At 58.5% G+C, this 56,390-nt stretch carries 57 protein-coding genes and 4 pseudogenes (1 of these 61 running past the window's edge); 17 read left to right on the forward strand and 44 right to left on the reverse strand.

Annotation, left to right across the window (positions count from 1 at the left end; all coding sequences use genetic code 11):
• Window positions 1-217, forward strand: a pseudogene (locus VJ651_RS03400) (PQQ-dependent sugar dehydrogenase); the annotation flags it as partial.
• Window positions 218-244: 27 nt separating this feature from the next.
• Window positions 245-610: a hypothetical protein gene (locus VJ651_RS03405; RefSeq protein WP_324106079.1), complete on the forward strand. Its 366-nt coding sequence runs from the start codon at window positions 245-247 to the stop codon at window positions 608-610.
• Between the two features lie 44 nt (window positions 611-654).
• Here the strand turns inward: VJ651_RS03405 and VJ651_RS03410 are convergent, their stop codons facing one another.
• The 6 genes from VJ651_RS03410 to wrbA form a co-directional block, all read right to left on the reverse strand.
• A complete protein-coding gene (locus VJ651_RS03410; RefSeq protein WP_324106080.1) occupies window positions 655-1,056 on the reverse strand; it encodes a hypothetical protein in 402 nt (133 codons plus the stop codon).
• Between the two features lie 32 nt (window positions 1,057-1,088).
• Entirely contained in the window at window positions 1,089-2,012 is a 924-nt protein-coding gene (locus VJ651_RS03415) for a pirin family protein (protein WP_414691302.1), read from the reverse strand.
• A gap of 2 nt (window positions 2,013-2,014) precedes the next feature.
• Entirely contained in the window at window positions 2,015-2,464 is a 450-nt protein-coding gene (locus tag VJ651_RS03420; protein WP_324106082.1) for an OsmC family protein, read from the reverse strand.
• Window positions 2,461-3,021 carry an NADPH-dependent FMN reductase gene (locus VJ651_RS03425; protein WP_324106083.1) on the reverse strand — a complete coding sequence of 187 codons (561 nt, stop codon included), beginning with the start codon at window positions 3,019-3,021 and terminating at the stop codon, window positions 2,461-2,463. The genes VJ651_RS03420 and VJ651_RS03425 overlap by 4 nt, the downstream gene beginning before the upstream one ends.
• A gap of 278 nt (window positions 3,022-3,299) precedes the next feature.
• Entirely contained in the window at window positions 3,300-3,617 is a 318-nt protein-coding gene (locus VJ651_RS03430) for a DoxX family protein (protein WP_324106084.1), read from the reverse strand.
• Between the two features lie 63 nt (window positions 3,618-3,680).
• Window positions 3,681-4,280, reverse strand: coding sequence for an NAD(P)H:quinone oxidoreductase (gene wrbA / locus VJ651_RS03435; protein WP_324106085.1), 600 nt, complete (start codon window positions 4,278-4,280; stop codon window positions 3,681-3,683).
• A 307-nt stretch (window positions 4,281-4,587) separates the two neighbouring features.
• On the opposite strand from wrbA, the gene VJ651_RS03440 reads away from it, so the two are divergent.
• Window positions 4,588-4,857 carry a LysR substrate-binding domain-containing protein gene (locus tag VJ651_RS03440; protein WP_414691303.1) on the forward strand — a complete coding sequence of 90 codons (270 nt, stop codon included), beginning with the start codon at window positions 4,588-4,590 and terminating at the stop codon, window positions 4,855-4,857.
• Window positions 4,858-4,908: 51 nt separating this feature from the next.
• Here VJ651_RS03440 and VJ651_RS03445 read toward each other — a convergent pair whose 3' ends face one another.
• From VJ651_RS03445 to VJ651_RS03455, 3 genes are all read right to left on the reverse strand, one after another.
• Entirely contained in the window at window positions 4,909-5,703 is a 795-nt protein-coding gene (locus VJ651_RS03445) for an alpha/beta hydrolase family protein (RefSeq protein ID WP_324106087.1), read from the reverse strand.
• Window positions 5,700-6,074 carry a rhodanese-like domain-containing protein gene (locus tag VJ651_RS03450; RefSeq protein ID WP_324106088.1) on the reverse strand — a complete coding sequence of 125 codons (375 nt, stop codon included), beginning with the start codon at window positions 6,072-6,074 and terminating at the stop codon, window positions 5,700-5,702. The genes VJ651_RS03445 and VJ651_RS03450 overlap by 4 nt, the downstream gene beginning before the upstream one ends.
• A 158-nt stretch (window positions 6,075-6,232) precedes the next feature.
• The gene (locus tag VJ651_RS03455; protein WP_324106139.1) at window positions 6,233-6,934 is read right to left on the reverse strand and encodes a pirin family protein; all 702 of its coding nucleotides are present in this window, start codon (window positions 6,932-6,934) and stop codon (window positions 6,233-6,235) included.
• Between the two features lie 378 nt (window positions 6,935-7,312).
• Here VJ651_RS03455 and VJ651_RS03460 point away from each other — a divergent pair.
• Both VJ651_RS03460 and VJ651_RS03465 read left to right on the forward strand, forming a co-directional pair.
• Window positions 7,313-7,473: pseudogene (locus tag VJ651_RS03460) on the forward strand (LysR family transcriptional regulator); the annotation flags it as partial.
• A gap of 20 nt (window positions 7,474-7,493) precedes the next feature.
• Complete coding sequence (locus VJ651_RS03465) at window positions 7,494-8,354, forward strand: SDR family NAD(P)-dependent oxidoreductase (protein ID WP_324106089.1); 861 nt, start codon at window positions 7,494-7,496, stop codon at window positions 8,352-8,354.
• Window positions 8,355-8,532: 178 nt separating this feature from the next.
• On the opposite strand, the pseudogene VJ651_RS23570 reads toward VJ651_RS03465, so the two are convergent.
• A pseudogene (locus tag VJ651_RS23570) lies at window positions 8,533-8,844 on the reverse strand (DUF1275 family protein); the annotation flags it as partial.
• Between the two features lie 164 nt (window positions 8,845-9,008).
• Here VJ651_RS23570 and VJ651_RS03475 point away from each other — a divergent pair.
• Window positions 9,009-9,506, forward strand: coding sequence for a CDP-archaeol synthase (locus VJ651_RS03475; RefSeq protein ID WP_324106091.1), 498 nt, complete (start codon window positions 9,009-9,011; stop codon window positions 9,504-9,506).
• Window positions 9,507-9,655: 149 nt separating this feature from the next.
• On the opposite strand, the gene VJ651_RS03480 is transcribed toward VJ651_RS03475, so the two are convergent.
• From VJ651_RS03480 to mgtA, 3 genes are all read right to left on the reverse strand, one after another.
• Entirely contained in the window at window positions 9,656-10,204 is a 549-nt protein-coding gene (locus VJ651_RS03480; protein WP_324106092.1) for a cytochrome b, read from the reverse strand.
• Between the two features lie 27 nt (window positions 10,205-10,231).
• On the reverse strand, window positions 10,232-12,514 hold the full coding sequence (locus VJ651_RS03485; protein ID WP_324106093.1) for a heavy metal translocating P-type ATPase: 2,283 nt from the start codon (window positions 12,512-12,514) through the stop codon (window positions 10,232-10,234).
• Between the two features lie 370 nt (window positions 12,515-12,884).
• The gene (mgtA, locus tag VJ651_RS03490; RefSeq protein ID WP_324106094.1) at window positions 12,885-15,452 is read right to left on the reverse strand and encodes a magnesium-translocating P-type ATPase; all 2,568 of its coding nucleotides are present in this window, start codon (window positions 15,450-15,452) and stop codon (window positions 12,885-12,887) included.
• 239 nt (window positions 15,453-15,691) lie between these two features.
• Between mgtA and VJ651_RS03495 the strand changes: the two genes are divergently transcribed.
• On the forward strand, window positions 15,692-17,095 hold the full coding sequence (locus VJ651_RS03495; protein ID WP_324106095.1) for a phospholipase D-like domain-containing protein: 1,404 nt from the start codon (window positions 15,692-15,694) through the stop codon (window positions 17,093-17,095).
• On the opposite strand, the gene VJ651_RS03500 is transcribed toward VJ651_RS03495, so the two are convergent.
• The 6 genes from VJ651_RS03500 to VJ651_RS03520 all read right to left on the reverse strand — a co-directional run bounded on the left by VJ651_RS03500 (window position 17,086) and on the right by VJ651_RS03520 (window position 23,489).
• Window positions 17,086-17,424: a hypothetical protein gene (locus VJ651_RS03500; protein ID WP_324106142.1), complete on the reverse strand. Its 339-nt coding sequence runs from the start codon at window positions 17,422-17,424 to the stop codon at window positions 17,086-17,088. The two genes, VJ651_RS03495 and VJ651_RS03500, sit on opposite strands and share 10 nt — an antisense overlap.
• Window positions 17,375-18,523, reverse strand: a complete 1,149-nt coding sequence (locus VJ651_RS03505; RefSeq protein WP_324106096.1) for a TIGR03118 family protein — start codon at window positions 18,521-18,523, stop codon at window positions 17,375-17,377. The genes VJ651_RS03500 and VJ651_RS03505 overlap by 50 nt, the downstream gene beginning before the upstream one ends.
• Before the next feature lie 718 nt (window positions 18,524-19,241).
• Window positions 19,242-22,169, reverse strand: a complete 2,928-nt coding sequence (acnA, locus tag VJ651_RS03510; protein WP_324106097.1) for an aconitate hydratase AcnA — start codon at window positions 22,167-22,169, stop codon at window positions 19,242-19,244.
• A 165-nt stretch (window positions 22,170-22,334) separates the two neighbouring features.
• On the reverse strand, window positions 22,335-22,511 hold the full coding sequence (locus VJ651_RS23575; RefSeq protein WP_414691300.1) for a phospholipase A: 177 nt from the start codon (window positions 22,509-22,511) through the stop codon (window positions 22,335-22,337).
• A gap of 60 nt (window positions 22,512-22,571) precedes the next feature.
• Window positions 22,572-22,895: a hypothetical protein gene (locus tag VJ651_RS03515; protein ID WP_324106098.1), complete on the reverse strand. Its 324-nt coding sequence runs from the start codon at window positions 22,893-22,895 to the stop codon at window positions 22,572-22,574.
• Window positions 22,896-22,928: 33 nt separating this feature from the next.
• Window positions 22,929-23,489: a DUF1269 domain-containing protein gene (locus VJ651_RS03520; protein ID WP_324106099.1), complete on the reverse strand. Its 561-nt coding sequence runs from the start codon at window positions 23,487-23,489 to the stop codon at window positions 22,929-22,931.
• Between the two features lie 331 nt (window positions 23,490-23,820).
• On the opposite strand from VJ651_RS03520, the gene VJ651_RS03525 reads away from it, so the two are divergent.
• Both VJ651_RS03525 and VJ651_RS23580 read left to right on the forward strand, forming a co-directional pair.
• Complete coding sequence (locus VJ651_RS03525) at window positions 23,821-24,000, forward strand: hypothetical protein (RefSeq protein WP_324106100.1); 180 nt, start codon at window positions 23,821-23,823, stop codon at window positions 23,998-24,000.
• Between the two features lie 49 nt (window positions 24,001-24,049).
• Window positions 24,050-24,157, forward strand: a complete 108-nt coding sequence (locus VJ651_RS23580; protein WP_414691304.1) for a hypothetical protein — start codon at window positions 24,050-24,052, stop codon at window positions 24,155-24,157.
• A gap of 22 nt (window positions 24,158-24,179) precedes the next feature.
• Here the strand turns inward: VJ651_RS23580 and VJ651_RS03530 are convergent, their stop codons facing one another.
• The 3 genes from VJ651_RS03530 to VJ651_RS23585 form a co-directional block, all read right to left on the reverse strand.
• Complete coding sequence (locus tag VJ651_RS03530; protein ID WP_324106101.1) at window positions 24,180-25,154, reverse strand: cation diffusion facilitator family transporter; 975 nt, start codon at window positions 25,152-25,154, stop codon at window positions 24,180-24,182.
• A 76-nt stretch (window positions 25,155-25,230) separates the two neighbouring features.
• Window positions 25,231-26,325, reverse strand: a complete 1,095-nt coding sequence (locus VJ651_RS03535) for a phospholipase A (protein WP_324106102.1) — start codon at window positions 26,323-26,325, stop codon at window positions 25,231-25,233.
• Window positions 26,295-26,657, reverse strand: a complete 363-nt coding sequence (locus tag VJ651_RS23585; protein ID WP_414691301.1) for a hypothetical protein — start codon at window positions 26,655-26,657, stop codon at window positions 26,295-26,297. The genes VJ651_RS03535 and VJ651_RS23585 overlap by 31 nt, the downstream gene beginning before the upstream one ends.
• Before the next feature lie 582 nt (window positions 26,658-27,239).
• Here VJ651_RS23585 and VJ651_RS03545 point away from each other — a divergent pair.
• Window positions 27,240-27,380: a hypothetical protein gene (locus VJ651_RS03545; protein ID WP_324106103.1), complete on the forward strand. Its 141-nt coding sequence runs from the start codon at window positions 27,240-27,242 to the stop codon at window positions 27,378-27,380.
• 107 nt (window positions 27,381-27,487) lie between these two features.
• Window positions 27,488-27,679: a hypothetical protein gene (locus tag VJ651_RS03550; RefSeq protein WP_324106104.1), complete on the forward strand. Its 192-nt coding sequence runs from the start codon at window positions 27,488-27,490 to the stop codon at window positions 27,677-27,679.
• Window positions 27,680-27,718: 39 nt separating this feature from the next.
• Here the strand turns inward: VJ651_RS03550 and ygiD are convergent, their stop codons facing one another.
• The 18 genes and pseudogenes from ygiD to VJ651_RS03635 all read right to left on the reverse strand — a co-directional run bounded on the left by ygiD (window position 27,719) and on the right by VJ651_RS03635 (window position 43,401).
• Window positions 27,719-28,591, reverse strand: coding sequence for a 4,5-DOPA dioxygenase extradiol (gene ygiD, locus VJ651_RS03555; RefSeq protein ID WP_324106105.1), 873 nt, complete (start codon window positions 28,589-28,591; stop codon window positions 27,719-27,721).
• A gap of 441 nt (window positions 28,592-29,032) precedes the next feature.
• A pseudogene (locus VJ651_RS23590) lies at window positions 29,033-29,113 on the reverse strand (IS5/IS1182 family transposase); the annotation flags it as partial.
• Between the two features lie 88 nt (window positions 29,114-29,201).
• On the reverse strand, window positions 29,202-29,558 hold the full coding sequence (locus tag VJ651_RS03560) for a TraR/DksA family transcriptional regulator (protein WP_324106106.1): 357 nt from the start codon (window positions 29,556-29,558) through the stop codon (window positions 29,202-29,204).
• Window positions 29,559-29,699: 141 nt separating this feature from the next.
• Window positions 29,700-31,334 (reverse strand): hypothetical protein, encoded by a 1,635-nt coding sequence (locus VJ651_RS03565; RefSeq protein ID WP_324106107.1) that lies wholly within the window; start codon window positions 31,332-31,334, stop codon window positions 29,700-29,702.
• Between the two features lie 47 nt (window positions 31,335-31,381).
• Window positions 31,382-31,927, reverse strand: coding sequence for a DsbA family protein (locus VJ651_RS03570; RefSeq protein WP_324106108.1), 546 nt, complete (start codon window positions 31,925-31,927; stop codon window positions 31,382-31,384).
• A complete protein-coding gene (locus tag VJ651_RS03575; RefSeq protein WP_324106109.1) occupies window positions 31,924-32,415 on the reverse strand; it encodes a redoxin domain-containing protein in 492 nt (163 codons plus the stop codon). Before VJ651_RS03575 ends, VJ651_RS03570 begins: the two co-directional genes overlap by 4 nt.
• A 129-nt stretch (window positions 32,416-32,544) precedes the next feature.
• The gene (locus VJ651_RS03580) at window positions 32,545-33,117 is read right to left on the reverse strand and encodes an NADPH-dependent FMN reductase (protein WP_324106110.1); all 573 of its coding nucleotides are present in this window, start codon (window positions 33,115-33,117) and stop codon (window positions 32,545-32,547) included.
• A 236-nt stretch (window positions 33,118-33,353) separates the two neighbouring features.
• Window positions 33,354-34,115, reverse strand: coding sequence for an SDR family oxidoreductase (locus VJ651_RS03585; protein ID WP_324106111.1), 762 nt, complete (start codon window positions 34,113-34,115; stop codon window positions 33,354-33,356).
• 24 nt (window positions 34,116-34,139) lie between these two features.
• Window positions 34,140-34,904: an SDR family oxidoreductase gene (locus VJ651_RS03590; protein ID WP_324106112.1), complete on the reverse strand. Its 765-nt coding sequence runs from the start codon at window positions 34,902-34,904 to the stop codon at window positions 34,140-34,142.
• Window positions 34,905-34,926: 22 nt separating this feature from the next.
• Complete coding sequence (locus tag VJ651_RS03595; protein ID WP_324106113.1) at window positions 34,927-36,156, reverse strand: amidohydrolase family protein; 1,230 nt, start codon at window positions 36,154-36,156, stop codon at window positions 34,927-34,929.
• 53 nt (window positions 36,157-36,209) lie between these two features.
• On the reverse strand, window positions 36,210-37,616 hold the full coding sequence (locus VJ651_RS03600) for a mercuric reductase (protein WP_324106114.1): 1,407 nt from the start codon (window positions 37,614-37,616) through the stop codon (window positions 36,210-36,212).
• 131 nt (window positions 37,617-37,747) lie between these two features.
• On the reverse strand, window positions 37,748-39,358 hold the full coding sequence (locus VJ651_RS03605) for a pyrroloquinoline quinone-dependent dehydrogenase (RefSeq protein ID WP_324106115.1): 1,611 nt from the start codon (window positions 39,356-39,358) through the stop codon (window positions 37,748-37,750).
• Between the two features lie 268 nt (window positions 39,359-39,626).
• The gene (locus tag VJ651_RS03610; protein WP_324106116.1) at window positions 39,627-39,911 is read right to left on the reverse strand and encodes a DUF1488 family protein; all 285 of its coding nucleotides are present in this window, start codon (window positions 39,909-39,911) and stop codon (window positions 39,627-39,629) included.
• A 96-nt stretch (window positions 39,912-40,007) separates the two neighbouring features.
• A complete protein-coding gene (locus tag VJ651_RS03615; protein ID WP_324106117.1) occupies window positions 40,008-40,280 on the reverse strand; it encodes a UBP-type zinc finger domain-containing protein in 273 nt (90 codons plus the stop codon).
• 300 nt (window positions 40,281-40,580) lie between these two features.
• Window positions 40,581-40,739 (reverse strand): hypothetical protein, encoded by a 159-nt coding sequence (locus tag VJ651_RS03620; RefSeq protein WP_324106118.1) that lies wholly within the window; start codon window positions 40,737-40,739, stop codon window positions 40,581-40,583.
• Window positions 40,740-40,900: 161 nt separating this feature from the next.
• Window positions 40,901-41,443 carry a DNA starvation/stationary phase protection protein gene (locus VJ651_RS03625; protein WP_324106119.1) on the reverse strand — a complete coding sequence of 181 codons (543 nt, stop codon included), beginning with the start codon at window positions 41,441-41,443 and terminating at the stop codon, window positions 40,901-40,903.
• An 81-nt stretch (window positions 41,444-41,524) separates the two neighbouring features.
• Window positions 41,525-41,680, reverse strand: a complete 156-nt coding sequence (locus tag VJ651_RS03630; RefSeq protein WP_324106120.1) for a hypothetical protein — start codon at window positions 41,678-41,680, stop codon at window positions 41,525-41,527.
• 116 nt (window positions 41,681-41,796) lie between these two features.
• Complete coding sequence (locus VJ651_RS03635; protein WP_324106121.1) at window positions 41,797-43,401, reverse strand: MFS transporter; 1,605 nt, start codon at window positions 43,399-43,401, stop codon at window positions 41,797-41,799.
• Window positions 43,402-43,852: 451 nt separating this feature from the next.
• On the opposite strand from VJ651_RS03635, the gene VJ651_RS03640 reads away from it, so the two are divergent.
• Together VJ651_RS03640 and VJ651_RS03645 are read left to right on the forward strand one after the other, a co-directional pair.
• Window positions 43,853-45,139, forward strand: a complete 1,287-nt coding sequence (locus VJ651_RS03640; protein WP_324106122.1) for a M20 family metallopeptidase — start codon at window positions 43,853-43,855, stop codon at window positions 45,137-45,139.
• Window positions 45,140-45,835: a trimeric intracellular cation channel family protein gene (locus tag VJ651_RS03645; RefSeq protein WP_324106123.1), complete on the forward strand. Its 696-nt coding sequence runs from the start codon at window positions 45,140-45,142 to the stop codon at window positions 45,833-45,835.
• 113 nt (window positions 45,836-45,948) lie between these two features.
• Here the strand turns inward: VJ651_RS03645 and VJ651_RS03650 are convergent, their stop codons facing one another.
• Window positions 45,949-47,712 carry a putative bifunctional diguanylate cyclase/phosphodiesterase gene (locus VJ651_RS03650; RefSeq protein ID WP_324106124.1) on the reverse strand — a complete coding sequence of 588 codons (1,764 nt, stop codon included), beginning with the start codon at window positions 47,710-47,712 and terminating at the stop codon, window positions 45,949-45,951.
• Window positions 47,713-48,071: 359 nt separating this feature from the next.
• Here VJ651_RS03650 and VJ651_RS03655 point away from each other — a divergent pair, with 359 nt between their 5' ends.
• The gene (locus tag VJ651_RS03655; RefSeq protein ID WP_324106125.1) at window positions 48,072-49,538 is read left to right on the forward strand and encodes an MFS transporter; all 1,467 of its coding nucleotides are present in this window, start codon (window positions 48,072-48,074) and stop codon (window positions 49,536-49,538) included.
• 90 nt (window positions 49,539-49,628) lie between these two features.
• Here the strand turns inward: VJ651_RS03655 and VJ651_RS03660 are convergent, their stop codons facing one another.
• Both VJ651_RS03660 and VJ651_RS03665 read right to left on the reverse strand, forming a co-directional pair.
• The gene (locus VJ651_RS03660; protein WP_324106140.1) at window positions 49,629-51,137 is read right to left on the reverse strand and encodes a sensor domain-containing diguanylate cyclase; all 1,509 of its coding nucleotides are present in this window, start codon (window positions 51,135-51,137) and stop codon (window positions 49,629-49,631) included.
• Window positions 51,138-51,304: 167 nt separating this feature from the next.
• A complete protein-coding gene (locus VJ651_RS03665; protein ID WP_324106126.1) occupies window positions 51,305-52,792 on the reverse strand; it encodes a phospholipase D family protein in 1,488 nt (495 codons plus the stop codon).
• Between the two features lie 358 nt (window positions 52,793-53,150).
• Here VJ651_RS03665 and VJ651_RS03670 point away from each other — a divergent pair, with 358 nt between their 5' ends.
• The 3 genes from VJ651_RS03670 to VJ651_RS03680 are packed head-to-tail and all read left to right on the forward strand — an operon-like array spanning window position 53,151 to window position 56,242.
• Complete coding sequence (locus VJ651_RS03670) at window positions 53,151-53,609, forward strand: MarR family winged helix-turn-helix transcriptional regulator (protein ID WP_324106127.1); 459 nt, start codon at window positions 53,151-53,153, stop codon at window positions 53,607-53,609.
• Between the two features lie 59 nt (window positions 53,610-53,668).
• A complete protein-coding gene (locus tag VJ651_RS03675; RefSeq protein ID WP_324106128.1) occupies window positions 53,669-54,682 on the forward strand; it encodes an HlyD family secretion protein in 1,014 nt (337 codons plus the stop codon).
• Window positions 54,683-54,691: 9 nt separating this feature from the next.
• Window positions 54,692-56,242 carry a DHA2 family efflux MFS transporter permease subunit gene (locus tag VJ651_RS03680; RefSeq protein ID WP_324106129.1) on the forward strand — a complete coding sequence of 517 codons (1,551 nt, stop codon included), beginning with the start codon at window positions 54,692-54,694 and terminating at the stop codon, window positions 56,240-56,242.
• Window positions 56,243-56,258: 16 nt separating this feature from the next.
• On the opposite strand, the gene pbpG is transcribed toward VJ651_RS03680, so the two are convergent.
• Window positions 56,259-56,390, reverse strand: the end of a protein-coding gene (pbpG, locus tag VJ651_RS03685; RefSeq protein WP_414691305.1) for a D-alanyl-D-alanine endopeptidase. 942 nt of this gene lie beyond the right edge of the window; the window shows 132 of its 1,074 coding nt (coding positions 943-1,074); its start codon lies beyond the right edge, outside the window — the gene reads right to left on this strand; the stop codon is at window positions 56,259-56,261.

The raw sequence follows: 56,390 nt of genomic DNA on the forward strand, positions 1-56,390 counted from the left end.
AGAAGAGAATCGCGCCGTGGTGCGGATTTTCGATCCGGAGGGAAACGGCATTCGCAACTACGCCACCGGGCTGCGCAATTGCTCGGGCCTGGCAATGCAACCCGGCACGGATAACCTGTGGTGCGTGGTCAATGAGCGCGACCACCTCGGCCCCAACCTGGTGCCCGACTACATGGCACGCGTGCAGGATGGCGCGTTCTACGGCTGGCCGTGGTAATACATCGGCGACCATGAAGATCCCGCCTTGAAGGGAAAGCGTCCCGACCTCAAGGGGCACGTGCGGGTGCCCGAGGTGTTGATCCAGCCGCACTCCGCGGCGCTAAGTGTGGCATTTTATGATCGCGATGCCTTCCCGGCCGACTACCGCGGTGATGCTTTTGTGGCGCTGCACGGCTCCCACAGCCGGCCCGAGAGGACCGGCTACAAAGTGATCCGCGTGCGCATGAAGAATGGCACGCCGACGGGCGAGTACGAGGACTTCATGACCGGCTTCATGGTGGACAACGACAGCGTCTGGGGGCGGCCGGCGGGAGTGGCCGTCACCCGGGACGGCGCGTTGCTGGTGAGCGACGACGCCAACGGCACGATTTTCCGGGTGACCCGCAAGTAGTACACATATTGAGGAGTAACTGCTGAGAAAGAAGAACAGCGTCATTAGGCTCCTGACAGCACCCTGCGTACGTTGGCATGGGCCATCACCAGAGCCGGGTCCTGCTGAAGCAGGTCGACGTAACGCTGTGAGAATTCCGTGATGTCCGATACTGATGGGGTTATCAGAGCTTTTGCTTGCGTGAAGATCATGCGCATTTCCGGTTCCAACACCGTTTCCTGGTCGAGCAATTCATCGACATCAACAATGAATTCGCTGAGCTGATGCAGCCAGCAAAACTTCGGATGCCTGGTCAAAAGCTGCAGCAATTGACCCGCATCGTTGACCGGGCCCCATTCTTTTTCGTATTCACGTCGAGTGGCTTCGACCAGGCTGCGATGTAGATCCCGCAGCGCTTGCGCCAATTCCTTTAACGCCGCTTTCGCGTCTCCTGACATGGTGGGCATTTTGCATCCCTCATACTGAAATCTCGATTCTGCTAGGGATAAAAAACTGGCTTACCCGGAATATCGGGAAGCGGAATGAATTCCACCTCTCCCGGAACCTTGGGAAACCGCTGCTGCTTCCAGTCTTCCTTCGCCTGCTGAAGCCGCTCGGCCGAGCTGGACACGAAATTCCACACGATCCCGCGCGGCCCATCCATCGGTTCGCCGCCGAGCAGCATGACCCTTGCCCGCGCACCGCGACAGGCAAGCGTGACGCTCTTCCCCGGCTTGAGCACCAGCAGGCGGCCTGCTTCGAAGCTGCCATCGCTGCCCAGATCAAGCGTGCCGTCTACGACATAGATCGCCTGTTCCGCGTACTCCGCCGGCAGCGATAGCCTGGCGCCGGCCTGCAGTTGCACATCCGCATAGAACATCTCGGAAAGAGTCGGCACCGGTGACGCTTTCCCGAAAAACCGGCCCGCAATAATCCTCGCGGAGATTCCCTCGCCCTCCTCCACCGGCAGCTTGTGCATTTCCTCGTGCGCGAACGATGGTTCCGTTTCCTCATGGGTTTGGGGCAACGCCACCCAGCACTGAATGCCGAACAGCGACGATGCCTGCTGCCGCACTTCCGGCGCGGTTCGCTCGGAATGGACAATGCCGCGTCCGGCCGTCATCCAGTTCACTTCTCCCGGCCGGATCGGCTGAACGGTGCCGAGGCTGTCGCGATGGAGCAGTTCGCCGTCGAACAGATATGTCACTGTCGCCAGTCCGATGTGCGGATGCGGCCGCACGTCCAAGCCGTCTCCCGACGAAAAGACATGGGGCCCCATCTGGTCCAGAAAAACGAAGGGGCCGACCATGCGGCGCTGCTTGCTCGGCAATGCCCGGCGCACTTCGAAGTTGTCCCCCAGGTCGCTGGTGCGTGGGATGATGACCAGGTCCAATGCCTTGTTGGCGTCGCTGTGACTTGCCATTGTCATTCAGTGTCCGTGATGATTTGGATCGGCCCCGACAGGGTCTTGTGGACGGGGCACTTGTTGGCGATCTCCGTCAGGCGATCCTGTTCCTCGGCACTGAGGTTGCCGACGTAGTGGATATGCCGCTTCAACACATAGGCATCGTCCTGTTGACCGTGTTCGAGGCGCACATGGATATCCTTCAGATCCATGCCTTTGCGGCGGGCGTACATGGTGACCGTCAGCGCGGTGCACGCTCCAAGGGCCGCCGCGAGCAAATCGTGGGGTTCCGGGCCGGTCTCTTCCCCGCCGTACATGCGCGGCGCGTCGGTCAGGACGGTATGCGGCCCGATCTCGATGACATGCTGAAGCTTGCCTTCACCGCGATGCACTCTGATTTCCATCGGGTTCTCCTGTGAAGCATGGGGCGTCCGTACGTTGCTTGATGCCTTGCCCGCCATCTCGATCATCGTGCCTGCGACGTGACGAACTCGCTGAATCCATGAAGGAATTGTTGCAACTGCGCCTTCATCTTTTCATCCGTGAGATCGCCTGCAGCATTGAACACGCTGCCCGCGCGCGATACCAGCAAGCGGCCACCGTACCACGGCCGGGTTCCCAGTGTCCGCAACACCGGCAGCCACGCGTTCTGCGCCAAGATTGTGCCGAAGCCACCCGGCGATGCACCGACGACAGCAATCGGGCGATTGCCAAAGACCTGCGGAATATCCGCCGGCGGCCGCGACAGCCAATCGATCACATTCTTGAATACACCCGGAATGCCATTGTTGTACTCCGGGGTGACGAGCAGCAAGCCATCGGCTGCGGCAATGCGCTCCTTCAATGCCACGACTGGCGGGGGAATACCCTCGCGTGCTTCAAGGTCCCCGTCATACAGCGGAATACCATGAATAGTGGCTATTTCCAGGCTCACTCCGGCAGGCATGAGCAGGGTCGCGGCGCGCAATAGCGCTGTATTGTACGAACCGGCGCGCAGGCTGCCTGAAATGCCAATGATTGTCGTCATGGGATTCTCCGTTTTCATACATTGCACGATGAACGCCTGGGCCACAGGCGAGTCGATGTTCCATCCATTCGTCCTTCAATCCTGCAACATCCATTTCTCCATGTCTTCAGCCCTTGGAAAGCCGTCGCCATGCGAGCCGTGCCATCCTGTTCCAACTCATGAGAAAACGCCATGCTCGAATAGTTCGGGATGCCTTGCCGGGTCTTTCCAGGCAATCATTTATGAAAACCACCCATTTATGCCTTGTTCAAGCGTGCCGCTGGAGCAACCGCCCCTCATCAATGCTCGGCTGTCCGGCACAATGCCGCACGAATAGGAGCAAGCCGCCAGCCATCGCGAGGTTCTTCATGAAATTGATAAGCTGCATCTGGTCGGCGAAGCTGGCATGGAAGAGCAGCGCCGATCTTGAAACCAAACAGCAATGCCAGGCCACCACCGAGTTCGGTCAGGATTACCAGTGGCAGCAGGATGCCCGGCACGCCCATTTGTTCCATATAACCTTGAGTACCGCTGTAGCCGGATATCTTGCTAAAGCCGGAGATGATGAAGATCTGCGCCATGAGCAGTCGCGCAGCAATGTTAATGAGTTTATCCATGATAGATTCCAGACGAGAAATGGTCAGGATCGAGCGCCAAAATCAGCGCCCGAACAGCAAAAATTATGCAAATAGCTTGCTGGCGGTCGTGGCAATCAGCGTGCCTTGATGACGCGCCCCCTCCAGTTCGAGTTCGGAAGGCTGGCGCTGTCCCTGTCCGCCGGCGATGGTAGTCGCGCCATACGGAGCGCCACCAACGATTTCATCGAGGGTCATTTGGCCTTGGTGACTGTAGGGAAGACCAACGATGGTCATGCCGAGGTGCAGCAGGTTGGTAATGATGGAGAACAGGGTCGTTTCCTGGCCGCCATGCTGGGTCGCCGTGGAGGTGAATGCGCCGCCGACCTTGCCGTGGAGCGCGCCCCGTGCCCATAGTCCGCCCGTCTGGTCCAGGAAGCTTGCCATTTGCCCTGCCATGCGCCCGTAACGGGTCGGGCAGCCAACGATGATCGCGTCGTAGTTGGGCAATTCATCGACTGTGGCGACCGGAGCGGTTTGATCGAGCTTGAAATGCGCATTGCGCGCCACGGCTTCCGGCACGGTTTCGGGAACGCGCTTGACATCGACGGTGGCGCCGGCGGAGCGAGCACCTTCGGCAATGGCGTTGGCCAGTGTTTCCACATGACCGTAGGTGGAGTAATACAGGACGAGGACTTTAGCCATTTGGGTCTCCTTAAGTGAAAAAGGGTGAGTTGAATTCGCTGCCAAGCAAGATGCTTTCCAATTGGAGCAGGCGCAAGCCTTACCTGAAGTTAACCTGAAGCATTCGAATTTTTGATCAGGTTATTTTTTTTCTCCGCCTGGCGATAAAACCTTGCTCGGCATTGAAATCAGGGAAGTTCAGATAGTATGCTGGGAGACCCGTTTTTCAAAAAACGGAAAATTTGCCACCCTACTATCGATATTTTCGAATGCTGAAATTAAGCCTTGATGCACTCCAGATCGTGGATGCCAGTTTGGCCAGGAGACACTGACCGTGCCGGATATCCGGATCAAATATCAATTCCAGGTGGCGGGCCTCGTGTGCGGCTTCCTGCCGGAGTTTTACGCTCGGCCGGCAATCGATGCAGGCCTCCTTATCGAAAAGCAGGTGGAAGAGCCCAAACCCGACGAGACGTTTTATTTGGCATGGCGTACAGGCGAAGAAGGTGCTGCCCTCAAGTGGTGGATTAAGCGAGTGACAAGGACGAAATGCTTGGAACAATTCGTTATCAAGCACCGGAGCTTGGACCTTGCTTGAGCAACCAGCCGCCACGTTTGCCGCTGACTGGCTACCGGCGGCCACATCCCGTCATGTGGTTCGCGGGGAGTCCGACGCCGGGGTATCCGACGCGATGTACCGCTCGCTCCAAGCCGCGATGATGTTCGCGGCATAAATCGCATCGCGCCGCCGACTCAGCAAGTGGTCGGCGTCGTCGAGCGAGACAAAGCTTTTCGGATGCCTGGCTGCCGTAAAAATGTGCTCGGCATTAACGATGTCAACGGTCCGGTCCAATGGGGCATGCAATACCAGCAGCGCTCTGCGCAATTGGCGGATGCGTTCGGTCAGCTTGTGCTCGGCCGCATCTTCCAGGAATTGCCGCTTGATTCGAAACGGCCGCCCAGCCAATTGCACTGCGGCTTCGCCTTCCGCGTTTATCTGGTCCAGGTGTTCCCGAAACAAGCCAGTGACATGGCCAGGATCGCTTGGCGCGCCGATAGTGGCCACGGCGCGAGACTCAGGGATATCTGACGTCGCAGCCAGAATCGCTGCGCCGCCCAGGCTATGGCCGATCAGCAAAGATGGCGCGATATGCATAGTGCGGAGGTGGTTCGCAGCGGCAATCAGATCGCTCAGGTTGGAAGAGAAATTGGTGTTTGCAAACTCCCCTTCGCTCGCCCCCAGTCCGGTAAAGTCAAAGCGCAGGACCGCGATCCCATGCTCGGTCAACGCTTGGGAAATCCGGCTGGTAGCAAAAATATCCTTGCCGCATGTAAAGCAATGTGCGAACAACGCGAAGGCACGCGGCTCATGGTCGGGTGAGTCCAGGCGCGCGGCCAAACGTTGTCCGCTGGTCCCGGGAAAATCAGTGCGTTCAACCTTCATCCGGTCAGTCCTGTCGGAAGATGTCTTTCGATGTCGTATCCCGCCTTGACCCAAGCATCCAAGCCTCCGCTTAACGGACGTACGCGGGTGACGCCGCGCATCATCAGTCGCTTGGCGACAATGACTGCAGATGCCTCATTCGGACAGGCACAATAAACCACAACCTCGCCCGAGACTCTTAGATCATTGGTCGGGTCGCTCAGTTCGGCCATCGTCAGGGTTACAGCGCCGGGAATGCGGCCCGCCGCTTGCAGTTCCACGGGCCGGACGTCGACGATGGTCAGCGGCCTACCTGCCCTCTGCAGCTCACGCAATTCTTTGGCGCTCACCCGCGCTATGTGAGAAGGTGTGACATGGATCAGTGCCGACAATGGGATGTGGGGAAATTTTTGTTCATTGGAATGACAGGACCGCATCGACAGGTATGGTATGTCGATGCGGCCCCGCCTAGCTTTTCCCCTTAAACGTTTGGGGGAAGTGCCTTACCGTTCTCGATCCTGGCAAGACATTGTCGACTGCGGACAGCGGGTCAGCTCGGCAGATCGAACAGGAGCACTTCCGCTGCTTCTGCATCGACCAGCGTGACTGCATCTTCCCGGGATACTTTGAGTGCGTCACCGCCAGTCAATTCGACACCATTGACTTTCACCCTGCCTCGAATGACATGTACATAAGCGATCCGCTCCGGCGCCAACTCATACTTGACATGGTCGCCGCCGTTGAGAATCGAAGCGTAGAGCATCGCGTCCTGATGGATCAGGACCGAGCCGTCCCGGCCATCCGGAGAAGCGATCAGGCGAAGCCGTCCTTGCTTTGATACGGCATCGAAATGCTTTTCCTCGTAGCTGGGTTCGATCCCCTTCACGTTGGGCTCGATCCAGATCTGCAGGAAATGCACCGGCGCGCTGGCCGAAGGGTTGAACTCGCTGTGCAGCACGCCGGTACCGGCGCTCATGCGCTGCACATCGCCATAGCGCAGCGCCGAGCCGTTGCCCATGCTGTCCTTGTGCGCGAGCGAACCGTCCAGTACGTACGAGATAATTTCCATGTCCCGGTGGCCGTGGGTGCCAAAACCCTGGCCGGGATCGACCCGGTCTTCATTGATCACTCGCAGGGGACCAAAACCCATATGGTTCGGGTCGTAGTAATTTGCAAACGAAAAAGTATGGTACGACTTCAGCCACCCGTGATCAGCCAATCCACGGTCATTGCTCTTGCGAATTTCCAACATGCCTATTCCTTTCCTGCTTACAAAGTTGTCGATGGTTACGAAGCGTTCGATCAGTTCGAACGAAGAGCTCGCCGACGTTTTCGATGCTTCTAGCCTCATAGTAGAAATATAGGGGCTCAACACGAGAATTAAAAACGGAAAACTTTGCTTGCTACAGTCGAACTTTTCGAACACTGCGCAAGCTGGAAGGGAGTTGAGTAGCTCGGAAATGTATGGCAAGAAAGAAGCGGCTTCCAACTGCGGCTAATGTCGCTTCTTGGCCAGGCCAGAACCGGACGTAACCCAGTTCCTGAGTTGAAGCGGCAATTGATGCGCTTTGGTAGTGGTTATGTTCGCAGCCAGGAACTCTGCCACGATACGATATTTTTTTGCGTAGCAATCGCCGTTTCTACGCTCGAACCCTATGATGTAAGGACGACTCCGTTTCGGTTCGCTCGTGCCGCCGAGCGATTGCACATTGCACAGCCGCCGCTTTCGAGCGTAATCAAGGAACTGGAAGAAGGGGTGTAGTGCTTTTCGCCCGCATTACACGAAGGACATGATTGAAAGGAGCACACCAATGTCATCGAAGCGCCTTGAGGGCAAAGTCGCCATCGTCACGGGAGCTGCACGCGGTATCGGACGAGCCACTGCCGTCGCGTTCGCACACGAAGGTGCAACCGTCGTGGGGATCGATATCGCCGGTCCCGTCAGCAAGACCTTGGAGGTGGTGCCGGCCACCGTCGAGGATCTGGATGAGACCGGAAGGCTTGTCGTGGCGGCAGGAGGAAAATGGGGCGCGCGCCAGCTTGACCAACGCAACATCAGCGCCTTGCGCGAGGCTGCCGCATGGGCGGCCGAGACCTTTGGCAAGATCGACATTCTCTTTGCGAATGCCGGTATCCAGGCTTTCAAGCCGCTGCTGGACATGGAAGATGAGGATTGGCACGATCAGATCGACGTCAATCTCAACGGCGCCTGCAACGCCATTCGTGCCGTGGCGCCTTACCTCGTCAAGAACGGTGGCGGCCGCATCATCGTCACCTCATCGACGCAAGGGCAGCACGGCACCAAGTACGGGGCTGCGTATTCGGCCTCCAAATGGGGCCTCATTGGCTTGATGAAATCGGCCGCCCTGGAGCTGGGGCAATACGGCATCACGGTCAACGCGGTCATCCCGGGACTGATCGACACGCCGCTGACGCGCCACCGGCAGCGCTACGCGCAGGCAATTGACGACCTGACCAACGCCGAGCCGCTCGACAAGCTCGAAGCCGCTGCGAAGAAAAAGCTCGCCGCCAAATCCCCGCTCGGCCTGCCCTGGCTTCCGCCCGAATCCATTGCCCCGGCGGTCGTCTTCCTTGCCAGCGACGATGCCTATCTCGTCTCCGGCGCCACGTATGACGTGACGGGGGGCGACAGCGCGAACAACACTGCCTGAACCAATCGGCGACCTGCGGGCGTAGCGCACCGCATGCAATCTTGGTGCTCAGGACGGATGGCGATCCAAGCGGACCAGACGCAGGTGCAGTCCCAGAAGCAGCGCCAGAACGGCGGCCACCCAGCACCCGTGCGACGAAGTCGCCGACGATCACCGTGTAGGTGCTCGTGAAGATCACGGTCATGACGCCCCGAACGCCGAGCGAGCGGCCGATGGCCCCTTGCAGTCCCATGGCGACGGCGGAGAGTACGATGAGGCCGTCCATGACGTAGGATTCGGTGGAAGCGCCAGTGGCGAGCCAGATCGTGGCAAAGGCGGCCAGGAAAAGCGTTTCAAGTCCAAGCGTCCATTCGTGCCCGCGCTTCGCGAGCGATACGGAGGCGGTCGAGACGCCTGCCACGTACCCCAGCAGGGCCGCAAGGGAGTGCAGTACCGCTCCGAAATGGCCTTGGCCAATAGCGAGGCCAAGAAGGATGGTGTTGCCGCTCATCGCCGAAGTGAAGACCCCGCTCAGCGCGAGGACATTCTATTTTTGAGTGAGAAGCTGACATCGCCTGTTGCACTGGGCGGCGCACTGATTGTCGCCGGATCGATCGTCATCATCGTTTTTTAACCGACAGTGTTTTACATTGGTGCTGGGCAACGTGATACGAAATGCGGCATTTTACTGAATTAATTTATTTGATGCTCCCAGTGTATTTCGCCAATATGGCTCCGCCGTTCGTGAAATATTGGCATGGCTGGAATCCACCCATCAGTCGCCGGTATCTGGGAGATCACAAGACCACCCTGGGATTCATTTTGGGAATCGCGACTGCATTAGCTGTAGCGCTTTTGCAGTCTCGAATTCAATGGGTTGGCAGTTTAGTGTCTTATGACCGGTGGATTTCGATCGGTGTAGCGACTGGGCTTGGAGCTATGCTCGGTGACAGCATAAAAAGCTTCTTCAAGCGCCGGCTCAAGATTTCACCTGGGGAGTCCTGGATCCCTTTTGATCAATTGGACTTTGTATGCGGCGGAATACTGGCATTGGAATTCTGGTATTCGTTCGCCTGGCTCGACGTTATTGAGATCGTCGTCTTTAGCTTTGCGGCCGATATCATCGTCAACCATGTATCCTTTTTCCTGGGAATCCGCTCGACAAAATGGTAAGTCTCTAAAGAAGTGAAGTTGATTATTTGGTCGACCGCTGTAACTCAAATGATGGGCTATGAGATAAGGTGTTATGGACGCTTTTACCTTTTTGTCGGCACGCCCCCATGGCAGGCCGTACAGCTAGTCCGAACGCAAGAGATGACAGGTCAGCGGCGCCAACGCGGTAGCATCGAGACCAATATCCCATCTTTGAGTATATAGTGATGAAAAAGCGCGGCCAGCGCATGGAATCCCGCCAGCCATAAAATGGCATCGCCGAGCCAGGTATGAATTTCGGCAATGGTTTTGCCGACAGAACGCGATGTCGCGATCGCCGGCATAATTTTTATGCTGGCAAGCAGCGTGAGAGGATGCCCCTCGAACCATGCTCCCGCTATTGCAGACAAAGGAACGGCGAAAAGCAATATGTAAAGCAAACCTTGCACGACTTTTGATGCGATACCCATCCAGCGCTCGACTTCGACTGGCTCCGGCTGTGAATCGATTACGCGCCATAATACGCGAACGACGGTAAGGCCAAGCACGGCTAGTCCGAGCGTCTCGTGTAGCTGGAGGCCGAAATCGTGGCTCGTGTCGTATATCTGCTGTTCGGAACCTTCAGGACCGACTATAAACGCGATCAACACAAGCATCGCGGTTACCCAATGGAGGATCCGCGCCGAGGGGCTATAGCGTGCTTTGAGTCGGTCGGACATGATTTCTCCATTCAAGAACAGGCATATTCACGAAGAGAGGCCATGATAAATCTCTTCTTCCTGAGCAAAATGCAAGCGCAGGATGGCATCGAGCGCATACAGGGTTCGGCGCACTTCCTGCGTAGATGCGTTGTCCTGCTCATCGACTGGCATGTGAGTGGCGAGCCGATCGACGGTACGGCTCAAGCGATAAATTTCCCGATGCGTGCTACTCATGGATGCCATCGGATCCTCGCCGCCGATCAAACGCGCTACGCGTGGATATAACCTGGCATCGTCCTGGGATTCATGCGGCAAGATTCTGTCTTGAAGCAACGCGCTGAGAGAAACGAGTTCTTCCCGGATCGTCGCGGCAGGCAAGTCGTCTGCACGATCCGCGAGCCACACCAGGCGGTCGATAATCGGTAGCAGCCGGCCATGCTCATCCTGGAGGTTCTTGACGTCTTCCGCCGACAGGTGTTCACTGGCCTTCGCTTTTTCCAGGCGAAGCACCCGCAGGGCATTCAGGATGACCGCAACGTCGATCACTTCCTGCAGAATGGCCCCAGCCACCGGGGGCAAATAACCGAAAGCAGCGACGAACATGGCGGCAATCGAAAGTCCCATTCCCGCCATGACGCTTTGCAGGGCAATGGTCCGGGTTCGCTGTGCAACGCGAACTGCAAATGCCAGCCGGTCCAGCCGATCGACCAACAGCACCACTTGCGCAGACTCGGCTGCCGCAGCTGCACCGCGCGCGCCCATCGCCACGCCGATATCGGCGGCGGCCAATGCGGGCGCATCATTGATGCCGTCGCCGATCATCATCGTTACGCCGCCCAGGCGCGCATCCGCGATTGCGGCGAGTTTCGAAGCGGGACTCTGCTCTGACATGACGGCATCCACACCCAGGGAGTTGCCGATGGTCGTGGCCACGTCATGGCGATCCCCGGTCAGCATGATAATGCGTTCCGCGCCGGACACTCGTAACAGTCGTATGGCGCGCGGCGTTTCCAATCGAATTTCATCGGCCATGTGAAGCACACCGCAGAACTGGCCGTCAACAGCGATATAGACGCCTGCGGCGCCCTCATATCCCACGCGCTCCCCCACGCTCGTCGACCACGATGGCAAAGCTGTCTGACCCAGAACGTATTCCATTCCACCAACACGGACTTCTTTTCCGTCCACGCTGCCGGATAATCCAGCTCCGGGCTGCTCGGAAACATTTTCAGGGATGGATAACGCCAGCCCGCGCTCGACTGCGGCGCGGACCACCGCCTGTGCGATGGCATGGTTGGACATCTGCTCCAGCGATGCCGCCAACCTGAGTACCTCGTCTTGCTGTACTGACGGAGCCATCGTCATGGCAATCAGCCGCGCCTTGCCGCCGGTGAGTGTGCCTGTCTTATCGAAGAACAAGGTTTTGACTTGCGCCAATTTTTCGAGGGCACCACCATGCTTGATCAATACGCCGCGTTGCGCGCAGCGCGACATGGCACAAACGATGGCAACAGGCACTGCCAAGATCAAGGGGCAAGGCGTCGCAACCACGGCGACGGCCAAGGCACGATTCGGATCGCCGGTCAGCAGCCAGGACAAGCCGGCGATCACTAAGGCCAGCGGGACAAATAGCAACGCATAGCGGTCGGCCAGTCGCGTCGCTGGTGATCGCGAATTTTGTGCGGCCCGGACCAGACGAATGATGTTCGCAAAGGTGCTTTCTTGAGCAGAGCTGGTCGCTAGCAGATCGAACGCGTCGCCGGCATTGATGCTGCCGCTGGCGAGTGCGGTGCCCAGAGAATAGGACGCCGGCAAGGATTCGCCGGTCAGAGTCGATTCATCCACGACGGCAGAGGAAAGAAGCGAGCCATCGACAGGTACTGTTTCACCCGGCCGCACAAGAATACGATCACCGGGGCGAATCGCGTCCAGCGGCACTTGGGAAATGCCCTCCCCGTCATATCGATTGGCGAAGCGAGGCGCTTTGCTCAGTAACGCGGACATTTCCTCTTGCGCACGTCTTTCCGCAAAACCTTCCAATGCCCGGCCGCCGGCAAACATCAGGGCGATCACGGAGGCAGTTAGGTTTTCATGCAGCGCGATGGCGCCGGCGATCGACACCAAGGCGATGAGATCGAGCCCCAATTCTCTGCGCCACACCGCGATCACGGTATCTATCAGCACGGGTAGAAGGACGAGAAAAGCGCCGCTCAGCCAGATCCATTCGGCAATTTCTCTCATTCCCATTAGATGCAGTATGCCGCCACCTCCCAAGGTAACGGCGCAGACGGCTACTAGTAGCAGATGAAGTCGATTACTGGAGTTCATGGAGGCATTATGCCAGTGACACTTGCGAAATCGGAGTTGGAAAAAGCACAACAATAGTCGTGACATCCTTCCGTTATGCTAGGAAAGGCATGTCCGACATTCCTGATGTAAGTCAAACAGGTTCAGATGCGTTTAGTTTTTGATGTCGCAATATTTCGAGAATTCCCCCTACTCTGCCATCCCCACTACGATCGCTCGCATCCAGGATCGTGGTTTGGCAGCGCATGCCGGGCGGCGGCAAATCCTTCAACAGGACTTCCGGATTCAGGAAGGAAAATTCGATAGCGCGAAGGTGCCGAGCAATTGACGCCCAATGAATGTCACTGTCGCTTCATCGTGCTTGGAGACGCCCCGGATAGCGGTTGTGGCGTTATCCCGCCATTGTTGCTGCAGCCTTTGCCGTCGAAGACCAGCGATAGAAGCCCTGTTTGGCCACTTCAACGACAAAGAGATAGAGCAGCACCATGGCCCCGAGGAGGAAATAGAACCGGGCGGGCGGAGGTACCAATCCGAAATACGTTCCCATCGGTGTGAACGGCAACACCACCGCAATGCCTACGACCGCAAGCGAGGTTGCCGTCAGCCACGGATGGGCACGGCTTTTCAGCGGATTGCCGCGGGTACGGATGATGAAGATCACCAGCACCTGGGTGCACAACGATTCGACGAACCAGCCGGTCTGAAACAATTTCTCGTCGGCCTGAAGCACCGCCAGCAGGATGTAGAAAGTCAGGAAATCGAACAGCGAACTGATCGGCCCGATCACGAGCATGAAGTTGCGGATGAAGTGCAAGTCGAGCACGCGCGGATAGCTGGTTTCCTTCGCATCTACCTTGTCCAGCGGAATTGGCACCTCCGATATGTCGTAGAGAATGTTGTTGAGCAGGATTTGTGTCGGCAACATCGGCAGGAAAGGCAAAAACAGCGACGCGCCAGCCATGCTGAACATGTTGCCGAAATTGGAGCTGGTCCCCATCAAAATGTACTTCATGATGTTGCCAAATGTACGTCGCCCTTCCAGAACGCCCGCGTGAAGCACATGCAAGTCCTGTTTCAGAAGAATCATGTCGGCCGCCTCTTTCGCCACGTCAACGGCCGAATCGACCGACAGACCGACGTCGGCGGAGTGCAGCGAGGGTGCATCGTTGATGCCGTCGCCCAGATAACCCACCACATGGCCGCGTGCCTTGAGTGCCAGGATCACGCGATTTTTCTCCGTCGGATTGATTCGGCAGAACAGATTGGCTGTCTCTACGCGCGCGCGCAGGGCGTGATCATCCATCCGCGCGATTTCCTTGCCAGTCAGAATCCCCACGACCGGAATCTGCAGTTGGGCGCAGACATGGCGCGTGACCAGGTCGCTATCGCCCGTGACGATCTTGATCGCGACGCCGACGTGCTTGAGCGCACGGAGCGCGGAGGCGGCGCTCTCCTTGGGTGGGTCGAGGAAGGCGGCAAACCCGGCCAGCACCAACTCTGCTTCGTCGCTCACGACAGCATGCGGATGGTCCGGCGGCACCTGGCGCCAGGCGATGCCGAGCACGCGAAGTCCCTCTTCTTCCAGCGCGTGGTACTGGCCGTGAATGTTGACCAGCGCCGTTTCATCGATAGGCTGCTGGCGCGCTGCACCTTCTACTTCGTAATGGGTACAGAGCCCCACGATTTCATCGGGCGCGCCCTTCACCACCAGCCAACGCGTTTCGCCATTGTCGATCAGTACGGAAACGCGGCGCCGTTCGAAATCAAACGGCACCTCGTCGATTTTTCGCCATGGGCCGACGTCAATATGTTCGTGACCAAGGATGGCATCATCGAGCGGGCTTTTCAGGCCGGTTTCAAAATAACTGTTGAAATAGGCCAGTTCCAGCACCCGCTCGCTGGGCTGGCCATGCGCGTCTACATGCCGCTCCATCTGGATGCTCGCCTCGGTCAAGGTGCCGGTCTTGTCCGTGCACAGGATATCCATCGAACCCAAGTCCTGGATGGCCGTCATGCGCTTGACGATCATGTGCTGCTTTGCCATGCGCAGCGCGCCGCGTGCGAGCGTGACCGAGACGATCATGGGCAACAATTCCGGCGTCAGGCCGACGGCAAGGGCCACCGCGAACAGGAAAGACTCCAGCCAAGGCTTTTGAAACAAGGTGTTCACCAGCAGCACGAACATCACCATCAAGACCGTCAGCCGCATGATCAGCATGCCAAAGCGGCGGGTACCGAGCTCGAACGACGTCGGTGGCGACTGGCGCGAAATGCTGTCGGCGATTGCTCCAATCGCGGTGGCGGTCCCTGTCTTCACCACCAGCATGCGGGCGCTGCCGCTGATGACCGATGTCCCCATGAACACCGCGTTGGTCGCCTCCTCCAACTCCGTGGCCGTCTCCGGCAGCGTGCCCGGACGTTTTTCCACCGGGTAGGACTCCCCGGTCAGCAGCGCCTGCTTGACGAAGAAGTCATGCGCTTCAAGCACGCGCCCGTCGGCTGGAATCAAATCTCCGGCCGATAGCAGTACGACATCAGCGGGTACGATCTGGGTCACGGGGATTTCCGATGGCTTGCCATCGCGTATCACCGTGGCCCGTATGGAAACCGATTGACGCAATTTCTCCGCGGCCGCGTTGGCACGGTACTCCTGGACAAAATCCAGCGTGACGCTGAGCAAAACGATACTACTGATAATGAGGAAGTTGGTGACCTCTCCGGTCGCCGCCGAAACTGCACTGGCGACGAGGAGAATAAGGACGAGAGGATTCTTGAAACGGGTGAGATACTGCAGCAGGAGCGGTTTTTCTTTCCGTTCGCGGAACAGATTTGGGCCGTATTTGGTAAGCCGGACCGTGGCCTCGGCCGCCGACAGGCCGCTCGCCTCGGCCGCACGCTCAGCCGTCTCTACTGACAGCGGCGCAAGCCACCAGGGTACCGGCGTCTGATCTATCGGCATCTCACGGCTCCCGGTGAGTTCGGCTCGCAAAGGCCGGGTTAAGGAGCATGCAGCACCACGTCACAAAGTAATCGTGTGGCAGTGCCCATTTCAATGCCGTTCTGCATGATGTGCAGAGTGCAATTGCCAGCTTAAAATGGCCATTCTATGGTCCGCGACATGCGCTCGCAATGACAGGGTGGGATGAGACGAGAGGAAAATGCAATTGGCTGATCCATGTCAACCGGGGAGACGTTCGCGTGGCAAGTAATCTTGCCACGGACCTTCGCTGGACAGTCCCGCTGTCGGCGCTGGAGCATGGCGCTTTCGTGTTCGGTGGATTGCTGCTTTACGTGCTGGTGACCCGGATCGGTCATCAGCGCCGGCATCCCTCTGCTGCTTTTGCCTGGGTTTTGACCATTGCCGTCATACCCTATATTGGCATTCCACTATTTTTGCTGTTTGGCGCGCGCAAAGTGGTGCGCCCGCAGCGCCCCGATCATCCTTCGTTTCCTCTCGGTGCAGATCACGCGGGGCCGGTCTGGGCAACCAGATTACTCGCTGTATTGGGGGTGCCGCCGCAGACGGATAATCAGATTGTCCGCTTTCATGAAGATGGCTTGGCATCGCAACGCGCGGTGTTGACGTTGATTGAGCAGGCACAGCAGCGCATTGATCTGTGCACCTTCATTCTCGGCGCCGATGCATTCGGCAATGCTTTGGTCGAGACGATGGTAAAAAGTGCTCAGGGTGGTGTGCGCATCCGCGTACTGCTGGACATGATTGGCGGGCTGCGGTGCGCGCGGTCGCAGCTACGCGCAATGCGCGACGCCGGTATTGATGTTCGCTGGTTCATGCCGTTGCTGCACACGCACCTGCATGCACACATTAATCTGCGCAATCACCGCAAGCTGGTGATCTGCGACGAAGAATCCATGTGGAGCGGCGGGCGCAATTTTGCTTCCGAATATTTCACAGGCAGTGAAGGGCATTCTGCGTGGCCGGATTTGAGTTTCGTCGTCAAGGGACCGCTTGCGTCGCAAGCCGCATTGCTGTTCGAGCGCGACTGGCGTGCGGCCGGCGGCAATGCGCAATCCATATCGCCAGCGAGATCGCCTGCTTCGACAGGAAGCCCCGCGCAACTCGTGCCGAGCGGGCCGGATTATGCGGACGACACTGTGTATGCATTATTGCTGACGGCGGCATATCAGGCTCAACGAAAAATTGTTGCCGTTACGCCTTACTTTGTACCGGACGAGGCGCTCCTTGCCGCATGGTGCATGGCGTGCCGCCGCGGCGTGCGTGTCATTCTGCTGGTGCCCAGACGATCGAATCACCGGCTGGCGGATTTGGCCCGCGAACGCGCATTGCGTGATCTGTGCCAGGCTGGCGCCGAGGTGTATTTGTTTCCCACCATGTTGCACGCAAAGGCGGTCATCATCGACGACGGCCTTGCGCTATGCGGATCAGCCAATCTGGATGGGCGCAGCCTGTTTCTGAACTTTGAATTGATGACGGCATTTTATGGCCAGTCGGAAGTTCATTGGCTTGTCGGGTGGGCGATGCGGCACGTGCAGCAATCGGATCGATATGAAGCGCAGGAACCATCATGGTGGCGCGATCTGATAGAAGGCATTGTGCGCGTGGTCGGCTTTCAACTCTGAGAGCCGGATGATGAGACTCGATACGGCGAGTCGAGGTCGGTAAAGGCATGCAAAGCGGAAGCTGCTGCATCAGCAGTGCTTGCCTGATAGATCGGCTTGAGGGCCGCCGCTAGCGCCTTGCGGTCTTTCCAGCTCACCAGACTGAGCGAGTTGCGGATCTTCAATCGCAGGGCGTCGATCCGTGTAGCACGACACGAACTGGAAAAAATAAGTTGTAAGCCTTCGCGCCAAAAAACCGGGCGCGCCCGCTCCCGCGCGTAAAACGGGCGCGCTGCTGCATCACTGATCGCTATCCTGCCCCGCATCCGGCGCCACATCAATACGGCCATACAGCCCCTGCTTTTCATCACCTGGGCCGGCGGCGAAAAACAGCGTATTGACAGGCTGATTGTTAAAGCCATTGCCGAATGCCAGTCCCCATAAACCGTCGATCTTAATCGGCCGTTTCCCCGGGTCCTTCAATGTGCCTGTCAGATCGCCGGTGGCGATATCGTAGGCGTGGATCAGGCCATCGCCGAAATTGCCGACCAACAGGCGCCCGCTGAATTTTCCGAAGCCCGCCGGGGCCAGCGCCATGCCCCATGGCGAATTGAGCTTCCCCCGCGATACCAGGCGGCGCAACAGTGTGCCATTGGGGTCGTACACATCGATGAAGCCCAAGCCCTCGCCAGCGACATCATCATGCTTTGCCGCATCTTGCTTGGCATAGGCGACATAGATGTCACCACCGATGGCTTGCAGTCCGAACGGCGCGAAGCCGGCAGGCAGGCCGGGATCGGAAAATGCGCCTGGCGCAAGCGTGACCGGCTTGAACGCGGTGTCGAAAACATCAATCCGATTATTGTGGAAGTCCGCCGCGTACAGCAGGCTGCCGTTACCGCCTGCGCTCAGCGCAAGGCCCTTGTAGACGGCGCCGGTGGCCACGGAGTTGTCTACCATGCGAACCGCATGCGTGGCATCGACGTTGGGCGCCCAAGCGGCAATGACGCCGTCCTCGGTGGCGAAGATGAACTTGCTCGCTCCGGATGTCCCGCCTTGCGACACCACGAAGCCCGTCGAGGCATTGAAAACGATGCCGGTCGGCGTGCCAGGCCCGCTGGCATTAGCCGGCCCTGGAATCTGTACAACGAGAGATTGCGGCTTGCCATTGCCGTCGTATAGCGTACTGACGCCGGTGCCGTTATCGGCCACCCATACCGGGCCGAACGGGTTGAAGGCAACGCCCCAGCTATTGATCAAATTGGGATCGATGTTATCCGCCGGATTGGCACCGTCGGACACCAGGTTGTGCTGTTGATAAAAATTACCGGTTGCCTGAATGCTGGCCGCTTGGTCTCCGTTTGCCTGAGCCGGTGGCGCCATGATGCAGGCAAGCACGCTCAATGCACACAGATAGCGGATAGCATTGCGATGACGACGTGTATCCATTTCCGATTCTCCAAGAATTGACAGTTGATATCGAGAACAGTGTTCTCACCAATCTGCTTTTGCATCCGCAGCATTCGAGCCGGCGGGTTCGGCAGCATCTGGTAGACACGTCATTCAGTACAGACGGTTCATATCTGCCGTACTAAATCTGCTCCCATATTTGGAATGGATCAAAGGTCTTGCCATCGCTTGGCGTTCCTGGCAACGATCGCATGGCCGCGCAACATGCAACGCCATCATTTTTTCGTGAAAGCCATACATCACCCGTTTGGGATGGGGCCGGCGACGATGCGGCAAGCACCTGCGGAATCCGCTGCTTGCGCAGGCAGGAATTTTTCAGGACAGGGCAGACTCATTTGACCTAAATTTAAGGTCAGCTTTATTGTTTAAACGGAGCGATGGTGGCATTCATAGACTTGACCATAATGGTGAATCCTGCATCAAGGTCAAAGGTGTCTGGAAGCATTCGTGCCGTGCGAAGGACAAGGATGGCAGCACGCCGATTTCTTGCTGACTGCCAAGCGCGACAAGGCTGCTCCTACGCGCTTTTCCACAAGGCCATGCACAAGAAAATCGAACTGGCCAAGAGCGACGCCAACAAGGCGGTGATCGATGTTCCCTGCCACGGCGCGTCGCCGCGCTTTGGTCCAGAGGCAATCGTACGCGTGCGCTCCTCGGTCCCAGTCTTGGCCCGCTCGCTACGTTTTTCAACAGCCTGCTAGTATGCCGGTGGATCGCTGGCCGGAAAGGATGCGATCGATCCTTCATCGACTACGCCATCAGACGGTTTTTGCCCAGGCTCTGGCGGCGGGGTTGCAACCATCGCCGGGGACAAGACATCAGGCCGCTCCTTCCCGGAAAGCAGCTGGCGCAACACGTACCGGAGAATGCCACCGTGCCGGTAATAAAGGAGCTCCTGCGGAGTATCTATGCGCACCCAGACCTCGAATTCGTTTATCCGTCCATCGGCAGCCTTGGCGTGAACCTTTAGCGTATTGCCGCCCAAGGAGCCGCGCTGCGCCGCCTCGGTCAGCCCGACGATGTCAAATACCTCTTCGCCGCTCAAGGCGAGCGATTCTATGGACTCGCCGGGAGCAAATTGCAACGGAAGTATCCCCATGCCGATCAGATTGGAGCGGTGAATGCGTTCATAGCTCTGTGCGATGACCGCCCGGATACCCTGCAACTGCGGCCCCTTGGCTGCCCAGTCCCGGCTCGATCCCGATCCGTACTCTTTCCCGGCCAGCACGATCAGCGGTGTGCCGTCACTCTGATAGCGCATCGCGGCGTCATAGATGGGCATGATTTCGCCGGTAGGCAGATACCGTGTGAACGGGCCTTCCATCTCCGGCACCAGGCGGTTGCGGATGCGCACGTTGGCGAATGTGCCGCGCACCATCACTTCATGATTGCCACGCCGCGAACCGTAGGAATTGAAATCCTTCAGCTCCACGCCATGCTCGATGAGGAAACGCCCCGCCGGCGAATCCTTCTTGATGCTGCCGGCAGGAGAAATGTGATCCGTCGTCACGCTGTCGCCCAGCACCGCGATAGCGCGCGCACTGGAAATCCCGGCCACCGATTGCGGCGCCTCCTTCGGCATCCCCTCGAAGTATGGCGGCTTGCGCAGATAGGTGGACGCGGTCTCCCATGAATAACGCTCGTTTGCCTTCACCTCGAGCACGTTCCAGCGCCCATCGCCCTCGTGGATCTTCCGGTAGTTACGATCGAACATCTCGGAACTGACCGATTCGCGGATCACGCGCTCCACCTCTGCCGGCGCTGGCCAGATGTCGCGCAGGAACACCGGCTGCCCAGATGAGTCGTGTCCCAAGGGTTCGGCATACAGGTTGATATCGATCCGCCCCGCTATCGCAAAGGCGACCACCAAGGGCGGCGACATCAGGAAATTCGCGCGTACTTCGGAATGGATGCGGCCTTCGAAGTTGCGATTCCCGGACAGCACCGAGGCAACGACCAGGCCGTGCCGCTCGATCGCTTCGGAGACTTCCGCCGGCAGCGGCCCGGAGTTGCCGATGCAGGTGGTGCAGCCGTAGCCGGCCAGATAGAAACCGAGCGTCTCCAGGTGGGGGGTCAATCCGGCCTTGTCATAGTAATCAGTCACCACTCTCGATCCCGGCGCAAGCGAGGTTTTCACCCACGGTTTGCGTCGCAGGCCCTTCTGCGCCGCGTTGCGCGCCAGCAGCCCGGCCGCGATCATCACTGATGGATTGGAGGTATTGGTGCAACTCGTGATGGCGGCGATGACCACCGAACCGTGGCGGAGCTGGTGAATCTCCTCACCGATCTTGTACTCCGTCATCTCCGGCACATCCTGATAGCTTCCTTCGCCCCATGTTCCCACAACATGGCCATGCTCCTCTCTGCCCGTCGCGCTCCCCGTCTGCGATTTGGGCGACGGCCGAGGCGGCAACAGCGAGGTAAGCGCCGATTGAAAAGCGTTTTTGGCCAGGCCGAGAGGAATGCGGTCTTGTGGGCGACGGGGCCCAGCTATGCTGGCCTCTACGGTGTCCAAATCCAGTTCCAAAGTGTCGGTGAAAACAGGCTCCGGCGTATTGACAGTGTGGAACAGCCCCTGCTCTTTCATGTAAGCCTCGACAAGCGCGATGCGCTCTTCGGACCGGCCGGTGAAACGCAGATAATCCAGCGTCGTCTGATCGACAGGAAATATTGTGCAGGTCGAGCCGTATTCCGGCGACATGTTGCCGACCGTTGCGCGGTCCGCAACCGAAAGGCTCGAAATGCCGGGCCCGTAGAATTCCACGAACTGGCCTACCACGCCTTTCTTGCGCAGCATTTCAGCCACAGTCAGCACCAGATCGGTCGCCGTCGTCCCCTCGCGCAGCGCGCCCGTCAGGCGGAATCCGACGATCTGAGGAATGAGCATGGAAATCGGCTGACCCAGCATCGCGGCTTCCGCCTCGATGCCGCCTACTCCCCATCCAAGCACGCCCAAGCCGTTGACCATGGGCGTATGCGAGTCGGTGCCGATCAGGGTATCGGGGTATGCCAGCGGCGGTCCACCATTGAACCGGGCCGCGTCATCGCCGCCAAAGACGACGCGCGCGAGGAACTCGAGATTCACCTGATGACATATCCCGGCGTTCGGCGGCGTGGCGGCAAAGTTGCGGAAGGCCTTGTTTCCCCACTTGATGAACTTGTAGCGCTCCTCATTGCGCTTGTAATCGAGCTCCTCGTTGCGGTTGAAGGCGTCGGCAGTGCCGAATACGTCGACCTGAATCGAATGGTCGATGACCAGCTCTACCGGTAGAAGCGGATTGATCTTTTGGGGATCGCCGCCGAGTTCGGCCATCGCATCGCGCATGGCCGCCAGATCCACCAGCGCCGGCACGCCGGTGAAATCCTGGAGCAGCACCCGTGCCGGCATGAAGGAAATTTCCTTGTCTGAACGGGATTTCGGATCCCACATGGCCAAGGCGCGAATGTCGTCCGCGGTCACGGTCACGCCATCCTCGTGCCTCAACAGATTCTCAAGCAGAATCTTCAACGAATACGGAAGGCGGTCCACATCGATGCCGACGCTTTTGAGGGCATCGATTCGGTAAATTTCAAATTCGCGTCTGCCCACTTGCAGGGACGAACGTGCATTAAAGCTGTTCATCATAGAATCTCCTCGTCCAGACGGCTGTCGCCGCAACGCGATTTTTCTTTTGAACGCATGGACAGGTGGCGGTTTCCCGGTTATGAAAAAATCGCTTTCGTCGGCCTTGTGCGAGGGAATCCGGCTGGCCGGACAAGGTCCTGGAGGTGAGGAACCTTTCCCCGGAAGCTATCGGAATTCGATATATATTCCTAATCCGAAGACGCGCTGATAAGCGTTATAGTCGATCAAGCTGTAGCCATAGCCCGAAAAATATTGCACATATCCTTTTAGGCTGGATATCAGCGTCGGAGCGCTCCCGGATTCCCGCGCACTCCTGGAGCCCCACCGGTATTTCCGCTGCAAGCACAGAATCGGCGCCGAGCATCAGCAGGCTCGCGGATCAGAAACGGCAACGCGCTTCATTCATGGCATGAGCACACGCCCCGATGGCTCAAGCTTGAAACGGGCGTTCGCCAGCTTGTGCTCGAATGAATCCTCGAGCAGGCTGCCGACGACGATCTGATATTGGCTCATGCAAGCATCCTCGAACATTAGATGGACTTGAATCGTGCCTTCGGATTCCCCCATTTCGTTTGCCTTGCCATAGCCCTTGAAGTCGAACCGGCCGACGCGGACTGCATGGCTGGCCTCGCGTCCTTCCGCTTCCGTCATCCCGACCCGCCCAAGCTTCGGATCGGAAAAGATGGCATGCGGCGAGACCCGTTGCTTCGTTTGCCCACCGTCCAAATGCCCGGCACGCTGGTCTGAATGGTCTTCCCCTCAAGGGTGCATTGGCGGTGATGGCGTACCGGATGCGGTACCAGACGTCGCAGATGTCGACGAGAGCGCAGCCTGGAGCCTGGACTCCTGCTCGGGTGACAGCGAAGAACGAAGCACATGGCCGCGAAAGCGCGACAGCTCATTGAGCACTTTCTCGGGCTGCACCTTTCGGATCAAAACGAACAGCGCCGAGGTATTGGGCTTGAGCGCCTGGGAAAGATTTCTCATGAAATCATCATTGATCCCGTAATCGTTGAGCTTACCGGCCAGCGCGCCGCTGCCGGCGCCGACTGCCGCGCCGATGGCAAAGCCTACCAAAGGATTAAGGAAAAGCATCCCCACCAGCGCGCCCCACAAGCTGCCCCACAGCCCGCCACCCGCCGCACTGATGCCCATCAAATTGACGCTTTGCCGGAGATCGACTTCACCGTCCGGGCGCCGAACGGCAATGACAGCATCTTCGAAATCGATCAGGTATTCCTTTTGAAGGCGCTTGAGCTCGGCGAGCACCTGTTCCGCCTCAGTAATGCTATCGAACGCGACAGCCACTAATTCAGACATCGAAAATTCTCCATCTTGGCCAAGTTGACATGTAATGCATCCCTAGGCGGACGCGAAGATAGGCTCTAAGTGATGCACACCAATGCTCTCCCAAAGAAACGTGAACCAAAGGGGTACGATAGGCGATAACAGGCTTTGTACAGAGCATGCCCCTCCTGCACTGTGGTGAGCTGAAACGGAAAAGCGCGACTTCTACAAGGTAGTCCACTACTCGGTAGCGAGTCGTTCCGATATTGGGACTATTTGACCTGCCTCAGTGCCAACCGCAGATTTATGGAAATCAAACAATTGGCCTGCGATCATTACTTTACTTCCTCATTCGGAAGTCGATATGCTCATCGCCAATCTATTTCTCTCGAGGTTTATCCAGTTCCGGGACGTCGATCCCCATTTTTTCTGGCATCCTGCAATTGAGCGGCTGCGCAGTTTCGTGCTCCTGTTCGACGGCGCAGAGCTGGCCATCCACGCATACGAAACCAAAAGCCAATTCTTCGAACGCCCTGAAAAATAACTAGCACGCAGCGCGGACGACCAAGTGCATCATCCTGTAGGAGATCTTCATCTCCCCCGAACTGGGTCAGGTCGGGATGGCGAAGCAGGATGCGCGGAGGAACGGCCATGCTGTCTGCATCGGCCGGTTCGATTTCCGGAATAAAGGCAAAGCGTAAGCAATCTTTCACGCCTTAATGTCTACGATCGGAACGATGATCTGAACGAACCGGTTTCGAGAAATATGTGGTGGACCGATGGATATTCGGCCTTTATGGCGCACTCCAGCCGGTCAATTGCTTGCTCCAGTTCATTGATGCCGAGGCCGCGCCTGAAGCGCACCGCGGCGGTGAGCAATACATGATCCGGGCCGAGTTGCATGGTGAGGAGATGGCCGACTTTTTCTACCGCTGGCTCGCTGGAAATCATTTCCTTCAACTTCAGAATTTGATCGCGGTCGATGCTTTCTCCAACCAGCAATCCCCCTGTTTCGCGGGCGAGCGCGAATGCGGCCGCGACTAGTACCAGGCCTATAATCACCGATGCCACCGGATCGATATACGGGTTATGGAATTGATGGCCCAGCCAGATTCCAGAACTGGCAACGGCGATACCGATCAATGCGGCGGAATCTTCAATGAATACCGTGAATACGGAAGCATCCTTGCTACGACGTACGGCCTGCCACAGGCTCTCGTCCGTGCGACGCCGTTCATTAAGCTCCTTTCGCGACTTGTTCCAGCTATAGCCCTCAAACAGCGCGGCGAGAGTCAGCACGACGTAGTTCCACGTTGGATCTTCCAGGGCCGGGAGATTTCTTAAAGCGACTACCCCGTGATAAATCGATATGCCCCCGCCCAGTGAAAACACGGAAAGCGCGACAATCAACGCCCAAAAATATAAGACCTTTCCATAGCCAAAAGGATGCCATTCATCGGGCGGCTTTTCGCTATGCTTCATTCCGAGCAACAGGAGAAATTCATTGCCAGTATCGACTGCGGAATGAACGCCTTCGGCCAGCATCGCTGCGCTGCCGGTCATGCCAGCTGCGACAAACTTGCTGATCGCAATGGCGACATTCGCGACGATCGCGGCATAGACGACTTTTCGCGATTGCGAGAGACCGGCGGGACATTCTGGCCGGCATCCAGGCGGAATTTCTTGCTCGATGCGCATGTGCGGCTACCCAACCGAGTCGATGCAGAGCGTGAAGTGCCTATCCGATGCGCGAGGCCCAAGCATTCAATGTATCCTAATAATCGATCAGCACGCCCAGCCCGATCGTTTTTTGCGAGTAGTTATAGTCGATCAGGCTTTGCCCATATCCTGAAAATACCTGCACGTATCCCTTGAGATGCTCAACCAGGGGAAACGCCCATCCGAGTTGCAGCGCGCCCCGGTCGGTGCGGAAGTTATGTCTGACGAGCGCCGAAAATTTCTGCCCTCGCCATCGATAGGTGGCGCTGACATCGCCATAACCCATGAAGTCAAGAATGTCCAGATTGTCGTCGCCGCCGGTGCTTTCGGGCAGACGCTTCCAGACTCGCCCTAGCAAGATGAAATTGCCTTTTTCCAGTCCGGCTTGGACATAGATCCGGTTCCAGCTGCGCGACAATGCCGACGCCCGGCCATTGGACTGGTGAGCCAGGCCGACATTCACAAAACGTGCATGCATCCCCAACACGCGGAAGTCGATTGGCGTTACCGCCATCAGCTCCGGTTGGTAATCCGTTTCTCGAAACGGGCTCGAGGCCTTGCGGTTATATGCCTGCCAGTTGCTTTGCTGGGTATAGCCAAGCCACAGGTCGGTGTGCGTCGGCGCCAGGTTTTCCAATAGTTTCATCTTGAAGCCCAGCTGGAATTTCAGCTCTGTATGAGAAAGGCCATCGTCTTGCGGTACCAGGCCGGCAAGCGGGCTGAATGGAGCGGCGTTGGGTGCGAAGCTGTAGTTGGCAAGGAGAACGTAGTTGTCCTGATGCGGTCGGAAGGCGAACAGGCCGCGCTTATTCGCCGGACCCAATTCCCAATGTTGTGCAAGCCATTGCCCGTTTTGCACGCCAGCTGCCGCGGGCGGCACAGGAATCGGTGCCATGCGCCGATTCTCCTTTTCGGCTTCTTCCTTGCCCTGCGCCGCAGCTAGCCGGTCAAAACAGTCAAGCCGTCGGCTGTTGTCGGCGATACGCGCGCAGTCGCCCAGCGTTTCCGGCAGAGGGTGCGAAAATGCGATGCCAGAAAGCAGAAGAAAAATTCCGGCAAGGGGAGATGGCCGCATGGTTTGCTCGATATGACTTGTCGCTATGGCGCGATTCTTTTTCGCTAATTCCTTCTTTCCTGCGTTCCGCCCCATGCATATCTGCACTGCCGCCGTATTCGTCGCCGGCTGCAACCTGGGTAAGCCGATCCGAGCCACTCGGCGCCGAACGACCCGAAATCCTCGCTGGCCGACGTCGGTCCGGCGCCGTTGCGCAGCAGGCCGACGACGCCGGTTTTTCCGACACCCGTCGTCACTTCATAGCCGGCTGCGCGCAATCGGTCTGCCGCCAGGCTCGCCGTGCGAGTTTCCTGCATCGACAATTCGGGATGCGCGTGTATATCGGTGTACAGCGCCTCCAGGTCCGGCAGCAGATTGTTCAGGTTCGCCAGTACCTGATTGGCGGAGCGCATCGATTGCATGCTCATGCCTTGCCTTTCCGGCTGCACGCATCTCGATGCTGCAGTCTCATACATAAATAGGGTTAATGCTGCGATACCACGAGTGCATTACGAGGGTGCTTGGCCAAGCATCGAGCCTTTTGCGAAGACAGGAATATGCCGGTTTTGTTCCATCGACGAGTATGGCCGGACCATGGAGGTCAAAGCCGCGCCATTTTCTGCCGCAAATATAAAACGTTTGCTTTCCCGAATAGGAATCTCAAACCTATACTGAATTGTCGTGCAAGGACACTGAAATAGGCGCGTGTTTGAGGATAGCTCCATCGCAGGACGCTGGGTCGAGATCAAAGCGGATTTCCGTCGAGAATACGCACCCCGCGTGAAATGGCGAAGCCAAGGCATGCGACTGCAACGCAGTGCCGGGGGCAAGGAAGCCGGCATCGGCACGCAGAACAGGGGGAATGCGCTCTAGCAGGCTGTTGAAAAACTACTGCGCGGGTCGACCTTGGGGCCTGCGGTGCTCTGGGTACCACTCTGTTCGCGCGCTCTCCGGCCCCAATCTCGCCCCGCTCGCTACGTTTTTCAACAGCCTGCTAGCCTTCTGCAGAAATGCAACCAGGCCAGTGCACCCGCAAGTTCCGCTTGGGAAGCGACTCGTTGTTGTTCAATCCCAATGGCCGCAGCAGCATGTCGGTGCAGGATTATGCAGTTGCGACGATCGACGAACTGGCGCGCCCTGCGCATGTCTGACAACGTTTCACGTTCGGCTACTGACAATGCAGCCTTCTTTTCAGTGACTGCCGGGCGGCCATGGTTGCCTCGGCAAATGCCACGTTCACTTCACCCATGGAGCAAACATGTATTACAAAAAACCGAGTGGCGACTATTTCGAGCTGATTGCCGTGACGCGGGTCTATGTTCTCCAAAAAAATCACGCTGGAGATCTGGAACTTCGACTCGAGCTGGCCGATGGCAGCACGCTGGAGCGTGTCCTTACACGTGCCGCATATGCGGTTTTTTTGGAGAATCCGCCGAGCATCATCATTTAAGACGTAAAAGTTGTGGCTCCTATGGCAATGTCCAACCCATCAAATATTAGTGTCTTGGGGCGGCACCTCTTGGGGATTTGGCATAGGCACGCCTGCTTTTTGCACATCGGGCGGGGACACCCCTGCACACCCCAGCACAAAAGATGTCATGGTGAGAGACCCCATGGTACCGCCGTCAACAAGCACTTCAGGCGTTTGTTTCGCCAGCGCGGCCAGACCGGCCAGATAAGCCAATGGAAGAAAATGCTCGGGAGTCGGTACTGCCCTGCGATACTCCGCGTGCTTAAGGATGTTTGCCAGGCTCCCCGGGCTCGTCGTCATTAGCTTCCGGACTTCCGCATCAAAGTCCATCGCCCAGTCAAACGCTTGATCAGCGAGATGCCAGTTGATAAGGCGGAGGTTATGGACGACGTTTCCACTTCCCAAAATGAAAATCCCGCGCTCACGCAATGGAGCTAATCTCTCGCCCAGATGAAGGTGGTATGGCAAGCCTTCGCCAGCGTGCACAGAAAGTTGCACAACCGGGATGTCTGCCTTCGGAAAGACATGTGCCAACACAGACCACGTACCGTGGTCCAAGCCCCAGCTATCGCGGTCAAGAGCAACGTAGTCTGGCCGCACAATGTCCGCAATTTCCTCGGCCACATCAGGAGCGCCCTTCGCAGGGTAGTCAAAATCAAACAAGGGTTTGGGAAATCCATAGAAGTCGTGGATGACTCTGGGGTTCGGCATTGCTGTCACCGCACTACTGTTAATAAACCAATGTGCTGAAATGGCGAGCACGGCGCGCGGTCGCGGTAGCGCTCGCCCCAGTTCACGCCATGCAGCAGTAAACCGGTTGGTCTCCAATGTGTTCATCGGGTTGCCGTGTCCGATAAACGCTGCTGGCATTGTAGTTGCTGGATTCATCATCGAAATTCCGAAAGGCATATCGGCGAAAAAGCGCAAGACAATATATTCGAACCGCTTTTTCTATTGAAGTTTTCTACTTGAACATGAACGTGCTCAACAATAATTCTGCTGGCATCGGGAAAATTTGAGTATCAAGAAGGCAGCCGCTATGAGGCGCGTCAATTTGGTTGGATATTACGGGGTCTGCAAAGATTCAGACTCCTGTCATCAAAGGGATTAACTGTCCTCATATCACGCGCCATGATTGACATTTCGCGTGCGCTATTCGAACGCTTCATCGATTCGCTCAACGACGCTGCTTGAATGGCTAAAGTCGGGCTAAGTGACTGTTTAAAAACTCCATGGAAATAGGCGCCGCATAAACAAAGCCCCCATCGCGACGAAAATCATGTTCTGCGAGACATTGATTCTTTGTTCATAGTCACGCACCAGGCGACGCCACCGCATCAGCCGCCGGAACCAGTAATACACCGTCTCCCACGGTGGGAAGTCATTGGCCAGCATGCGCCATACACACGTTGCTGCCCATGCAGCGGAAGCCACCTCGCTGTGGCGCCTTACCGTTCCGGCGTCGGCGCGCTGACTTCCGTACGTCGGAGCGGCGCGCAGTTCACTCTCCTTCCTCACGTGTCTCGTCCTGAACCGCGACCAGCGCTTCCGGAACCTCGTCGAGTCTGGCTTTCGGTATCGGCTCGCCACTCACGTCGGAGATACCATACGTGCCTTCGGCGATCTTTTGCAGTGCGCGGTCGATACGGTTTAACCGCTGCTTGTCGACATCGTGCAACGCCTGATAGACCTCGTTTTGTTCCATGTCCTGCGCCCTGTCTTCGAATTCCCGCGCCTCTTCGCCGCGCTCTTCCTGTAGCCTTCGTAAATTCGCGAGCGCCTTGGCTTCACCGCCAAGCAGCTGCGCCCGCAGTGCTTCGAGGCGCTTGCGTTGCTGCTCGATGAAGTCCTTGCTCAATCCTGCATTTCGATCCGGCATGGGTACCTCCCGGAATTTTTCATGGACCGCGGATTCCGCGATGAAGCGCTGCCGGACATACGCGGGCGTATTCCCTATCGCGACGCATCGCGCCCTTTCCTGCACGTCACCGCCTCAGCTTCAATGCCGTAGACAGCTCGCATTTCCAGCATCCGCCACGGCCAGGAAAGTGATGCTCGCCGGCGCAAACGTCACCTGGCCGGCAACAACATGCGCGCCTTGCAGCAATGGAAGCGCATCGTCGGCGGTCAGCGCAAGCTCGCGTCCATTCACCTGCACTCGGCTGTCTTCCGGCGTACGCGCAGCGAGCGTGTAGCGCTCCGCTGCCACCGGAAGTTGAAGCGATTCCTGCTGCGTCCGGCTGTTGTTGATCGCCAGCAGCGTCACGCCGCCGGGGCGGTCGCGCATGCAATGCGCATACAGATGCAGTCCCGGCTGGGACGCTCCGGCATCAAGCACGGTAGAGCCCATCAATCTGTGCCATAGCAGCGCGGCCCAATAGTTCGGCCGCGGCGCAAAGGTTTTCTGATCAAGCAATCCATATTCGCTCGACGCCAGCGTATTGTGGAAGCTGACCGTGACGCCTTTCTTTGCCAGGCGGCCTAACCGATCCAGGTAGCGAAAGCTGTCGAGAAACGTTGCTGCCCATGGATTGCCGCCGCACGCTGAATCGGCGGTTTCCGTCACCCACACGCCCTTGCTGGTCGGTTCGAACCGATTGCGTAGGCCGATATAGAAGCTGTAGATGGCGTCCGGGCGGGCAAGCCACTGTTCCGACATTGCCGCGGCTGCGGTTGTTTGCGACAAGGCGCCCAGCGACACGCAGCGCTGCGAAGCTGCTGCGTATGAATGATACGAGTAGACATCGAACACAGGCTGCGGCGTCGCGGACAGAATGTCTTCGGTCTTGAGCAGCATGTCTCCCGGGACGACTGGCGCCGTACCGCCCTCGCCCACTGACCCGGGGCCAACGATCAGCATGTCGGGTGCTGCCGCCTTGGCGAACGGCTTGAAGACGGCGAAGTCATGCGCATACGATTCGGCGTCGTAGCCTGCAGGCGCGCCTCCAAACACCGGAATGGACGGCTCGTTGAACATTTCCGCCGCAACGATATTGCCGCCGACTGAGCTCGTATAGGAAAGAATGCGCCGCGCCTGATCCGGCGTCCACACGCCGGAGGCGTTGCGTACACCCGCACTGATAGCAAAAGACGTGACCAGCGCTGCATTCACCGCATGCGCGAAATCAATAACGCCTTTCCATTGGGGGCGCGTCAACACGCCCCGGAAGCCCTCGGGCGCAGCCTGCGGAGCAGGCGTGTCCGAGTCGTGGAAAAAAACGGAGTTGGCCCATGATCCGCTTACGCGCACGTAAGCCGGACCGAGCGCAGACGCCAACTTGCGTAGGCGTGGATTAGTCAGGTCGATGGGTGGCCGCTCCTCGAACATCGCCGGGTTCTGTCCAGCCTGTGGGGCTGCGCCCTCCGTCTTGGATGCCGCGGGAGAGGCGCCGACATCCGGGACAGCCTTGCCCTGCTTGTCGTACATGTCGTACGGCTTCCAAAATTTGGCACCGATTATCTCGGCCATTTCGACGTTGTATGACTGATACCGCTCGTCGACTGTGGCGATGCGCGGCAGCTTCGCCGGGGAAACGGTGATCGCTGAAGCGGTAAGCGGGGTCGAAGCGGATGACGCAATGATGCCACCCAATGTCGCGGCGATCAGGCACCCGACAATGCTTCGAGGTTTCATCTTTCGCTCCTTGCTTTTTTCAATACCGCGTCATAGTCGATGCCCCGTCATATCCGGGTAATCAAATCTGCGATGGCAACATTCAACTCGCCGAAATCGCCTTCATAACGATAACCATTAATGAAGAAACATGGCGTGCCATTGACTCCGCTGCGCACGCCGCCCATGAAATCGGCATGGATGCGTCCGTCGATCTTGGGCCCGCGCATTGCGCGCACAACTGCCGATTCGTCGATGCCGAGTGCCTGAAATCCTGCTTCCAACCCTTCTGCTCCGTAGGCGCTCCACGCTTCCTGGTTCTCGTAGAGCCAGTCGTGCATGGGCCAGAATTTGCTCACCGAGGCGGCCGCCTCGGCGCACTGCGCTGCCGGGTGCGCCAGCGGATGCACATTGGTCAAGGGGAAGTTGCGGAAAACGAAGCGCAGGTAAGATCCAGACTCACGCTGGATGCGCTTGATCAGCGGATAGGCCATGCCGCATGCGGGGCATTGATAGTCGCCGTACTCGACCAGGGTGACCGGAGCATTGGCGTGGCCTTGGATGTGATCGTCAGCCGATACCGGCACAGTCAGATCGGGAGCGTTGCTGTTCATGGCGTCCCCCGCTTGTCAGCGTCCTTGGAGGCAAGGCTATCCAGCGCATTGAGGATGCCGGCAGCGCCCGGATTGACACCCATCGGCGACAAATAGCTCCAGCGTATGACGCCGTCCGCATCGATGACGAACAACGCGCGTTCGGCCACCCCGGCCTTTTCGTCATATACGCCGTATTGCCGGGCGACCGCGCCCTTCGGCTCGAAATCCGACAACAGAGGGAAGTGATACTTGCGGTCGCGCGCCAGTGCGGAGTGGCTCCACACGCCATCGACCGAGATCGCCAGCAGTTGTGCGTTGTATTTGCCGAATTCGCCCAGCAATTCGTTATACAACGCGAGCTGGTCGCTGCAAACCGGACTCCAGTCTGCGGGATAGAAAACCAGAATCACGTTGCGGCTCCGGAAATCGGACAACGACACGCTCTGGTCAGGTGTCGAGTGCAGCGTGAAATCCGGCGCCACACATCCGGCGGACAGGATCGCCATGATCAACCTCGCTCTGGACGGAGAAGTATGAATCTTGATGCCTCATGCTGAGGCACTTTCATAGTGCGGTTGTCCATCATCGATCCCTTTCTCTCGTGATTCATCCATTTCCCCGACGTTGATCCCCATTCAATCATTCGGTGACAACGCCTTTTCGACGCGCACGATGAAGGTATGGAATTCCTCCATGTAGTTGCTCAGGAACTTGACGGTCGCATCCTCGGTAACCTGGCCGTCGTCGGTGATCATACCCGGCGTAAAGTGGATGTATGCCTCGATGGTATTCATCAGCGGCGAATTGCAAAAGCAGAGCACGCCGCGCAGGCTTTGTTGCGCGAGGGCGGTGCCGATCGCGCCGGGCGATGCGCCGATGATCGCGGAAGGTTTGCCGGTAAAGGAATTCTGTCCCCACGGACGGCTGGCCCAGTCGATGGCGTTCTTCAGCCCTCCGGGAATCGAACGGTTATATTCCGGAGTGACGAACAACAGCGCATCGACGTCGGCGATTGCCTGCTTGAAGTCACGCGCGACGGGCGGGTAGTCGGCGTCGTAGTCGTAGCTGTACAGCGGCAGATCCTTGAATGGGATCTCGGTCATGCTCAATCCTGGCGGTGCCAGGTTGACCAATGCTTTCGACAGTTTTCGATTGATTGACTCTTTCGCGAGGCTGCCGACGAAGTAACCTACCTTGTATGTGGTCATGATGAACTCCTTGGTGATGAGGTGCCGTGGTTCGAGGATGGGACCTTTGCGGTCATGGCCCGATGCCGGTTTCGGTCCGCCTTCATGATTCCTGACCTCCTAGTTGGTGCCGCAAAGCCAGTCGCCGGATGCGAACGGCGGCCACCCGGTGCGCACCGGTTTCCAGGCGCCGATCAGTTGCTCGCGCAATGTTTTTTTCATGATGACTCTCCTGGGCTCGTGCGTGGTCAGGGCCGTCAGGACGAAGTCTGCGCATCGTTGTCGATAGGCAGGACCTGCCCGGAAATCGACTTCCCCGCATCCGACGTCAGAAACAAGATCAAGGCGGCAATATCCTTCGGATCGACGAAACGCTTGAGAGACTGGATGCTCATGGCGGCCTCCCGCTCTTCTTCCAGCGTCTTGTGTTCCACGTCGGCACGCCCCTGCAGAACGCGTTCGATGCGCTCGCCGCCCACTGCGCCCGGTGCGATGGCATTGCAGCGGATGTTGTACTGGCCCAGTTCGCGCGAAAGGGTCTTCGCGAAGCCGATCAGCCCCATCTTCGCGGTGCAGTACGCGCTGCGGTTCGGATAGCCGAAGCGCCCGCCGACCGACGACATGACGATGATGCTTCCGGCCGGCGACTTTTTCAGATGCGGAATGGCAAGGCGCGTGACGTGGTACGTGCCGATCACATCGATGGTCATGACCGCCTCCCATTGGTCGGGATTGGTATCCTCGACCGGCGCGGTGGGACCGGCAATGCCGGCGTTGTTCACCAGGACGTCAAGTCCTCCCAGCGCCGCGACGGCAGCGGGAACCATGCGCTCGATGTCCTGGCGTTGCGATATGTCGCAGACGATGGTCTTCAGGCCGGGAATCTCTTTCGCGGCTGCATCCAATGCCTGGGCATTGATGTCGCAGACGCAGACCGCGGCGCCATTCGCGGCGAATGTCCGGGCGATTTCCTTTCCGATGCCGGCCGCTCCGGCCGTCACTAAAACACGTTGAGCCATCTCTTTCTCCTGTATCAATGTCGTTCAATGCGCCGTCTGCGCCCCATCCACGGCAAACACCCCGCCTGTGGCAAAACTGGCCGAGGGCGAGCAGAGGAACAGCACCATCCCTGCAATCTCCTCCGGCTGTGCGGGGCGTCCCAGGGGGACATTGCCGACCACCATCTGGCGATAGGCCGGGTCGTTCAGCCAGCCCGCAGTCATGGGGGTTTCGACCAGCCCCGGCGCCACGGCATTAATGCGGATACCTTTTGATGCGTAATCGACGGCGGCCGCCCTGGTCAAGCCGATGACGCCATGCTTGGCGGCCACATAGGGCGCCATGCCGGGATCGCCGATCATGCCGGCCACCGAGGCGGTGTTCACGATCGCACCGCTGCCCGTCTTCGACATCTGGCGGATTTCATACTTCAAGCACAAGAACACGCCACGGAGATCGACAGCGATGACCTTGTCGAAATCGGATTCCTCCATCTCTGCCAGGGGCTTGGTGGGTGGAAGGATTCCGGAATTGTTGAAGGCGCAATCCAGGGTGCCGTAGGCTTTCACCGTGGCTTGCACCAAAGCTTCGACCGACACGGCCTGCGTGACATCCGTGTGCACAAATTGCGCCTCGCCGCCCTCCTTCCTGATCAACTCCACAGTGTCGCCGGCAGCGGCGCTGACGTCACCGATGCAGAGTTTGGCGCCCTGCCGTGCAAAGGCGAGGGCTGTCGCTCGGCCGATTCCGCTGGCCGCACCCGTAACCAGGACGACCTTGCCCGTGTAATCAAGCAAATGATTATTCATCTGGCATTCTCCTTGCTCCATGTCACGTCGTCTGCCGTGCCGTTGGGCTGCGATAGACCACGCCGCTCTTCATGACGAAATCGACATTGGCCGTCACGCTGATGTCGGCCAATGGGTCGCCCGGCATGGCAACGATATCGGCGTGCCTGTCGACCGCAAGCACGCCGATATCGTGCTGACCGAGCAATTCCGCAGCGACGCTGGTCGCGGTCTTGAGCGCGCGAATGGGTGCAAGACCCGCCGCCACCATTGCCTGGAATTCCAGGATGCCGTGGCTGAAAGGAAACATGCCGCAATCGGTGCCGTAGGCGATGTTCACGTCGCTGCCGGCAATCAGGCGCTGGGACGCCAGGATCTGCGCATTGTCGCGGCCGAATTTCCAGACCGCCTGGCACGGCAGAGTGTTGGCGTGCAATGCGTGCAAATCCTCCTGGGTCATCTGCATGGTTGGGACCAGGTAGATGCCGGCCTGCTTTGCCATCGCCAGCGCATCGGCGTCGATCAGGTAAGCATGTTCCAGGCTGCGCGCGCCCGCGCGGATGGCTTGCTTGCAGCCGTCGGCGGCGCCGGTGTGCACCGCCACCGGCATGCCCAACTGCCGCGCAGTGGCCGCAAGGATAGTCATTTCATCGTCGAACCACGTTACGCGGGCCGGATCGTCGCCTGGGCTGAAATAGCCCCCCGTGTTGGTCGTCTTGATCCAGTCGCTGCCAAAGGTGTGCTCGCGGCGCACCAGGGCCTTGATCGTACCCGCGTCGTCGGCGATGGCGGAGACGGGAATGTTCCAACGGGGCGCGTAGAACCCGCGCAGGTCGCCATGGCCGGCAGAGGCACTGATGATATGCGCGGCCACGATCAGCCGCGGTCCCTCGACGAGGCCGGCGGCGAGCGCGTTGCGCAGGTCGACGGTGGGAAATTCCGGATCGGCACAGCCCATGTCGCGCAGCGTCGTGAAGCCATAACGCATGTAGTCGCGGGCAATGTTCAGCCCCTTGAGCGCCTTGGCTGCGGATGATTGCAGCGTCTGTTGAGCCAGATCGGCGGCATCCATCGTCAGATGCACATGCGTGTCAATGAACCCGGGACTCACGGTGCGCTCCGAAAGATCAATCGTCTGCGCATCGGCTGGCCGGCGTACCGAGGGGCCGATCTCGGCGATACGATCGCCGTCCACGAGAATTTCGACCGGGCCCGTCAACTGGTCAGCCACACCATCGAACAGCTTGCCGCACCGTAGTACCAAGGCTCCCATGTCAAGACCTCCTGTCGTCCCGTTACGGAACGGACATTTGCTGCGCACCGGATTCAATGTGCCTTATCAGGCAGAACCGGCTCATTCGCGAACAGGACGGTAAGTCCCTCGGCTATCGTCGGATGCGTCAGAATGGCGTCGCGCAAGGCTGTGTACGGCAGCTTGGCCAGCATCGCGGTTTGCACGACCGCGATCAGTTCACCCGCGCCCGCGCCCAGCGCCGTGAAGCCGAGAATGCGATCGCTGTCGGCGGCAATCAACGCCTTCATGAATCCCTCCGTTGCGGAGATCGTCCGTGTCCGCAGTACCGCCGCCATCGGAATCCTGGCGACACGATAGGCGATGCCGGCGCGCCGCGCTGCGGATTCGTTCAGGCCGACCCGCCCAAGCTCCGGGTCGGTGAACATGCAATACGGCACAAGACGATCGCGCGTCGTGCGATCACCGCCATGCATGTTGTCCCGGACGACGCGAAAATCGTCGAATGCGACATGCGTGAACTGCGGACTGCCGGCGCATTCGCCCATTGCCCAGACATCCGGCGCGGAAGTTTCGAGGCGTTCGTTGACCTTGATATAACCGCGCGCATCGAGATCGATGCCCGCAATGTCGAGCCCGATTCCCTCGGTATTTGGAATGCGTCCGGCTGCGACCAGAATGTCGCTGCCTTCGATGGTCTGCGTACCGGCCGCGCTATCTACCTGGAAATGGACCTTATCCCCGGAACGCCCCTCGACCCTGGTCGGCCGAGTATTGAGCATGACATCGATGCCATCTTCTTCGAACCGCTTCATCAGTGCTTGCGCAACATCGCCATCCTCATGTCCGGCAATCTGCGGCCCCTGCTCGACGACAGTCACGCGGCAACCGAAGCGGCGCATCGGCTGCGCGAACTCCAGGCCGACATAACCGCCGCCGAGCACGATCAGGTGCTCTGGAATGTAATCGAGTTCCAACGCCTCGATGTGCGTCAGCGGATTGGACTGCTGCAGCCCCGGCACATCCGGAATCGCTGCGCGTGTACCGGTGTTCAGGTAGATACGCTCGCCTGCAAGCAGCCGGGTGTCGCCGTCTTGCAAGCGCACTTCGATGGTCTTGGGCGCGGTGAAACGGCCTTCGCCCATGATCAGCTCCGCGCCGCTGGTTGCGTAATTATTGCGGTGGATGGCGATCAGATCCTCAACCATCTTTCGCTTTCTCTGGCGCACCATCTCCATGTCGATGCCGACCGGGCCGGCTATGATTCCGAACTCCGCGCCGCGATGGCACAAGGCTGCGATGTGCGCGCTGTAAATGATATTCTTGCTCGGCAGGCAGGCGATGTTCGGACAAGAGCCGCCGATCCAGCGGCGCTCGATCACGGCGACGCGTCTGCCTGCTTTCGCCATGGCCCATGCCAGGTATTTTCCCGATTCGCCGCTGCCGAGTACGAGGGCGTCGTAGCGCTGGAGTTCAGCCATGGGAGATCGATCTCCTGCCGACGATTTCGTTGATGAACGGGATTTACCTGTCGAATCAGTGTCCGGTCGAATCGCCGGGCCGGCTGGCACCAGGTACGCCGTTCGGTTTCATCGATCCAGACCGCGATCCGTTACGGTAATGCCAATACAGTCAGTTTGACCGGTTCATGTCCGCCACCAAAAAATCCGGAGACGGAGCCGGACATCACCGTCAGGTACTGCTTGTTGTCCAGCGCATAGGTGAAAATGCCGCCGCCCGCCGATGCGGGGAGCGGCCGACGCAGCAGCACGTTACCATTGTCGGCATCGACTGCATAAAGCGTACCCTTGAGATCGCCGGCAAAGACGACGTCTCCCGACGTCGCCGTCACATTGGCTAGCATCGGGCCGCCTCCCTCGACCTTCCAGCGCAGCTTTCCGGACGCCACATCGACCGCGGCGAGCACACCTTTCGCCTGGTCGATCGGATCCTGCTCGATCTTGCCGGCGTAATAATGTTCCCCCACCTTGTGCACGGGCGGCGTGGTGATGTGAGAGGCCATGCCGCACCAGTCGACCATGGGCGAGATCGTGATCCCGCGCTTGGGATCGTAGGCGGTACTGCTCCATTCTTGTCCGCCAAGCAGCCCAGGACATACGTGCGTGGGCGTTGCGGTGGTGGCCTTATCGGCATTTTCCTGCTTTGAGATTGGAATATCGTACAGAATTTCCCCTGAATCACGATCTACCGCGCGCAAGCGGCCATCCTTGCCGCTGACCATAATGATGTTACGCATCTTCCCCTTGACGTTCGCATGCAATAGAGGGCCAGTTTGGGTGAGATCCCAGTCATGGGTATCGTGTGCGACAAACTGCTTCGCCCAGATTACTTTTCCGGATTTCAGATCAAGTGCAATTGCGGAGTTGGTGCCGAGGTTATCACCCTGACGCACCTCGCCATAGAAGTCGGGCGCGGGATTCCCGGTTGGAATGAAGACAATGTTCTTTGCGCGATCTACCGAGACCGGCGTCCAGAAACTACCGCCGCCATGGGCCAGCGCTTCGGGAGAGCCCCAAGTCTTTGCCGCCTCTGAATTGGGTTTCGGCAGCACCGCATAACGCCAGAGTTCCGTACCGTCTTGCAGTCTGAACGCGCCGATCCATCCCTGCCCGCCCCAGTCGGCGCCGGCCGTGCCGTAGATGATCGTATTGTCGACGATCATCGCGGGCATGCTGAGGTAGTGGCTCTCGTCGTAGCTGGTGATTTGCCGGCTCCAGACGAGCTTGCCGTCCGCCATCGACAGCGCGATCAAAAATCCGTCCGGCGTCCCGCGCACCAGCCGGCCGTCTTTCATGGCTAGTCCGCGATTTACCGAGGAGAGCATCTTTCCCTTGAGCTGCCAGTCGTAGCGCCAGAGTTCCTTGCAGGTTTTCGCATCCATCGCAATAGTGCTTGCGCCGGCCGTGAAGTAGATACGCCCGTCATAGAGCAGCGGCGAGGACTGCGCCGGCTCCTGCACGCCGGTGTCCAGGGTGCAGACCTCTTTCAGGCCAGCGACGTTCCTGGTGTTGATCTGGTCAAGCGCGACATAACGTTGCCCGTCATAGCTTTTGTTGGTCATGAGCCAGGTATCCTTGCCGTCGGCGGCGTGATCAAGCTCCGACTGCGTCGGCCCCATCGGCGCCGCGAATATATCTGTGCTCCAGATTCCGATCGCAAGGAGTGTGCAGACTTTGAAAGCACCAAAGATAGAAAAACGCATGATCGTTTTCCTTTGTAAATATTCATGAAGCAGCCCTGGTGGATGGAACCGTGCGATCACCGAGGGCAATTGCTTACCTGATGTGTCTCCGTTCTGCGCCGAGCACCGGACATCTTTCAGAAGCCGTTTGCCTTGTGTGGAACATCGCGGAGCGACATCGAATTGGACCTCCGGCGCTGGCCTGCTATCCAATGAAATCCTTCTCATTATTATTCGATTGATCCCGCTCAAAATCCGGAGACTTGCGGCATTTTTATAAGAGGCAGTGCTAGTTGCCGCTTTCCGCCTCGGCTACATCCGTGGCAGTGATCTCCAGATAGCCGTCCTGCGCGCGCCCTTGCTGGATGAGCCTGGCGGCAAGCGCTTCGAAACGGGCACGGCTATCGAGAAATTGATCGCTGGCGTCCTCCCTAATGTTGCCGGGCGCAACAATGCGAAGCGCGCCCGCATCCACGCGGATCTGAATGGGCGCACCGTCACACGTCGCATAAAAAAATACAGAGTCCAGATCGTCTTCGTCCAACTCGAATCTATCCTGGAAGTCGATATCCATCGTTCACCACACTCCTTGCGTCCGCATGTCGAAGCGATTATTTCGGACAATCACCGTAATATCCGGTGCGGCGTCAAATGAAGCCCGCACTTCAGCTCATTCCTCGATCTCGCCCGCCACGACGTCATCCGCGTAACACCATACCCATGATTCACCGGGCTCCAGCGAACGTACAAGAGGATGACTGCTTGCATGATAGTGTTTGCTGGCATGTCTGTTCGGCGACGAGTCGCAGCAGCCGACATGGCCGCAAATCAGGCACATGCGCAAATGCACCCAGCTGTCGCCCGTCTTCACACATTCCTCACAATAATCCTTGTCCGTCTGCAGCACCTGGACCTGATCCAGATGGGTACATTCCACTGCCATTCCATTCTCCAATCGATTCGTGTTCAATCATCCTCAGCCAAAAAGCGGTGCACCAGCGCCACCGCCATCGCGCCCTCGCGCACTGCGGATGCGACCCGTTTAATCGCACCATGCCGAACGTCGCCGGCGGAAAAAATCCCTGGTACAGATGAAGAGCCAGCGCGCTTTCTCGGTTCTCATTTTCCCGGTGCTCTGGTGCTCCGGTTCGCCACGGTAATCGCTTCAAGAACCCGGTCGCTGTGCAACCCTACCACTTCGGTGCGCGTGAGAATTTCGATGTTCGCTGTCGCGTGGATGCGGTCAATCAGATATTGCGACAAGGTATCCGCCCGTTGCGGAGATCGTCCGTGTCCGCAGTACCACCGCCATCGGAATCCTGGCGACACGACAGGTGATGCCGGCGCGCCGCGCTGCGGATGCGTTCAGGCCGACCGGCCCAAGCTCCGGGTCGGTGAACATGCAATACGGCACAAGACGATCGCGTGTCGTGCGATCGCCGCCGATTCAGCGGCGCGTCTGCCGGCTTTCGCCATGGTCCATGTCAATATTTTCCAGATACGCCGCTGCCGAGTAGGACGGTGTCGTAGCGCTGGATTTTGAACATGAGCACGCTTCTCGAATCAGTGTCCGCTCGAATCCGCGGGCCGGCTGGCCTCGAACAGATACCAGGTACGCCGTTCGGTTTCATCGATCCAGACCTCGATCAGGCTGGCTGTGGCGATGTCGCGTCCTTCGTCGCAGACCTTGTGGGCTTCGCGCAGGCGCGAGGCGAGCGTTTTGTTGTCCTCGCACAGTTCGGCCAGCATCTCCTCCGGTCCGACATAGGCGGCGTCGTTATCGGATATGCGTTGCGTACGCGCTATATGGCCGATTGACTTGAGCGTGGAGGCGCCGAGCTTGCGCATGCGCTCGGCGATCGGGTCAGTCATGGCGAACAGCTGGTCGCCATGTTCGTCGAGCAGCAGGTGGTAGTCGCGAAAATGTGGCCCGCTCATGTGCCAGTGAAAGTTTTTGGTCTTCAGATACAATGCGAACACATCGGCCAGGATGCCATTCATCATTGCTGCGATATCCCTGGTGGCGGCAGCTTTCAGATCGGTGGGCGTGGTCAGCAATTCCTGCCTATCCTCTGCACTGTGCATTGATTCAACAGATTTTTTCATGAGCTACTCCTGGAAATCCGGCGATCGAAACAGCTTTCTCGATATGACCGGCTGGCCCAGGCCTTGTTCCATTCGCGGGGATCATTCTCGGAAAACGCAAACCGGTTCCTCCGAAAGACATTGCGAAAAACAAGAAAGCTGTGGCGCGGCGACTTCTTCCAGAATGCGCGTCATCTGCTGCGATTCCATGGCGAGCTTGATAACGGCATGAATTTTCCCCTTGATGGAAGTATCCAATGTCTTTGCCACTCCATTCGTAGATCCGGGGCAGCCATAGAATATGCCGGCCCAGACTACGCGCATTTGTGAAGATAGCTGCATTTCGACCATGAGCAATAGTCAAGGGGCGTCTTTCACGGCGCGAGAAAATGAGTCACGATCGGTGGCCCATCCACCTGAAAGCGGCGCAATGCCTGTTCCATCGCCAAGTCCGCATTCGTTACCCGCGCATGCTGACGCAGATGTTCAGCCCAGGAATCCACCAGGAACATCTCGACCCAGCGTCCTGCGATGGCGGTGTCCTCAAACACGCCCCATCGATAGGCGCCATCACGTCTGCGCTCGGATGCGACCGGATGAATCGCGGCAAGAAATGCCTCACGGTCCTGCGTCCTCACACGGTATTCGATCGTTACCAATACCGGTCCTCGCTCATCGTCAACTTCATTGGTGATAACCGGTTCAGGCCAGTGCATGGAGGGCATCAGATCCAACTGGGCGCCAGTCTGGAGTTTGCAACGGCGTAGCAACGGTATTGCGGCAATCGCCCCGACAGCCGCCAGAGAATGCGCGGCGGGCAGGCCCATCATCGCGGCAGCCCTGCCCCATAACGCGCTTCCAAGCGTCAGGGAGCCGAACATGACCGTGGTGTAAGCAGCAAGGCCGCGGCCGCGTACCCATGCGGGAAGCGCCACTTGCGCCGAAACGTTGAGTGTCGCCACGACAGCAATCCACGACAACCCGGCGAGCACACACGCGCCAAACGCGGTGGCGGGATGCGAAGCCAGTCCAAACAGCAACAGTGCCAATGCGGTAATCGCCGATCCCAGCCCCACCAGCCGATCAGGACCGAGCCGTGCCTTAATGCGCGGCATGAAGGTAGTGCCAATGACGGCACCTGCGCCGATAGCACCCAGCAACAGCCCATACAGGCCGGAGCCGCCACCAACCTGATTGCGCACCAACAGCGGCAGCAAGGCCCAGTACGCGCTGGCGAACAGGAAAAACCCAGCGGCACGTACTAGAGTGGCTCGCAAAGGCCGGTTATAGCGCGCGTGGCGCAGCCCAGCCATGATGGCGCTGCCAAAGTGTTCCTTCGGCACGGCATTTTCGGCAATTTCCGCCGGGCGCCACCAAGCCAGTGCCGCGATAACCCCAAGGTTGCAGCAGGCATTGATCCAAAACGGTGCCGCCATCCCCCAGCTCCCGATGATCAAGCCTGCCAGGGCCGGCCCGATCGCGCGACTGATATTGATGCCGACACTATCCAGCGAAACCGCTGGCGCCAGGTCGTCCTTGCCCTCGACCAGTTGTGGAAGGATAGCTTGCCATGCGGGAGCAATCGACGCCGCCGCCGCGCCGGCCAGAAAAAGGAAAGCCAGCAAAGATAACGGAGTTGCCCGACCAAGCGCCGTCAGCAATGCAAAGCAAGCCGTCAACAGCGTGCCGATCGTTTCCATTCTCAGCAAAAGCCGCCGCCGATCGAACATATCGGCGAACGCTCCGGCCGGCAGGCCAAGCAGAAACATCGGCAATGCCGCCGCTGCCTGCACCATTGCAACGATTTGCGGTTCGGGATCGAGTGTCGTCATCAGCCAGTCAGCCGCAGCATTCTGCATCCAGATGCCGATATTGGAAACCAGCGTGGCTGTCCATATCACGGCAAAGGCGCGATGCTTAAACGGGCGCAGTGACGATAGAGGTTGCGACGCTTCCGACGAAGTGGAGACACTGCTCACGATATGCGCATCATGTGTTGAATCTCGCTTCCGGCAGAAACTTCGCCTGCATTGCGCCTGCTTTCACGAACGTGGCCTCGACGCGCTGGCACCGGCCTGCCCGGAAAGAAGGTGGCGGACCGTGCGCAATATCCACAATACAAGTGCGTTCCTGCTCGATTTGCAGATGTCGCAGGACAGCAGGACGCCGGCACCGACGAAAAGGAGACTTTTCAGTATAAGTCTGAAGTCCTTATTCGGAAATGAAAGCGTTTTAAATTTGCTGCTGAAATAGCCTTAGCTTGATCGCCGTGGTCCGACCATTCCTATCGGCGGAACGAAACCGGCCTATGCCTGTCTTCGCAAAAGGCTTGCTGCGAGGCGAACTAATGTACTTGCCGCAACGCAGCAGCACTCCTGTCTATGCATGAGACTGCAGCATCGAGATGCATGCAGCCGGAAAGGGTAAGGCATGAACATGCAATCGATGCGCTCCGCCGGTCAAGTTCTTGTGAATCTGAAAAACCTGCTGCCAAATCTGGAGGCGCTGTACACCGATATACACGCGCATCCCGAATTGTCGATGCAGGAAACCCGCACGGCGAGCCTGGCGGCAGACCGATTGCGCGCGGCAGGCTATGAAGTGACGACGGGTGTCGGAAAAACCGGCGTCGTCGGCCTGCTACGCAACGGCGCCGGACCGACGGTCATGCTGCGCGCCGACATGGATGCGCTGCCGGTCGAGGAAATGACCGGCCTTCCTTATGCCAGCAAGGTCAAAACCACGGATCGCGACGGCAAGACGGTTCCCGTCATGCATGCCTGCGGTCATGACATGCATGTGACCTGGCTGGCCGGCGCGAGTACGCTGCTGGCACAGACGCGCCAGGCGTGGAGCGGAACGCTGATGGCAGTCTTCCAGCCGGCGGAAGAAACGGCGGAAGGCGCCCGGGCCATGATCGATGACGGGCTCTTTACACGCTTTCCCAAACCCGATGTGGTGCTCGGCCAGCACGTCATGGTCGGGGCGGCGGGCGATATCGGCGGGCGCAGCGGAACGATCACTTCCGCCGCCGACAGCCTGCAGATCCGGCTGTTCGGCCGTGGCGCGCATGGCTCGATGCCGCAGGCGAGCATCGACCCGGTGGTGATGGCTGCCGCGACGGTGATGCGGCTGCAAACCATCGTCTCGCGCGAGCTCTCGCCCAACGAAGCCGCCGTCGTCACCGTCGGCGCGCTGCAGGCCGGCACCAAGGAAAACGTGATACCCGACGAAGCGGTCATCAAGCTGAACGTGCGCAGCTATGATGCCGGCGTGCGCAAGCGCGTGCTTGCCGCCATCGAGCGGATCGTCAACGCCGAGTCCGCGGCCTCCGGCGCTCCCAAGCCGCCGGAGATTACGGTACTGGACAGTTATCCTTTGGGCGTCAACGATGCGGGCGCGAGCCAGCATGTGGCCGACGCATTCCGCCAGCATTTTCCTGCCGATCGGGTGCGGCAAACCGGGCCGACGTCGGCCAGCGAGGATTTCGGGTCGTTCGGCGCCGAGTGGCATATTCCCTCGGTGTTCTGGTTCGTTGGCGGTACCGATCCCGACGTGTACGTGAAAGCCAAGGCCGCTGGCGAGGTCAACAAGATCCCGAGCAACCACAGCCCGTTCTTCGCGCCGGTGATGCACCCGACGCTGGAGACGGGCGTGGAAACGATGGTGGTCGGCGCGCTGGCCTGGCTGGCCAGGCCAGCGGAAGCGGCATCCTAAATGGTTAATGCTCTTGCCGTGGACATCGGCGCCACTATCAAGACGCTTGTCCTGACGCTCGATCTGGTCGGCACCTTCGTCTTTGCGCTCAGCGGTGCGTTAGCCGGAGTCAAGCGCCGGCTGGATTTCTTCGGGATCATGGTGCTGTCGTTTGCCGCCGCCAATTCCGGGGGGATCACCCGCGATCTCCTGATTGGCGCAGTGCCGCCAGCGGCGATTCTTGACTGGCGTTATTTTGCGGTGGCGCTCCTTGCCGGCATCCTGACTTTTTTTTTCTATCCCGCCATTGAACGGCTACGCGGCTCAGTGCTGGTGTTCGACGCCATGGGACTGGCGATGTTCGCCGTTTCCGGCACCCAGAAGGCGCTCGCATTCGGCGTGCCTCCCGGCATGGCAGCCGTGCTCGGCATGATGACCGGAATAGGTGGCGGCATGGTGCGCGATGTGCTTCTGAACGAGATTCCTACAGTATTGAGGTCGGACGTCTACGCGACCGCGGCATTGGCAGGTGCCGGCGTGGTGGTGGCAGGACACCTCCTGCTACTGCCGTCGGCTATCGTGGCGGTCACCGGTGCAGTTCTCTGTTTCGGAATGCGGATGCTCGCGATCCGACATAGCTGGAATCTGCCGGGTCCTCGCTCGCCGACAGAATCTGGTCCGAAAACCAATTCGTCGACCGCCCAGAAGGATAATTAACGTGAAGAAGTGCAGCTTGCGACACTGCGGGATGCTCCCGTCATTCACCGTATGCGTCATGCGTCATGCCTTGCAGACGCTGCAGCATGTCGTCGGACAATCGAGGACACACATTAGCTCGCCATTCTGTTATGGGTCGGAGCGTGATTGTCGATGCTCCATTCTCCCCCCTGAATTTTTTCGGTGATAGCCGTTGCCGTCAGCGGAACAGAAAGGAAATATCCTTGGCACTGGTCGCAGCCGGCTGCGGCCAGGAAATCCAATTGCTGCTTGTTTTCCACTCCTTCGGCCACAATATTCAGTTTCAGGCCGTGCGCCAGCGCAATGATCGCATCTGTAATGGCCTTGTCTTGTATGTCAAAGGGTAGCCCTTTAATGAAAAACTGATCGATCTTCAAGGTATCAACCGGAAAATTCTTCAAGTACGAAAGCGAGGAAAATCCGATGCCGAAGTCGTCTACCGTAATACGGATGCCCTTGTCCTTGAGCGCCTTGAGAATACGCTGATTCTCCTCGTTGCTTTCCATGACGGCGCGTTCGGTGATTTCCAGTTCGAGGTAGGCGGGATCAAGTCCGGTTTCCTGCAAAATTTGCTCGACCAGCGTCAGGAAGCCCGGATCCTTCAAGTGGATGGAAGAAATATTGACGGCAATAGGTAACGGCAAATGGGACGCATGCCACACCTTGGCCTGATGGCAGGCGGCGCGCAGTACCCATGTTTCGACATTGAAGATCAGGCTGGTTTCTTCGGCAACGCCTATCATTTCTTCCGTGGTCAGCAGCGCGATGCCGGCATTTGGCAGGCGCAGCAAGGTTTCGACCGCGCATATGCGGGCTGCACCGAGCTGAAAAATCGGCTGATAATGTAGTTCCAGTCTGTCTTGCGCAAGAGCATCCGACAGCAGGCGGTGGATCACGTTGCGCCTCTTGGCCTGGATTTCCAGGGATTTCTGATAAACCCGGAAAGTTTCCCTGCCGCTTTGTTTGGCAAAATACATGGCCAAGTCCGCGCTCACCAGCAACTGGGCGGGCGTGGACCCATCCTTGGGGTACGTCGCCACGCCGATACTGACGGAAGCGGCGATACTTTGCTCTTCAATCCGGATCGGATCGGACATCGTTTCGATCAGTTCCTGCGCCAATTCGCCTGCCTGCGCCGGGCGAAAGGAAATGATGCCGAATTCATCGCCGCTCAAGCGAGCCAAAATATCCTGTTCCGGATCAATGCAAGATTCCAGCGTCTTGGCAATACCTTTTAAAAACAGATCGCCGACGTAATGTCCAAGGGAATCGTTGACGTGCTTGAAGTGGTCGATGTCAACGAACAGTACCTGAAAGGACTGCTCAGTATGACGAGCGGTTTCGATAGCGCGATTAAGAGCGGAATGAAACGAGCTGCGATTAGGCAATCCGGTCAGCGCATCGTGACGAGAGATGAACTCGGCACGCTGTCTGTCGGCTTCGCAATCTTGATAGGCTTCCTGCGTATGTTGAAGTTCCTGATGCACCGCATCGAGCAGGAATGCGACGATAGCCATGAAACTAAAAAACAGACCGCCATCCCAAACCAGTTGCACGATGCTTGCCGCGAATTCGATATGTCCGATTCCCGCCAGCAAGGGAAAGACGGCAATCAGGCTTATCAAGATGCCCGCACGCGCACCCTTTGTCCAGCTGGCGATACCAACCGGAATGAGGTACAGCAACGCAAGGGAAAAAGTAGGAGGGATTAACCAATCCAAGGTGCTGATTAGAGTCAAGCTGCCCATGATTGCCGTATAGAGGCAACCATCCGTCAGGCGCTTTATTTTGTAGTCCAGGGTAGTGAATAACGATGGGCGCTTATAAGCTTGTAGACGATCAGCGTCGTGGGCCATGTTATCTCCGGTAATCCAATCTTTATCGATTTGTTCGCCTCCCCGAATACACCAGTTGCCGCAGAAATATCTCATCATGGTTCTCTCATTACGTGAGGTCAGCATACAAGCATAGCGGACATGGTGCTTGCATGAGGCCTTCTCGTATATGCCGGTCGCGCGGCACCATTCATATGGGCCGCATATGATTTTTTTGTATCGAATTGTTTGGTCCCGAACGCCATGGTCTTCCTATTCGCATGTTGCTTTCTTCCCATTACGACAAAAGTGAGCGAGCGATGAATATGTCGAACTGGTTGCCGGTGTAGCGGGCTCTATACCGATCAATATTCAATCGGCACTGACAAATGGAGAACAGTATGAATACCGTTGTTCAATCAAAGGCACCGTACAAGGGTAATGATCGGCTGCTTTTCGGCATCATCATGGGTGTCATCGCGTTCTGGCTGTTTGCCCAGACGACTCTCAATATTGCGCCCGACATGAGCCGTGACCTCGGCATGGATGCGAGCACGATGAACGTCGCGGTGGCCATCACCTCGCTATTTTCCGGTATTTTCATCGTGGTGATGGGCGGCTTGGCCGACCGAGTCGGCCGGCTGAAGATCACTCGCTTTGGTTTTTATTTGAGCATCGGCGGGGCGCTGCTGGTAGCCATCACGCCGTACGGAAAGTTGGCGGCGCCGGTCATGCTGCTCGGCCGTGCACTGCAAGGCTTGTCGGCTGCCTGCATCATGCCGGCCAGTCTGGCATTAGTGAAGGCTTTTTGGGACGGCCCCGAACGCCAGCGTGCCATCAGCATGTGGTCGATCGGTTCCTGGGGCGGTTCCGGTCTGTGTTCACTGGTCGGAGGCCTGATGTCGCAGCACTTTGGCTGGCGCTCGATCTTCTGGATGGCCATCGCGGTGAGTGTGGCCGGCTTGTGGATGATGCGCGGCGCCCCCGAGAGCAAGGCAGAAATCAAGGGCGAGTACAAGTTCGACCTGTCTGGCGTGCTTGCCTTCATGGTCGCCATGGTGGCACTGCAGGTACTGGTAACACAGGGCAACAAGCTCGGTTGGTCGAGCCCGGTTGGCCTGGGCCTGATGGTGGCAACGGTGGCGTTCGGCTGGCTGTTTTTCCGCATCGAAGACAAGACGCCCAATGCCTTTTTCGACTTCAGTTTGTTCAAGAATACGACCTACACCGGCGCGACGATTTCCAACTTCCTGATCAACGGTACCGCCGGCACGCTGATCGTGTCGCTGCAACTGGTGCAACTCGGCGGCAACATGAACGCCCAACAGGCCGGCTTTCTGACGCTGGGTTACGCGATTGCCATCATCGCCTTCATCCGCGTGGGTGAGAAACTGCTGCAGCGCTTCGGCCCGCGCAAGCCGATGATCTGGGGCTGCCTGATCACGGCGCTCGCGATCCTGATGGTGTCGCCCGCCAACTTGCTGCTATCGGATTACAAGATCCTCGCGAGCGCCGGCTACACGCTGTTCGGTGTCGGTCTGGCGTTCTATGCCACTCCCTCGACCGATGCGGCGCTATCGAACTTGCCGGCGGCACAGACGGGGTCGGGTTCGGGCATCTACAAGATGGCGTCGTCGCTTGGCGCCGCCTTCGGCGTGGCGATTTCCGCTGCGATCTTCACTGCGCTCAGCGGCAGCAGCGCGAGCGCGAACTGGCTTGATGGCGTGATCACCTTTGTTGGGCGCCAAGACAACCTGGCCGTCCGGAAGGCGGCCATCATTGCGCTGGGCTTCAATGTACTGATGGTCGTGATGGCCATCATATCGATCATGCTCACGGTTCCCAAGGGGACGAAGGTGGAGTCCTGAATCTCTAACCCGCATGTCAAGCATCGGCTACATGTTCGCAAGCGGCAAGCTCGCCGATGCGTCACGGTACAGCTCGTGACATCCGGTCTGTTACTTGTCGATGCGTTTCGACACGACGACACAGCACTTGCCCATGGCCTTGGCTTCATACATCGCATCGTCGGCACAGTGGAAAAGCGTTTTGCTGCTCGATCCGGCGTCCGGATATCCAGCCACGCCGATGCTGGCTGAAATGCCGACCGTAAGGTCTTCCATCACGTAGGGAACGGAAAGGCTGTCGACCAGCTTTCTGGCCACTGCTGCCGCGGAGTCCGTCGTTGCACCAATCAATAGGACCGCAAACTCGTCACCACCCAGGCGTGCGGCGAGATCGGAGTCCCGGATCCCGGCTTTGATCCGGTCGGCGACGACGCACAGCAGTTTGTCGCCGACCGCGTGGCCGTATTGATCGTTGATGCTTTTGAATCCGTCGAGATCGATATAAAGAATGGACAGGCAAGCGGCGTTTCTTTGGCACAGCGCCAGTTGCTGGTCGACGATTTCACCAAACAACGCCCGATTTGAAAGACCGGTAAGCACGTCATGCCGCGCCTCGTGCTGCGCCTGGAGCAGCATCTCGGATGCTTTCATCAATGACGCGCCGACTTCATCCGCCTCTTTCAAATGGAGCGGCGGAACGATCACGGGCCTGCCGGACCCAAGTGCGAGCGCCGGACGGGTCAAACCTCGGATCGATCGTGCAATTCGTCCGCCCGCCCACCAGGCGCCGGCAAGGCTACTGGCCAATAGCAGCGTTGTCGCAAGAATGAGCCGTGACAAGCTTCGCCACAGTGCCTGAGTCAATGTCGTCGACGGTATATCAATGGCGACGGTCCAACCGGAAATGGCGGAACGGCTGAAAACAGTCACCGCAGCGATGCCGTCGACCGTTCGTCGTTCGAAAGCGCCCTCCCTGGACGCCGCGCTTCGCGTAATCAAGTCTTCCGAAGCCATCCTGCCGACGAATCGGGCATGGTCACGGGTGCGTGCGACGATGGCCCCGTTGCGGTCGAAAATGACGCCGACCCACTCCGGAGGCAGGCTTTGGGCTTGCAGATGCCTGATAAAGCGATCCGCAAACATGCCCGCGCTCAGGCTGCACATCTCCATGCCGTTGCACGCAACCGGAACGCCAATCGCGATTGCAGGGCGACGGAAAATCGGCCCGACGAATAACATGGAAATCATCGGTTCGCGGGTCTTCTGCATCGTGGTCCACAGGCCTAGCCGCGTCCCCTGCGGAAGTGGCGTTCCGAATGGGCGAAGGGTGTTGATATATTGCGTGCCGATCATGTTGCCAAGCACGATGTTGTCGCCCTGCTGGCTTTTGAGCACATCCTTGGCCTGGGCATAAAAAGCCGCGAGATCGTTCGATTTCAGATACGGCGACGTACCCAGGGATCTCAAGGAAGCGGTGATGCTGGACAAATCGCTGTCCACCACGGATGCCATGGCATGGACAGTCGCGACGGAATTGGTGATGAGTTGATCGCGGGCACGCTGATAGTCGTAAAAGATCAGGAATGCCGCCATCGCTGCGGCGGGTACCACGCAAGCCATGACGAGCAAGGCGAGTTGCGTACGGATGGATGAGCTGGAACCTGCTCTCATTTTCCGCAGGCAGCTTGAAAATCGGGACTAAACAACACGCGTAAGTAGCAGAGTCATGGAGTGAATCGATATTCTACTTTACTCACGAGAAACTTTATGCATAAAAGATGTGACTTTCACAAGAGCCATTCAATCGGCAAGAGCGACATCAGAAACAAGCCGAAGCGCTGCCAAATGCCGGTGCCGGGCTCGAAATCATGCCGGATCAAGGCGCCCTCCTTGCGCTCCAGCCAATAGACCGTGCCGTCCTCCGAGAGCCTGGCTTCGTAAGCATTGAACGGTACGCGGGTCTTGAACGCGTCGTCAATCTGCCGCGCCAGCGCCGGACTTTCGATGACAAATCCCAGTTCCGTATTCAGCTTGGCGGATCTCGGATCGAAATTGAAGGAGCCGATGAAAACTCGCTCGCGGTCAACGGCAAATGTCTTCGCATGCAGGCTGGATCCGGAAGTGCTGCCCCCCAGGCTGCTGCCGCGTCTTCGTGTCGCGGGCATCTGTGCCAGTCGCTTCAATTCGTAGAGCGTGATGCCGGCCGAGAGAAGCGCCTTGCGCCGCTTGGCATAGCCGGCATGCACAACCGCGACGTCGGTCGCTTCGAACGCATTGGTCAGCACGTTGATTTTCACGCCACGCCGCACCATGCCTGCCAGCGAATCCACCACGCCGGCAGTCGGCACAAAATAGGGGGAGACCAGATCGACTTCGTGTTTCGGTTCCCCGATCGCCCGTTTCAGCTTGTCGGTGAACTGCCCTTCCGGCGTGGCTTTCCCGAGCCCTTTATCGGGGTTGTCGCTGACGATCTGCGTTGTTGCCCACTCGAAGGACAGCGCGCCTTGCAGCAGCTCACGTTCGAATGAGGATTCCTTTACCGCGCGGATATATGCCTCGGCCGGTGGGCTGTTTTCCATTGCCGTTGCGGCCAGCCGGAGTTGCGCGGACTGCACGTCGGTGACGGGCGTCAGCAGTCCCTGGACGGGATACGATGAATTGCTGGCCCAGTAGCGATCGAATTCCGCCGAGACTCCGGCGACGACCGGACCGATCGCCATTACGTCGAGGTCGGCAAACAACACATCGTTGGTAGCGCCGAAATAGGCGTCGCCGATATTGCGCCCGCCGATGATGGTCACCTGGTTATCCGCGGTGAACGACTTGCTGTGCATGCGGCGGTTCAGGCGAGAGAAATCGATCAGATACCCGAGCCAGCGCCATGAACGCATGGCAAACGGGTTGAACAGGCGCACTTCGATATTCGGATGCGCATCCAGCGCGGCGAGCACTGGATCAAGTCCGGACGTGTTGTTATCGTCGAGCAGAAGCCGGACGCGCACGCCGCGATCGGCGGCCTTGCGCAATTCTTTGAACAACAAGCCACCGGTCATGTCGTTGCGCCAGATGTAGTACTGGACATCCAGTGTCCGCTCGGCGGATTGTGCCAGCACGACACGGGCATCGAATGCACTGCGTGCATCCCGCAAAGCGTAGATGCCAGACTTGGCGGGATGCAGTGACACGAGCGGCACCACCGCCCTGCCGAGCGTCGTCCGCGCCGTATCGGTAATGGCAGTGGAAACGCTGCGATTCTCCAGCGGCGGCAGATTCATGCAGCCGGCAAGCGATGTCGCAAGAACCAGTGCGGCCAGGAGCCGTGGAAGAAGACGGACGTTTACATCACGGGCCCGGGGTAAGGTGCATGAATCATGCATAGCGCGCACGCCTGTATGTAATCCCACTGTTAGCCGACGAGTTTCAAATACGACATGGGCTGGTGCGCCGGGGTTTGATCAGCTCCTCCCGCCTTTCTCTACGATACAAGCTTTTCGCGGTTCTGCACAAATACCCTCCTGTTTGCTTGACCTGAGTAAAGCAGGCATCTCGTGGATTTCGGTCCAGGCGGTCTGATTGAGGGCAAGCAAAGGTTCGCTTATAATAAGCATTGCTTACTATTATTTGAACTATTCGATGGAACTGCACAAGGAAAGTATCGGCTTCTTGATCGCCGATCTCGCACGCCTCATGCGTCATGCTTTCGAGCAACGCACAGAGGGAAGCTGCATCACGCTTGCCCAATCAAGGGCTCTGCTCTATCTGGAGCGGAACGAAGGCATCCGCCAGGTTGAACTGGCTGGATTGCTGGAAGTGCAGCCGATCACGCTGGCGCGCCTGATCGACCACCTGCATGCCGAAGGCCTGGTGGAACGGCGCGTGGACCCGGCCGATCGTCGCGCCTATCGCTTGTATCTCACGGCAGCGGCAGAGCCAAGGCTTGCGGCAATCAGGCAGGTTGTCGGCGAGATACGCGCCGACGTTCTGAACGGAATCGAGCCGCAGCAAGTTTCTATCGTGCTCGCCGCCCTGAACAGAATGCGCAGCAATCTGCTTGCACCGCAATGCCTCGCTTCCGGAGAACTTGCACAATGACGCAAACGAATACCGACGAAGCTCAGCCGCAGGTCGCCGTCCGCCGGCGTAATCCGCGCATGAAACGAATACTTCTGCTGGTGGTGCTGCCGCTGATCGCGATGCTGGTGGTGTTCGCCCTGTACATGAAAGGCGGCCGTTATGTCGAAACCGATAATGCCTATGTGAAGGCCGACAAGGTGCCGGTCAGTTCCGAGGTATCGGGCGCGATCAAGGAAGTGCTGGTGCAGGAGAACCAAAGCGTGACCGCCGGACAACCGCTGTTCCGTCTCGATCCCTCATCATTCCAGGTGACCGTCGCCAAAGACGAAGCCAAACTGGCGCAGGTGCGCACCGACCTGGCCGCGTTGAAGGCCAGCTATCGCGGGAAACAGGCTGAAATCGCACTGGCGCGCACCAAATATGCGTTCGCGATGAAGGAACAACGCAGGCAGGCCGATCTCGCGGCAAAGAACTTCATATCGCCGGCCAAACTTGATGAAGCCAAACAAGGCACCGACCTGGCGGCGCAGCAAGTCACGGCGCTGGAACAGGATCTGAAGCGCATCGCCGAGGCTCTCGGCGGCAGCGTCGACATGCCGGTCGAGCAGCATCCAAGCTATCTCGCCGCGCAAGCAGAACTGCAGCAGGCTCGGCTCGACCTCGCCCGCGTTGAGGTGCGCGCGCCCTTGCCTGGCATAGTCAGCAAACCGCCCAAACCCGGCCAATACGTGGCGGCGGGCAGCACGGCCATGGCCCTGGTGGCAAGCGGCAATCTCTGGATCGAGGCCAATTTCACCGAAACCGACCTGACCAACGTCGTCCCGGGTCAGCACGTGAGCATTCGTGTCGACACCTATCCGGACGCCGAATGGAACGGCGTGGTCGAAAGCCTGAGTCCGGCCACCGGCGCGGAGTTTTCCGTCATCCCGGCGCAAAACGCGACCGGCAACTGGGTCAAGATCGCGCAACGTGTGCCACTGCGCATCACGCTGGATAACAAACCGAACCTGCCGCAGTTGCGTGCGGGACTGTCCACCTCGGTGGAGATCGACACCGGCCATCGCCGGCGCCTGTTCGGCTTTTCGCTTTAAGACGGCACCATGAGCGCTGTCTCCATGCCGGCCGGCCGGCCTGACACCGCGCATCGCGGATTCATCACCCTGTCCGTGATGCTGGCCACGATCATGCAGGCGCTGGACACGACGATTGCGAACGTGGCCTTGCCGCACATGCAGGGCTCGATGAGCGCAACCCAGGACCAGATTTCCTGGGTTCTGACCTCCTACATCGTCGCGGCAGCCATCTTCATGCCGCTCACTGGTTTCCTGACCGCGCGCTTTGGACGCAAACGGATATTCATGTGGGCGGTGGTCGGCTTTACGGTGGCCTCGATGATGTGCGGCGCGGCGCAAAGCCTGACGCAGATTGTCTTGTTCCGCTTGCTGCAGGGCGTGTTCGGTGCCAGCCTTGTGCCGCTGTCGCAGTCGGTATTGCTGGATACCTATCCGCGTGAACAGCACGGCTCGGCCATGGCTTTGTGGGGCGTGGGCGTGATGGTCGGCCCTATCCTCGGACCAACCCTCGGCGGCTGGCTCACCGAATACTACAACTGGCGCTGGGTGTTCTACATCAACCTGCCGTTCGGCATGCTGGCATGGCTGGGGCTGGCCGCCTATGTGCGGGAAACCGAGACGGACCGTACGCGCCGTTTCGACCTGCTCGGATTCGCACTGCTGAGCATCAGTATCGGCGCCTTCCAAATGATGCTCGATCGCGGCGAATCGCTCGACTGGTTCGCCAGCGCGGAAGTGATGATCGAAGCCATGCTCGCAGGGCTGTGTTTCTATCTTTTCGTTGCCCATATTTTCACGGATGAACACCCGTTCATCGAGCCGGGGCTGTTCAAGGATCGCAACTTCGCGGTCGGACTGCTGTTCATCTTCATCGTCGGCATCATCCTGCTTGCGACGATGGCGCTGTTGCCGCCCTTCCTGCAGAATCTGATGGGATATCCGGTGATCGATGTCGGCTATGTGCTCGCACCGCGCGGCATAGGGACGATGGTCGCAATGATGGTGGTCGGAAAACTCTCCGGCAAGGTCGATGGGCGCTACCAGATCTTCCTGGGGCTCATGCTCACCAGTCTTTCCCTATGGGAGATGACGCATTTCAATACCGATATCGGCAGCTGGGATGTGGTGCGCACCGGCGTCATACAAGGGCTGGGACTGGGCTTCATCTTCGTGCCCCTGTCGACGATCACCTTCGCCACACTGGCGCCGCGCTATCGTAACGAGGGCACCGCGCTGTTCAGCCTGCTGCGCAATATCGGCAGCAGTATCGGGATCTCGGTGGTCATCACCAAGCTGTCGCAAAACCTGCAGGCCAACCATGCTGCGCTGGCCGACTACATCAATCCCTTCAACCTTGCGCTGCGGCAGGCGGTCGAGACTGGCGCGTACAACCTGAACACGCCACAGGGCCTGGCCGCGATCAACGGCGAAGTGACCCGCCAGGCTGCCACCCTCGCCTATCTGCAGGACTTTCGACTGATGATGTGGATCACGCTGGCCGCCGTGCCCTTGATCGTGCTGCTGCGCGCACCAGCCAAGAAGGCTGCACCAAGCGAGGTCCACGCGGCGCTCGATTGAGCGTTGTCGCTGCGCCTCACATTTCCGGAGCCTTGGCCGCTTCCAGCCACTGCCGCACGCGGCCGGCATCGGCCGCGCGAGCGAATTTGCCCTTCGCGTCGAGGAAAACCATCACGATCGACCGCCCCTTGATCATGGTTTGCATGAC

Source organism: Noviherbaspirillum sp., from assembly GCF_035254865.1.
GTDB lineage: Bacteria > Pseudomonadota > Gammaproteobacteria > Burkholderiales > Burkholderiaceae_D > Noviherbaspirillum.

Bases quoted from the DNA above. Each gene is read 5' to 3' on its own strand.
- VJ651_RS03610 (WP_324106116.1), bottom strand. From the start codon at position 39,911: ATGGATATCGACTTCCAGGATAGATTCGAGTTGGACGAAGACGATCTG.
- VJ651_RS03505 (WP_324106096.1), bottom strand. From the start codon at position 18,523: ATGGATACACGTCGTCATCGCAATGCTATCCGCTATCTGTGTGCATTG.
- VJ651_RS03675 (WP_324106128.1), top strand. From the start codon at position 53,669: ATGAAACGAATACTTCTGCTGGTGGTGCTGCCGCTGATCGCGATGCTG.
- VJ651_RS03590 (WP_324106112.1), bottom strand. From the start codon at position 34,904: ATGAATAATCATTTGCTTGATTACACGGGCAAGGTCGTCCTGGTTACG.
- VJ651_RS03655 (WP_324106125.1), top strand. From the start codon at position 48,072: ATGAATACCGTTGTTCAATCAAAGGCACCGTACAAGGGTAATGATCGG.
- VJ651_RS03575 (WP_324106109.1), bottom strand. From the start codon at position 32,415: ATGGCGATCCTGTCCGCCGGATGTGTGGCGCCGGATTTCACGCTGCAC.
- VJ651_RS03680 (WP_324106129.1), top strand. From the start codon at position 54,692: ATGAGCGCTGTCTCCATGCCGGCCGGCCGGCCTGACACCGCGCATCGC.
- VJ651_RS03545 (WP_324106103.1), top strand. From the start codon at position 27,240: ATGCAACCAGGCCAGTGCACCCGCAAGTTCCGCTTGGGAAGCGACTCG.
- VJ651_RS03585 (WP_324106111.1), bottom strand. From the start codon at position 34,115: ATGGCTCAACGTGTTTTAGTGACGGCCGGAGCGGCCGGCATCGGAAAG.
- VJ651_RS03670 (WP_324106127.1), top strand. From the start codon at position 53,151: ATGGAACTGCACAAGGAAAGTATCGGCTTCTTGATCGCCGATCTCGCA.
- VJ651_RS03530 (WP_324106101.1), bottom strand. From the start codon at position 25,154: ATGCGCATCGAGCAAGAAATTCCGCCTGGATGCCGGCCAGAATGTCCC.
- VJ651_RS03480 (WP_324106092.1), bottom strand. From the start codon at position 10,204: ATGTCCGACCGACTCAAAGCACGCTATAGCCCCTCGGCGCGGATCCTC.
- VJ651_RS03595 (WP_324106113.1), bottom strand. From the start codon at position 36,156: ATGGGAGCCTTGGTACTACGGTGCGGCAAGCTGTTCGATGGTGTGGCT.
- VJ651_RS03665 (WP_324106126.1), bottom strand. From the start codon at position 52,792: ATGAATCTGCCGCCGCTGGAGAATCGCAGCGTTTCCACTGCCATTACC.
- VJ651_RS03550 (WP_324106104.1), top strand. From the start codon at position 27,488: ATGTATTACAAAAAACCGAGTGGCGACTATTTCGAGCTGATTGCCGTG.
- VJ651_RS03640 (WP_324106122.1), top strand. From the start codon at position 43,853: ATGAACATGCAATCGATGCGCTCCGCCGGTCAAGTTCTTGTGAATCTG.
- mgtA (WP_324106094.1), bottom strand. From the start codon at position 15,452: ATGCCGATAGATCAGACGCCGGTACCCTGGTGGCTTGCGCCGCTGTCA.
- VJ651_RS03580 (WP_324106110.1), bottom strand. From the start codon at position 33,117: ATGACCACATACAAGGTAGGTTACTTCGTCGGCAGCCTCGCGAAAGAG.
- VJ651_RS03525 (WP_324106100.1), top strand. From the start codon at position 23,821: ATGCTCATCGCCAATCTATTTCTCTCGAGGTTTATCCAGTTCCGGGAC.
- VJ651_RS03605 (WP_324106115.1), bottom strand. From the start codon at position 39,358: ATGCGTTTTTCTATCTTTGGTGCTTTCAAAGTCTGCACACTCCTTGCG.
- VJ651_RS03500 (WP_324106142.1), bottom strand. From the start codon at position 17,424: ATGGCCGTATTGATGTGGCGCCGGATGCGGGGCAGGATAGCGATCAGT.
- VJ651_RS03425 (WP_324106083.1), bottom strand. From the start codon at position 3,021: ATGACGACAATCATTGGCATTTCAGGCAGCCTGCGCGCCGGTTCGTAC.
- VJ651_RS03465 (WP_324106089.1), top strand. From the start codon at position 7,494: ATGTCATCGAAGCGCCTTGAGGGCAAAGTCGCCATCGTCACGGGAGCT.
- VJ651_RS23585 (WP_414691301.1), bottom strand. From the start codon at position 26,657: ATGAGCATGCAATCGATGCGCTCCGCCAATCAGGTACTGGCGAACCTG.
- VJ651_RS03570 (WP_324106108.1), bottom strand. From the start codon at position 31,927: ATGAACAGCAACGCTCCCGATCTGACTGTGCCGGTATCGGCTGACGAT.
- VJ651_RS03660 (WP_324106140.1), bottom strand. From the start codon at position 51,137: ATGGCTTGCGTGGTACCCGCCGCAGCGATGGCGGCATTCCTGATCTTT.
- VJ651_RS03445 (WP_324106087.1), bottom strand. From the start codon at position 5,703: ATGAAGGTTGAACGCACTGATTTTCCCGGGACCAGCGGACAACGTTTG.
- acnA (WP_324106097.1), bottom strand. From the start codon at position 22,169: ATGATGAACAGCTTTAATGCACGTTCGTCCCTGCAAGTGGGCAGACGC.
- VJ651_RS03565 (WP_324106107.1), bottom strand. From the start codon at position 31,334: ATGAAACCTCGAAGCATTGTCGGGTGCCTGATCGCCGCGACATTGGGT.
- VJ651_RS03535 (WP_324106102.1), bottom strand. From the start codon at position 26,325: ATGGGGCGGAACGCAGGAAAGAAGGAATTAGCGAAAAAGAATCGCGCC.
- VJ651_RS03420 (WP_324106082.1), bottom strand. From the start codon at position 2,464: ATGATCGAGATGGCGGGCAAGGCATCAAGCAACGTACGGACGCCCCAT.
- VJ651_RS03520 (WP_324106099.1), bottom strand. From the start codon at position 23,489: ATGTCTGAATTAGTGGCTGTCGCGTTCGATAGCATTACTGAGGCGGAA.
- ygiD (WP_324106105.1), bottom strand. From the start codon at position 28,591: ATGATGAATCCAGCAACTACAATGCCAGCAGCGTTTATCGGACACGGC.
- VJ651_RS03410 (WP_324106080.1), bottom strand. From the start codon at position 1,056: ATGCCCACCATGTCAGGAGACGCGAAAGCGGCGTTAAAGGAATTGGCG.
- VJ651_RS03625 (WP_324106119.1), bottom strand. From the start codon at position 41,443: ATGAAAAAATCTGTTGAATCAATGCACAGTGCAGAGGATAGGCAGGAA.
- wrbA (WP_324106085.1), bottom strand. From the start codon at position 4,280: ATGGCTAAAGTCCTCGTCCTGTATTACTCCACCTACGGTCATGTGGAA.
- VJ651_RS03650 (WP_324106124.1), bottom strand. From the start codon at position 47,712: ATGGCCCACGACGCTGATCGTCTACAAGCTTATAAGCGCCCATCGTTA.
- VJ651_RS03615 (WP_324106117.1), bottom strand. From the start codon at position 40,280: ATGGCAGTGGAATGTACCCATCTGGATCAGGTCCAGGTGCTGCAGACG.
- VJ651_RS03430 (WP_324106084.1), bottom strand. From the start codon at position 3,617: ATGGATAAACTCATTAACATTGCTGCGCGACTGCTCATGGCGCAGATC.
- VJ651_RS03455 (WP_324106139.1), bottom strand. From the start codon at position 6,934: ATGTTGGAAATTCGCAAGAGCAATGACCGTGGATTGGCTGATCACGGG.
- VJ651_RS03600 (WP_324106114.1), bottom strand. From the start codon at position 37,616: ATGGCTGAACTCCAGCGCTACGACGCCCTCGTACTCGGCAGCGGCGAA.
- VJ651_RS03485 (WP_324106093.1), bottom strand. From the start codon at position 12,514: ATGAACTCCAGTAATCGACTTCATCTGCTACTAGTAGCCGTCTGCGCC.
- VJ651_RS03645 (WP_324106123.1), top strand. From the start codon at position 45,140: ATGGTTAATGCTCTTGCCGTGGACATCGGCGCCACTATCAAGACGCTT.
- VJ651_RS03475 (WP_324106091.1), top strand. From the start codon at position 9,009: ATGCGGCATTTTACTGAATTAATTTATTTGATGCTCCCAGTGTATTTC.
- VJ651_RS03620 (WP_324106118.1), bottom strand. From the start codon at position 40,739: ATGTTCACCGACCCGGAGCTTGGGCCGGTCGGCCTGAACGCATCCGCA.
- VJ651_RS03415 (WP_414691302.1), bottom strand. From the start codon at position 2,012: ATGGCAAGTCACAGCGACGCCAACAAGGCATTGGACCTGGTCATCATC.